At 66.7% G+C, this 55326-nt stretch carries 55 protein-coding genes, 1 tRNA gene and 1 pseudogene (1 of these 57 only partly in view); 27 read left to right on the top strand and 30 right to left on the bottom strand.

Going from position 1 to position 55326, the window contains the following annotated elements:
* The 4 genes from CSC78_RS10745 to CSC78_RS10760 form a co-directional block, all read right to left on the bottom strand.
* On the bottom strand, positions 1-1186 hold a 1186-nt coding region (locus CSC78_RS10745; RefSeq protein ID WP_162337879.1), incomplete at its 3' end, for a flagellin.
* 81 nt (positions 1187-1267) lie between these two features.
* Entirely contained in the window at positions 1268-2470 is a 1203-nt protein-coding gene (locus CSC78_RS10750) for a flagellin (RefSeq protein WP_162337880.1), read from the bottom strand.
* A gap of 346 nt (positions 2471-2816) precedes the next feature.
* Entirely contained in the window at positions 2817-3398 is a 582-nt protein-coding gene (locus CSC78_RS10755; protein WP_162337881.1) for a hypothetical protein, read from the bottom strand.
* Positions 3382-4236: a tetratricopeptide repeat protein gene (locus CSC78_RS10760; RefSeq protein ID WP_162337882.1), complete on the bottom strand. Its 855-nt coding sequence runs from the start codon at positions 4234-4236 to the stop codon at positions 3382-3384. Before CSC78_RS10760 ends, CSC78_RS10755 begins: the two co-directional genes overlap by 17 nt.
* A gap of 164 nt (positions 4237-4400) precedes the next feature.
* Between CSC78_RS10760 and CSC78_RS10765 the strand changes: the two genes are divergently transcribed.
* Positions 4401-4811, top strand: a complete 411-nt coding sequence (locus tag CSC78_RS10765; RefSeq protein WP_162337883.1) for a hypothetical protein — start codon at positions 4401-4403, stop codon at positions 4809-4811.
* Positions 4812-4880: 69 nt separating this feature from the next.
* Here CSC78_RS10765 and CSC78_RS10770 read toward each other — a convergent pair whose 3' ends face one another.
* Positions 4881-5288 (bottom strand): GFA family protein, encoded by a 408-nt coding sequence (locus CSC78_RS10770; protein ID WP_162337884.1) that lies wholly within the window; start codon positions 5286-5288, stop codon positions 4881-4883.
* Between the two features lie 87 nt (positions 5289-5375).
* Between CSC78_RS10770 and CSC78_RS10775 the strand changes: the two genes are divergently transcribed.
* On the top strand, positions 5376-6326 hold the full coding sequence (locus CSC78_RS10775; protein ID WP_162337885.1) for a helix-turn-helix transcriptional regulator: 951 nt from the start codon (positions 5376-5378) through the stop codon (positions 6324-6326).
* 119 nt (positions 6327-6445) lie between these two features.
* On the opposite strand, the gene CSC78_RS10780 is transcribed toward CSC78_RS10775, so the two are convergent.
* Together CSC78_RS10780 and CSC78_RS10785 are read right to left on the bottom strand one after the other, a co-directional pair.
* Positions 6446-7072, bottom strand: coding sequence for a TetR/AcrR family transcriptional regulator (locus tag CSC78_RS10780; RefSeq protein ID WP_162337886.1), 627 nt, complete (start codon positions 7070-7072; stop codon positions 6446-6448).
* Positions 7073-7330, bottom strand: a complete 258-nt coding sequence (locus tag CSC78_RS10785) for an acyl-CoA-binding protein (protein ID WP_162337887.1) — start codon at positions 7328-7330, stop codon at positions 7073-7075.
* Between the two features lie 151 nt (positions 7331-7481).
* Between CSC78_RS10785 and CSC78_RS10790 the strand changes: the two genes are divergently transcribed.
* Together CSC78_RS10790 and CSC78_RS10795 are read left to right on the top strand one after the other, a co-directional pair.
* Positions 7482-9470 carry an SDR family oxidoreductase gene (locus CSC78_RS10790; protein WP_162337888.1) on the top strand — a complete coding sequence of 663 codons (1989 nt, stop codon included), beginning with the start codon at positions 7482-7484 and terminating at the stop codon, positions 9468-9470.
* Positions 9471-10121 (top strand): hypothetical protein, encoded by a 651-nt coding sequence (locus CSC78_RS10795; RefSeq protein ID WP_162337889.1) that lies wholly within the window; start codon positions 9471-9473, stop codon positions 10119-10121.
* 27 nt (positions 10122-10148) lie between these two features.
* Here the strand turns inward: CSC78_RS10795 and CSC78_RS10800 are convergent, their stop codons facing one another.
* The 4 genes from CSC78_RS10800 to CSC78_RS10815 all read right to left on the bottom strand — a co-directional run bounded on the left by CSC78_RS10800 (position 10149) and on the right by CSC78_RS10815 (position 13741).
* Positions 10149-10565, bottom strand: coding sequence for a group II truncated hemoglobin (locus tag CSC78_RS10800; RefSeq protein WP_162337890.1), 417 nt, complete (start codon positions 10563-10565; stop codon positions 10149-10151).
* 84 nt (positions 10566-10649) lie between these two features.
* Complete coding sequence (locus tag CSC78_RS10805; RefSeq protein WP_162337891.1) at positions 10650-11597, bottom strand: restriction endonuclease; 948 nt, start codon at positions 11595-11597, stop codon at positions 10650-10652.
* Positions 11598-11839: 242 nt separating this feature from the next.
* Positions 11840-12403 (bottom strand): phasin family protein, encoded by a 564-nt coding sequence (locus CSC78_RS10810; RefSeq protein ID WP_162337892.1) that lies wholly within the window; start codon positions 12401-12403, stop codon positions 11840-11842.
* Positions 12404-12496: 93 nt separating this feature from the next.
* Positions 12497-13741 (bottom strand): patatin-like phospholipase family protein, encoded by a 1245-nt coding sequence (locus CSC78_RS10815; protein ID WP_162337893.1) that lies wholly within the window; start codon positions 13739-13741, stop codon positions 12497-12499.
* 87 nt (positions 13742-13828) lie between these two features.
* Between CSC78_RS10815 and CSC78_RS10820 the strand changes: the two genes are divergently transcribed.
* The gene (locus CSC78_RS10820; protein WP_162337894.1) at positions 13829-14545 is read left to right on the top strand and encodes an FFLEELY motif protein; all 717 of its coding nucleotides are present in this window, start codon (positions 13829-13831) and stop codon (positions 14543-14545) included.
* Between the two features lie 3 nt (positions 14546-14548).
* Here CSC78_RS10820 and CSC78_RS10825 read toward each other — a convergent pair whose 3' ends face one another.
* Positions 14549-14824, bottom strand: coding sequence for a polyhydroxyalkanoic acid system family protein (locus tag CSC78_RS10825; protein WP_162337895.1), 276 nt, complete (start codon positions 14822-14824; stop codon positions 14549-14551).
* Between the two features lie 99 nt (positions 14825-14923).
* Between CSC78_RS10825 and CSC78_RS10830 the strand changes: the two genes are divergently transcribed.
* Positions 14924-15727: an FHA domain-containing protein gene (locus CSC78_RS10830; protein WP_162337896.1), complete on the top strand. Its 804-nt coding sequence runs from the start codon at positions 14924-14926 to the stop codon at positions 15725-15727.
* On the opposite strand, the gene msrQ is transcribed toward CSC78_RS10830, so the two are convergent.
* Both msrQ and msrP read right to left on the bottom strand, forming a co-directional pair.
* Positions 15696-16334, bottom strand: a complete 639-nt coding sequence (msrQ, locus tag CSC78_RS10835) for a protein-methionine-sulfoxide reductase heme-binding subunit MsrQ (protein ID WP_162337897.1) — start codon at positions 16332-16334, stop codon at positions 15696-15698. The genes CSC78_RS10830 and msrQ overlap by 32 nt on opposite strands.
* Positions 16335-17303, bottom strand: coding sequence for a protein-methionine-sulfoxide reductase catalytic subunit MsrP (msrP, locus tag CSC78_RS10840; protein WP_162337898.1), 969 nt, complete (start codon positions 17301-17303; stop codon positions 16335-16337).
* 201 nt (positions 17304-17504) lie between these two features.
* On the opposite strand from msrP, the gene serC reads away from it, so the two are divergent.
* Positions 17505-18590 carry a phosphoserine transaminase gene (gene serC / locus CSC78_RS10845; RefSeq protein WP_162337899.1) on the top strand — a complete coding sequence of 362 codons (1086 nt, stop codon included), beginning with the start codon at positions 17505-17507 and terminating at the stop codon, positions 18588-18590.
* A gap of 94 nt (positions 18591-18684) precedes the next feature.
* Positions 18685-19845 carry a prephenate dehydratase gene (pheA, locus tag CSC78_RS10850; protein ID WP_162337900.1) on the top strand — a complete coding sequence of 387 codons (1161 nt, stop codon included), beginning with the start codon at positions 18685-18687 and terminating at the stop codon, positions 19843-19845.
* Between the two features lie 5 nt (positions 19846-19850).
* Here pheA and CSC78_RS10855 read toward each other — a convergent pair whose 3' ends face one another.
* The gene (locus CSC78_RS10855) at positions 19851-20021 is read right to left on the bottom strand and encodes a hypothetical protein (protein WP_162337878.1); all 171 of its coding nucleotides are present in this window, start codon (positions 20019-20021) and stop codon (positions 19851-19853) included.
* Between the two features lie 24 nt (positions 20022-20045).
* On the opposite strand from CSC78_RS10855, the gene aroA reads away from it, so the two are divergent.
* Positions 20046-21350 (top strand): 3-phosphoshikimate 1-carboxyvinyltransferase, encoded by a 1305-nt coding sequence (gene aroA, locus CSC78_RS10860; RefSeq protein WP_202924165.1) that lies wholly within the window; start codon positions 20046-20048, stop codon positions 21348-21350.
* A gap of 189 nt (positions 21351-21539) precedes the next feature.
* Here the strand turns inward: aroA and CSC78_RS10865 are convergent, their stop codons facing one another.
* Both CSC78_RS10865 and CSC78_RS10870 read right to left on the bottom strand, forming a co-directional pair.
* The gene (locus CSC78_RS10865; RefSeq protein WP_162337901.1) at positions 21540-22097 is read right to left on the bottom strand and encodes an energy transducer TonB; all 558 of its coding nucleotides are present in this window, start codon (positions 22095-22097) and stop codon (positions 21540-21542) included.
* A gap of 392 nt (positions 22098-22489) precedes the next feature.
* Complete coding sequence (locus CSC78_RS10870) at positions 22490-23137, bottom strand: energy transducer TonB (RefSeq protein ID WP_162337902.1); 648 nt, start codon at positions 23135-23137, stop codon at positions 22490-22492.
* Between the two features lie 111 nt (positions 23138-23248).
* On the opposite strand from CSC78_RS10870, the gene serS reads away from it, so the two are divergent.
* Entirely contained in the window at positions 23249-24529 is a 1281-nt protein-coding gene (gene serS, locus CSC78_RS10875; protein ID WP_162337903.1) for a serine--tRNA ligase, read from the top strand.
* A gap of 589 nt (positions 24530-25118) precedes the next feature.
* Here the strand turns inward: serS and CSC78_RS10880 are convergent.
* Complete coding sequence (locus CSC78_RS10880) at positions 25119-25697, bottom strand: FMN-dependent NADH-azoreductase (RefSeq protein WP_162337904.1); 579 nt, start codon at positions 25695-25697, stop codon at positions 25119-25121.
* Between the two features lie 115 nt (positions 25698-25812).
* Between CSC78_RS10880 and CSC78_RS10885 the strand changes: the two genes are divergently transcribed.
* The 9 genes from CSC78_RS10885 to ggpS all read left to right on the top strand — a co-directional run bounded on the left by CSC78_RS10885 (position 25813) and on the right by ggpS (position 34107).
* The gene (locus CSC78_RS10885) at positions 25813-26820 is read left to right on the top strand and encodes a LysR family transcriptional regulator (protein ID WP_162337905.1); all 1008 of its coding nucleotides are present in this window, start codon (positions 25813-25815) and stop codon (positions 26818-26820) included.
* A 242-nt stretch (positions 26821-27062) separates the two neighbouring features.
* Positions 27063-27152: transfer RNA gene (locus tag CSC78_RS10890), tRNA-Ser, on the top strand.
* A gap of 9 nt (positions 27153-27161) precedes the next feature.
* A complete protein-coding gene (locus CSC78_RS10895) occupies positions 27162-28106 on the top strand; it encodes a restriction endonuclease (RefSeq protein ID WP_238391243.1) in 945 nt (314 codons plus the stop codon).
* Complete coding sequence (locus tag CSC78_RS10900) at positions 28106-28843, top strand: sensor histidine kinase (RefSeq protein WP_162337907.1); 738 nt, start codon at positions 28106-28108, stop codon at positions 28841-28843. Before CSC78_RS10895 ends, CSC78_RS10900 begins: the two co-directional genes overlap by 1 nt.
* Positions 28844-28845: 2 nt before the next feature.
* Entirely contained in the window at positions 28846-29268 is a 423-nt protein-coding gene (locus CSC78_RS10905; RefSeq protein ID WP_162337908.1) for a response regulator, read from the top strand.
* 170 nt (positions 29269-29438) lie between these two features.
* The gene (locus tag CSC78_RS10910; protein ID WP_162337909.1) at positions 29439-29720 is read left to right on the top strand and encodes a hypothetical protein; all 282 of its coding nucleotides are present in this window, start codon (positions 29439-29441) and stop codon (positions 29718-29720) included.
* Positions 29721-29892: 172 nt separating this feature from the next.
* Positions 29893-31062 carry a serine hydrolase domain-containing protein gene (locus CSC78_RS10915; protein WP_162337910.1) on the top strand — a complete coding sequence of 390 codons (1170 nt, stop codon included), beginning with the start codon at positions 29893-29895 and terminating at the stop codon, positions 31060-31062.
* Positions 31063-31200: 138 nt separating this feature from the next.
* Positions 31201-31524, top strand: coding sequence for a hypothetical protein (locus tag CSC78_RS10920; RefSeq protein WP_162337911.1), 324 nt, complete (start codon positions 31201-31203; stop codon positions 31522-31524).
* Positions 31525-31809: 285 nt separating this feature from the next.
* Positions 31810-34107, top strand: a complete 2298-nt coding sequence (ggpS, locus tag CSC78_RS10925; protein WP_162337912.1) for a glucosylglycerol-phosphate synthase — start codon at positions 31810-31812, stop codon at positions 34105-34107.
* A gap of 402 nt (positions 34108-34509) precedes the next feature.
* On the opposite strand, the gene CSC78_RS10930 is transcribed toward ggpS, so the two are convergent.
* The 3 genes from CSC78_RS10930 to CSC78_RS10940 form a co-directional block, all read right to left on the bottom strand.
* A complete protein-coding gene (locus CSC78_RS10930) occupies positions 34510-35304 on the bottom strand; it encodes an isocitrate lyase/PEP mutase family protein (RefSeq protein ID WP_162337913.1) in 795 nt (264 codons plus the stop codon).
* 98 nt (positions 35305-35402) lie between these two features.
* Positions 35403-35624 (bottom strand): hypothetical protein, encoded by a 222-nt coding sequence (locus tag CSC78_RS10935; RefSeq protein WP_162337914.1) that lies wholly within the window; start codon positions 35622-35624, stop codon positions 35403-35405.
* A 427-nt stretch (positions 35625-36051) separates the two neighbouring features.
* A complete protein-coding gene (locus tag CSC78_RS10940; protein ID WP_162337915.1) occupies positions 36052-36921 on the bottom strand; it encodes a M28 family metallopeptidase in 870 nt (289 codons plus the stop codon).
* Between the two features lie 188 nt (positions 36922-37109).
* Here CSC78_RS10940 and CSC78_RS10945 point away from each other — a divergent pair, with 188 nt between their 5' ends.
* Positions 37110-37757 (top strand): response regulator, encoded by a 648-nt coding sequence (locus CSC78_RS10945; RefSeq protein ID WP_162337916.1) that lies wholly within the window; start codon positions 37110-37112, stop codon positions 37755-37757.
* 740 nt (positions 37758-38497) lie between these two features.
* Here CSC78_RS10945 and CSC78_RS19190 read toward each other — a convergent pair.
* The 3 genes from CSC78_RS19190 to rne all read right to left on the bottom strand — a co-directional run bounded on the left by CSC78_RS19190 (position 38498) and on the right by rne (position 42539).
* On the bottom strand, positions 38498-38632 hold the full coding sequence (locus CSC78_RS19190; RefSeq protein ID WP_274379355.1) for a hypothetical protein: 135 nt from the start codon (positions 38630-38632) through the stop codon (positions 38498-38500).
* Between the two features lie 63 nt (positions 38633-38695).
* A complete protein-coding gene (locus CSC78_RS10950) occupies positions 38696-39238 on the bottom strand; it encodes a hypothetical protein (protein ID WP_162337917.1) in 543 nt (180 codons plus the stop codon).
* A gap of 145 nt (positions 39239-39383) precedes the next feature.
* The gene (gene rne / locus CSC78_RS10955; RefSeq protein ID WP_162337918.1) at positions 39384-42539 is read right to left on the bottom strand and encodes a ribonuclease E; all 3156 of its coding nucleotides are present in this window, start codon (positions 42537-42539) and stop codon (positions 39384-39386) included.
* Positions 42540-42924: 385 nt separating this feature from the next.
* On the opposite strand from rne, the gene CSC78_RS10960 reads away from it, so the two are divergent.
* The gene (locus CSC78_RS10960; RefSeq protein ID WP_162337919.1) at positions 42925-43923 is read left to right on the top strand and encodes an RluA family pseudouridine synthase; all 999 of its coding nucleotides are present in this window, start codon (positions 42925-42927) and stop codon (positions 43921-43923) included.
* A 54-nt stretch (positions 43924-43977) separates the two neighbouring features.
* On the opposite strand, the gene CSC78_RS10965 is transcribed toward CSC78_RS10960, so the two are convergent.
* Genes CSC78_RS10965 through CSC78_RS10980 form a run of 4 tightly spaced genes read right to left on the bottom strand, consistent with a single transcriptional unit; the run spans position 43978 to position 45725 of the window.
* Positions 43978-44466 carry a hypothetical protein gene (locus tag CSC78_RS10965; protein WP_162337920.1) on the bottom strand — a complete coding sequence of 163 codons (489 nt, stop codon included), beginning with the start codon at positions 44464-44466 and terminating at the stop codon, positions 43978-43980.
* A 47-nt stretch (positions 44467-44513) separates the two neighbouring features.
* Positions 44514-44939, bottom strand: a complete 426-nt coding sequence (locus CSC78_RS10970) for a hypothetical protein (protein ID WP_162337921.1) — start codon at positions 44937-44939, stop codon at positions 44514-44516.
* Between the two features lie 25 nt (positions 44940-44964).
* A complete protein-coding gene (locus CSC78_RS10975; RefSeq protein ID WP_162337922.1) occupies positions 44965-45378 on the bottom strand; it encodes an energy transducer TonB in 414 nt (137 codons plus the stop codon).
* Complete coding sequence (locus tag CSC78_RS10980; protein WP_162337923.1) at positions 45378-45725, bottom strand: 4a-hydroxytetrahydrobiopterin dehydratase; 348 nt, start codon at positions 45723-45725, stop codon at positions 45378-45380. Before CSC78_RS10980 ends, CSC78_RS10975 begins: the two co-directional genes overlap by 1 nt.
* Before the next feature lie 94 nt (positions 45726-45819).
* Here CSC78_RS10980 and CSC78_RS10985 point away from each other — a divergent pair, with 94 nt between their 5' ends.
* Together CSC78_RS10985 and CSC78_RS10990 are read left to right on the top strand one after the other, a co-directional pair.
* Positions 45820-46416 carry an NfuA family Fe-S biogenesis protein gene (locus CSC78_RS10985; RefSeq protein WP_162337924.1) on the top strand — a complete coding sequence of 199 codons (597 nt, stop codon included), beginning with the start codon at positions 45820-45822 and terminating at the stop codon, positions 46414-46416.
* A 15-nt stretch (positions 46417-46431) separates the two neighbouring features.
* A complete protein-coding gene (locus CSC78_RS10990) occupies positions 46432-48084 on the top strand; it encodes a hypothetical protein (protein WP_162337925.1) in 1653 nt (550 codons plus the stop codon).
* A 175-nt stretch (positions 48085-48259) separates the two neighbouring features.
* On the opposite strand, the gene CSC78_RS10995 is transcribed toward CSC78_RS10990, so the two are convergent.
* Both CSC78_RS10995 and CSC78_RS11000 read right to left on the bottom strand, forming a co-directional pair.
* Positions 48260-48715 (bottom strand): c-type cytochrome, encoded by a 456-nt coding sequence (locus CSC78_RS10995; RefSeq protein WP_162337926.1) that lies wholly within the window; start codon positions 48713-48715, stop codon positions 48260-48262.
* A gap of 7 nt (positions 48716-48722) precedes the next feature.
* Positions 48723-49121, bottom strand: coding sequence for a c-type cytochrome (locus CSC78_RS11000; protein WP_162337927.1), 399 nt, complete (start codon positions 49119-49121; stop codon positions 48723-48725).
* A 319-nt stretch (positions 49122-49440) separates the two neighbouring features.
* Between CSC78_RS11000 and CSC78_RS11005 the strand changes: the two genes are divergently transcribed.
* The 4 genes and pseudogenes from CSC78_RS11005 to CSC78_RS11015 all read left to right on the top strand — a co-directional run.
* Entirely contained in the window at positions 49441-50583 is a 1143-nt protein-coding gene (locus CSC78_RS11005; protein ID WP_379608868.1) for an efflux RND transporter periplasmic adaptor subunit, read from the top strand.
* A pseudogene (locus CSC78_RS19280) lies at positions 50580-52241 on the top strand (efflux RND transporter permease subunit); the annotation flags it as partial. The gene CSC78_RS11005 and the pseudogene CSC78_RS19280, both read left to right, overlap by 4 nt.
* A 219-nt stretch (positions 52242-52460) precedes the next feature.
* Positions 52461-54047 (top strand): efflux RND transporter permease subunit, encoded by a 1587-nt coding sequence (locus CSC78_RS19285; RefSeq protein ID WP_407072270.1) that lies wholly within the window; start codon positions 52461-52463, stop codon positions 54045-54047.
* A 4-nt stretch (positions 54048-54051) separates the two neighbouring features.
* Positions 54052-55326 carry the start of an efflux RND transporter permease subunit gene (locus tag CSC78_RS11015; RefSeq protein WP_162337929.1) on the top strand. Its footprint extends 1812 nt past the window's final position, so only the first 1275 of its 3087 coding nucleotides appear in the window; the start codon lies at positions 54052-54054; the stop codon falls past the right edge of the window.

The raw sequence follows: 55326 nt of genomic DNA on the forward strand, positions 1-55326 counted from the left end.
ACATCACGTTCTGCGGCACCTGGTTGGCCTGGGCCAGCATGGCCGTACCGGCCTGCTGCAGGATCTGGGTGCGGGTCAGTTCGGCGGTTTCCTTGGCGAAGTCGGTATCGCGGATGCGGCTGCGCGAAGCGGCAAGGTTTTCCGAGCTGGTCTGCAGGTTGGCGACCACCGAGGTGAAGCGGTTCTGGATGGCGCCCAGGTCGGCGCGCGCGCCGTTGACCGCACCCAGTGCCTTGTCGACGACTTCCAGGGCCTGCTGCGCGCCCTTCACCGAGCTGATGTCCAGGTTGGACACGAAGCTGGCGCCGGCCGTCGCGGCGGCGGTGACGGCAGCGATGCCCGTCAAGCCGATTTCCGTCGCGGCTGCGGGAACAGCGGGGGTACCGCCACCGCCGGTGATCGTGCCGTTGGTGATCGTGAAGTCCTTGTCGGCCTTCAGCGATTCCAGCGTGATCGCGCCGGTGGCCGACACCGTGGCACGCAGGCCGGTCTCGCCCATCTGGCCGTTGATGCCGTTGGCGACGGCCTTGGCCACGTCGACGCCGGTGTCGCCTGCCTTCCAGTTGATGTCGCTGATGGTCACGCCATTCAGCACCATGCCCGACAACTTGCCGTCGGACGTGGCGGCGGCAGCGACGGTGGTCGCGACGCGATCGGCGGCGAACTTGACGTTGCCCAGCGAGGCCGACTTTGCATCGACCACCTTGTCGATGGCGATGGCCTGGCCGGCATTGGCGCCGACCTGGAACAACTGGCTGGAGAACGAGCCATCCAGCAGCTTGGTGCCGTTGAACTCGGACTGCTTGGCCACGCGGTCGATTTCGGCGGTCAGCTGCTTCACTTCCGCGTTCAGCGCAGCGCGGTCGGACGAGGAGTTCGTCGCGTTGGCCGACTGCACCGACAGCTCACGGATGCGCTGCAGGTTGTTGCCGATCTCGGTCAGCGAGCCTTCGGCGACCTGCGCCAGCGAAATGCCGTCGTTGGCGTTGCGCACCGCGACGTCCAGGCCGCGGATCTGGGTGCTGAAGCGTTCGGAGATGGCCAGACCGGCCGCGTCGTCCTTGGCGCTGTTGATGCGGAGACCCGACGACAGACGCTGGATGGTCGTGGCCAGCGAGGCGCCGCTGGTGCTCAGGTTGCGCTGAGCATTCAACGACATCGTGTTGGTGTTGATTACCTGTGCCATGAGAAGTTTTCCTTAGGCGTTTGTCGCACGGGGGATGGAGATTCCAACGCTTCCCGGCCGTGCAACCCGGGACGCAAAGGCTTAGTTCCGCAGCAGGGACATCACGTTCTGCGGCACCTGGTTGGCCTGGGCCAGCATGGCCGTACCGGCCTGCTGCAGGATCTGGGTGCGGGTCAGTTCGGCGGTTTCCTTGGCGAAGTCGGTGTCGCGGATGCGGCTGCGCGAGGCGGCCAGGTTCTCGGAGCTGGTCTGCAGGTTCGCGACGACCGAGGTGAAGCGGTTCTGGATGGCACCCAGGTCGGCGCGCGCGCCGTTGACCGAGGTCAGCGCCTTGTCGACGACTTCCAGCGCCTGCTGCGCACCCTTGAAGGTTGAAATGTCCAGGTTGCTGACGAACTTGGAGGCAGGCACCGCGGGCGCCGTGTTGTCGCCGGTGTACGTGCCGCCGGTGATGGCCACGGTCATGTTGGCGTAGGTGTCGCTGGCGTTCTTGCTCTGCTTGACGGCCGTCAGCGTGACGGCGGTGCCGGCGGCATTGGACTCGGCGTAGACGCCGGTTTCGCCCAGCTTGCCGTTGATGTGCGCAGCCAGCGCCGAGACGGCGGCCTTCTGCGACGTCGCGGCGTCGACGCCCGAGGCTTTCACCGTCAGGTCGCCCAGACTGATCGTGCCGCTGGTGCCGTTGGCGATCGAGATGCCGGTGAAGGTGACGTCGGTGTTGCCGTCGGCCGGCGCTGCCACGGCGATGCTGCCGCTGTCGAACTGGCCGCCGCCCAGGGTCGCCGCGCGTGCGTCGACCACCTTGTCGATGGCGATGGCCTGGCCGGCGTTGGCGCCCACCTGGAACAGCTGGCTGGTGAAGGAGCCGTCCAGCAGCTTGGTGCCGTTGAAGTCGGCCTGCTTGGCGACGCGGTCGATTTCGGCGGACAGTTGCTTGACTTCCGCGTTCAGCGCGGCACGGTCGGACGCCGAGTTGCTGGCGTTGGAAGACTGCACGGCCAGTTCGCGGATGCGCTGCAGGTTGTTGCCGATCTCGGTCAGCGAGCCTTCGGCGACCTGGGCCAGCGAGATGCCGTCATTGGCATTGCGCACGGCGACGTCGAGGCCACGGATCTGCGTGCTGAAGCGTTCGGAGATGGCCAGACCGGCCGCGTCGTCCTTCGCACTGTTGATGCGCAGGCCCGACGACAGGCGCTGGATGGTGGTGGCCAGCGAGGCGCCGCTGGTGCTCAGGTTGCGCTGAGCGTTGAGCGACATCGTGTTGGTGTTGATTACCTGTGCCATGTTCGTCTCCTCTTATTTGGATTCACGGCGTTGAAGGGAAAAGACGCTGCCGGTTGGTTTTGTTGGGCTAGTCGTCTTCGTGTTGCGAAATGAATAACGGCGCTGCCAAAAAAACCTTTAGGGGTCGCGCAAAAAAATGTGTTAGGCGCCGGAAAGCCCCACGGCGCGTGCGTTTCGGCGGGTGCCGAAAACGTGACGGAGACCCTAAAGAAGGGGCGGGAACGGCCGTTAAGGGCGCCCTTCAGGGCAAAAGGCGCATGCACGAGCGCACGCGACGTGGCCGCCTGGCGACGGTCATCGGTACGTGCATCAGCGAAGTGCGTGCGTCACCGCACGCGCGTGGCGATCAGGGCCTGGGCGTGCGCCACGCGTCGGCGGGATCGGCGAGCAACGAAATATCCGGCAGCCGGTATTCGCATCCCACCAGCGTGCGTCCCCGCAGGCCCGGACGCTCATCGGCGTAGACGACCAGCGCGTGCGCGTCGTCGAGTGCGCCGGACAGCGGCGCATCCTTGCTTTCTTCCAGCGTGCGCTCGAGTTGCGCGGTCGCCTGTTCGATCGGGCTGTCCACCAGCAACAGCACGCGGTTGTCGGTGATGAGCACGGCGTCGCTTTCGTGGCCCCAGGCGTTGACCGGCTCTTCCAGGCGATACAGGTCCATCATCGGCGCGCTGTACTGGCGCTCGGTCTGCACGAACTCGGTGGGGCGCTCGCGGCGCAACCGCGGCAGCAGCCGGGACAGGTCGGCGACGGTCGTGCGGCAGGTCAGCGCAGCAACCAGCGTATCGGTTGGTCCATCCGGTACGGCGGGTGCCACCGGCGTGTTTGCCGCCGGGGCCACCGCGGGCGGTGCGGACAGGGCGGGCACCGCGCCGGCCAGCCAGAAGGCGGCCAGCGCGAGGGGCAGGGACTTACTCGATCTGCGCATTCGCGTGGGCGGCGTCCAGCGCTTCCATGGCGTCGCGCGGCTTCAGCTTGCCGGCCTTCTCGAACGACGACGCGGCGGCGTCTTCCTTCTTGTCGCCGTGCAGGAGCAGCAGCACGTTGGCGTACTCGACGTGCGCGATGGGCGAGTCCGGCGTCAGCTTGAGGGCGGTCTTGATGTGCGATTCGGCCTCGCTGGCCTTGGCGCCGTAGGTCAGGCCGCCGATCATCGCGCCGATCTTGTCGATGATCTCGGCGTGGTAGAGCGCCAGCGCGGTATGCGCTTCGGCGTGCTTGGGTTCGCGTTCCAGCGTCGCGTCCAGCGCGGCGCGCACCTTGCCGGCGATGCCCTGCTTGAGCGCCTTGGCGATGCTCAGGCCCTGGCTGTAGCGGCCCAGCGCGAACGCGTGGCGGTAATGGCTGTTGGCCTCGTCGGGCAGTGCCTTGATGGCGGCCTCCGCCAGTTTGGCCGCCTGCTCGAAGCGCTTGAGCTGCTCGGCTTCGTCCTCCACCAGATAGGTGGCGTGGATGCCGATGGCCTTCACCGCGACGGAGGCGCCGAGCGGGCCGAGCGCTTCGCCGGCCTCATAGGCGGCCTGGAAGTCGCCCCGGTGGAATGCACGCCAGGCGTCCTGCAGGCGCTGCGCGAGGTCGGCGGGGTCGATGCCCTTGGCGGCTTTGCCCGCTGCCGCGATCAGCGCCTTGGCGCGTTTCTCGTCGGGGTAGGGCTCCTGGTCGCCGGCATGCAGGGTGGGCCAGGCCTTCTTCAGCGCATCGCCGGCATAGGCGTAGGCCTTGGCGTCGTGCGGAAACGGGGCCCACTTCGAAGATTTCGCTGCCATCGGTCGTCCCTCCCAAAGTGCGGCGAGCATCGCCGCGAACGCGGTCCGCAGGCAACCCCTACGCAATCCGTCGCGCCAGCGGCCAATAGTGTGATTGCTCGACGCAGGCCCGACAGCATCCGCTCATGGAAGCCGGCCATCGGGGTCGGCATGTGGATGCCCCCATGGCCACCAAGAAGACGACCCGCAAGACCCCCGAACCCACCCTGCGCCACGTCTGGCTCGCCGGACTCGGCCTGATCGCCGTGGCTCGTCGCGAGGCCATCGGCGCCGCCAACGATGCCGTCGGCAAGCTGCAGGCCGCGCGCCAGCAGGCGGAAGCCCTCGCTGGGCAGGCGCAGCGCGATGTGCTGGGCCGCCTGGCGGATGTCCGCGAACAGGGCGAGGCCAGCGTGGAGCGGTTCAGCGCCGACGTCGAAGCCCGCCTGCAGCCCGTGCTGGCGAAGCTGGGCCTGAAGAAGCCCGCCCGCAAGACCGCGACCCGCACGCGCAAGAAGCCGGCCGCCAAGCGCACGCGCGCCGCCGCGCCCCGCAAGCCCGCCGCGAAGCGCCCGGCCCGTCGCAGCCGCGCCTGATCGCCCGCGCCGCTTGCCAGGTGAAAAGAACGCCCCGGCATGCCGGGGCGTTCTGCCATGGAAGCCCGTTCAGAGGTGCCGGGTGACGGCGGGTTCCGAGAACCAGTCGTTGTCGCGCCCGTTGGCGTAGCGGATGGGGATGTCTGAGAGCACGGCGGGCTCGACGCCATCCAGGCAGGCCAGGTTCACCGAGTAATAGCGTCCACCCAGCACTTCCAGGTCGCCGCGGCCGAACGACTTCACGCCGCAGTGCCGGCAGAACAGGTGTTCGACCACGCCGCTGCCGAAGGGATAGCGGGTGAGGGCGTCTTCGCCCAGCTGCAGGCGGAACGCATCCGGCTTCACCACCGTGCCCCAGTAGCGGGTCTTGGTGCAGATCGAGCAATTGCAGCGGCCGCTGCCGGCGGCCAGGTCGAGATCGACCTCGTAGCGCACGGCGCCACAGTGGCAACTCCCCTGGTAGGTCTGGATGGTCATGCGGCCTTGCTCCTGACGGGAAGAGGGAGCCAGTGTCGCGGTGATTGGGGACAGAAACAGTCCTCGATGGGCATGCATACTGGCCCCATGCTCAGTACCTCCAACCGCCTTCTGCGCCTGCTGTCGCTGATGCAGTCCCGCCGCCACTGGACCGGCGCGGAACTGAGCCAGCGCCTGGAGGTGGACCGCCGGACGCTTCGGCGCGACGTCGAACGCCTGCGTGAACTGGGGTATCCCATCGACGCGTCGCCCGGTCTGGGTGGCGGCTACCGGCTGGGTTCCGGCTCGGCCATGCCACCGGTGTTGCTGGAAGACGATGAGGCCGTCGCGGTGGCGGTGGCCCTCCGCACCGCCGCGGCCAGCGTGGGGCGCATGGAAGACACCGCGTTGCGACTGCTGTCCAAGCTCGACCAGTGGCTGCCCGCGCGCCTGCGCAAGCGGGCCAGCGCGCTGTACTCGGTCACCCTGTCGCTCGCCGGGGGCGTGCCGACGTCCGACGTCGACCTGCTGCTGCGCATCGCCAGCGCATGCCGCGATGGCTTCCGCCTGCGCATGCATTACCGCGACCGCAGCCAGCGCGCCACCGAGCGCCTGATCGAACCGCTGCGCCTGGTGCACACCGGCAGCCGCTGGTATCTGGTCGCCTGGGACCTGAAACGGGAAGACTGGCGCACGTTCCGCGTGGACCGGGTGCAGTCGCTGCACGACACCGGCATGCAGTTCCCGCCGCGCGCCTTTCCCGGCGACGTGGCGGACTACGTGGCCAAGTCGATCACGCAGCCGTTCACCCGCTACCAGGTCCGGCTGAAGTTGCTCGGGCCGATCGAAGACCAGGCCGCGCGCGTACCGCCGTGGTGCGGCATCCTCGAAGCCGGGGATGCGCACCACTGCATGCTTGAACTGGGTGCCGAATCGATCGATGCGCTGCTGGCGCTGATGGCCCTGATCGGGCCGGACTTCGAGATCGTCGACGATCGCGGCCTGCTGCCCGAGCTGCGCGCGGCGTCGAGCCGCCTGGGCGACCGGCTGGTCGCCTGACGCCTGAGGCGTTGCTGGCGCGCACCCCTAGAGCGGGCTCGCTCCGCTGCGCTTCGTTCCGTACTCACGGCAGCCGCACCGAACCGCATCGGAACAACAGACGCCACGGTCGACACGCGTCAGTCGGTATACGCCTGCGTCAACGTATTCAGGTGCACGCGCTCGGCGTCGCGCAGGAAGGGCGCCACCAGCATCATCACCTGCACGATGCCCTGGCGGATGGCGGCCTGTTCGTCCTTCTCGCCGCGCGTGGCCGCGTAATTCAGCCAGAAGGTGGAGATCACCAGCACGTTGGTGGCGGTGGCGGCGAGTTCCGCCGCCGACGCGCGCATCACGCCCGCATGGCCCATGCCGCGCATCACCGCGTGCGCGCTGTCGTCGGCGCGCTTGAGGATGCGGGCGAAGCGCAGCCGCAGACGGCGGTTGCGGCTGAGGATCTCGACCAGGTCGCGGTACAGGAAGCGATAGTCCCAGATGCACTCGAACACCAGGTGCAACTGCAGCCAGATGTCCTCCAGCCCGGGCAGCCGGTCGGTCGGCGGCGTCAGGGCGGCATCCATGCGCTCTTCGTAGCGGGCGAAGAGCTGCTCGATGATGTCGTCCTTGTTGCGGAAGTGGTAGTACAGGTTGCCGGGGCTGATCTCCAGCTCGTCGGCGATGTGGTTGGTGGTGACGTGCGGCTCGCCCTGCGTGTTGAACATCGCCAGGGCGGCGTCGAGGATGCGCTGGCGGGTATCGCGCGCCACTTAAGCGGTGAGCTTCTTCACCAGGTCCACGTATTTCTTCTGCGCGTCTTCCTGCGCCGTGCCCTTCAGCTTGGCCCACGCTTCGTACTTGGCGGTGCCGACGAAGTCGAAGAAGCCGGGCTTGTCGCCCTTCACGTCGCCCTCCGAGCCCTGCTTGTACAGCCCGTACAGCCGCAGCAGCGTGTCGTTGTCCGGGCGCTCGGTCAGCGTCTGGATGTCCTTGGATGCCTGTTCGAACGAACTCTTCAGATCTGCCATGGATGATCCCTCCCAGTGATCGGGGCCATCACACCACGGGTGGTGGGGGCGGTCAATCCGTGACGGGATTGTCGAACGTGGGCGGCTCTGGCAAGTTAGCCCGCAGGGCGGTCGGAGGGGCTGGCCCACAAAATTCGAGGATTGGGTCGTCATGAGCTATTTCGTCACGGGCGCCACGGGATTCATTGGCCGCTACCTGGTCGGCAACCTCCTCAAGCGCAGCGGGACGGTCCACGTGCTGGTCCGCAAGGACTCGCAGAAGAAATTCGACGCCATCGCGAAGAAGGCCGGCTGGGACATGAAGCGCGTGTCCGTGGTGCATGGCGACATGACCAAGCCCAGGTGCGGACTGACACCCGCCCAGTTGCGCGCGCTCACCGGCAAGGTGAAGCATTTCTTCCACCTGGCGGCCGTATACGACCTGACCGCGAGCCGCGAAGCCCAGCAGGCCGCGAACATCGACGGCACCCAGCACGCGCTGGACCTGGCCGCCGCGCTGAAGGCCGGCTGCTTCCATCACACCAGTTCCATCGCCGCCGCGGGCCTGTATCCGGGCATCTTCCGCGAGGACATGTTCGACGAAGCCGAAGGACTGGACGATCCCTACCTGCGCACCAAGCACGATTCCGAAGGGCTGGTGCGCAGGGAAACCCGCATCAAGTGGCGCATCTACCGTCCTGGCATGGTGGTCGGCCATTCGAAGACCGGCGAGATCGACAAGATCGATGGCCCGTACTACTTCTTCACCCTGATCAAGAAGCTGCGCGAACTGCTGCCGCAGTGGGTGCCGGTGCTCGGCATCGAGGGCGGCCGCATCAACATCGTGCCGGTGGATTTCGTCGCCGATGCGATGGACCACATCGCGCACAAGCCGAAGCTGGACGGCCACACCTTCCACCTGACCGATCCCGAGCCGATGCGCGTCGGCGAGGTGCTGAACACCTTCTGCCGCGCGGGCCATGCGCCGGAAATGACCATGCGCATCGACGCGCGCATGTTCGCCTTCGTGCCCGGCAGCATCCGCATGGCGGTCGGCAACCTGCCGCCGGTGCGACGCTTCATCGGCATGCTGCTGCGCGACTTCAAGATCCCGAAGGAAGTGCTGAAGTTCATCACCTATCCGACGCGCTTCGACAGCCGCGAGACCGAGCGTGCGTTGAAAGGCAGCGGCATCGCGGTGCCGCGCCTGGACGACTACGCATGGCGCCTGTGGGACTACTGGGAACGCCACCTCGACCCGGACCTGTTCATCGACCGCTCGCTGAAGGGCAAGGTGCGCAACAAGGTGGTGGTGATCACGGGCGGTTCGTCGGGCATCGGCCTGTCCACCGCGCAGCGCGTCGCCGAAGCGGGCGCGACGACGATCATCGTCGCGCGTGGCGAGGAAGAGCTGTTCAAGGCTCGCGACGACATGAAGAAGGCCGGCGGCAAGGTGTTCGCCTACACGGCGGATCTCGCCGACATGGCGGACTGCGACCGTCTGGTGAAGACGGTGCTGGATGAGCACGGCCACGTCGACATCCTGATCAACAACGCCGGCCGCTCGATCCGCCGTTCCATCGAGGCCAGCTACGACCGCTTCCACGATTTCGAGCGCACGATGCAGCTCAACTACTTCGGCAGCATCCGCCTGATCATGGGCTTCCTGCCCAAGATGACCGAGCGCCGCAAAGGCCACATCATAAACATCAGTTCGATCGGCGTGCTGGCCAACTCGCCACGCTTTTCGGCCTACGTGGCATCGAAGGCGGCGCTGGATGCGTTCAGTCGCTGCGCGCAGGGCGAGCTGTCGGGCAAGGGCATCAGCTTCACCACCATCAACATGCCGCTGGTGAAGACGCCGATGATCGCGCCCACCAAGATGTACGACAGCGTGCCCACGCTGTCGCCCGAAGAAGCCGCCGACCTGCTGGTCAAGGCCATCATCGAGAAGCCGAGCCGCATCGCGACGCGTCTGGGCATCTTCGCGGCGCTGATCAATGCCGTGGCGCCGAAGGCCTACGAGGTGGTGATGAACACCGCGTTCGAACTGTTCCCGGACTCGGCCGCCGCCAAGGGCGACCGCAAGGCGCTGAAGGAGTCCGCGCCCAGCCAGGAGCAGATCGCGTTCGCGTCGCTGATGCGGGGCGTGCATTGGTAGATGGCCATGAAGATCTCCTGGACAAGGACGATCGGGTTGGTCTGTGTGCTGCTCCTAAGTGCCGTGGTCGCTATCTGGTGGCTGTCGTCCCGGGCCTCGAGCAAGTGGGGCGCTTGGTTGACCGCGTGGACCGCAGAGGGCGCGCGTGACGCGGCGAGATCGGAGATCGATGGATATCTTTCGAGCAAATTGATATCCACGGCAACAATGGCGTGCGGACCTCAGGATTGGGTGGTCGTCCTGGCCGGTGGTGCATGCATGTCCGAGACCGTCATCCAGGCGAGGTCGTCGAAGGATGGCGGCGAAGCACGGCTTCGGCCGTCGAAAGGTGCCGGGTATCGCTGGAATGGCGAGTTCCATCGAGATATCGACATGGTGTTGAGTCCGCAGCAGTCCGCGCGTTTTCGCGAACTTGCGATGCGTGCGTTGGCACTGCCCGACGCTTATAAAGACGGCTGCACAGGAATTCCGTGCCTGCAATCCGGATTCGCCGCTTGCGTCGATGGTGAATGGAGATCGGCGTATGGTCCGCCGGAGCGATTCACAGGCGGAGATCGCAAGGAGCCGGGAGACAAGCTTTGGCCGGATGCTTTCGCGATTCTCCAAGTCGAGACAGCGCTCGACCCGGACGATTACGTCATTTGCATGTAAGCGATGACGTGAGCAGAGCCAGAGACTTTAGCCTCCCTCAGCCCACCGCAATGGCACCGCCTGCAGGTTGCGCATGTGCAGCGCCAGCGGCTCGATCCGCGACCAGATGACATCGCGCAGTTCCACGTCATACACCGTTTCGGTCATCGCGCCATGGAAACAGGCCAGCCAGCCGCTGGCTTCCTCCATGCCGATACGGAACGGCAGGTGGCGGGCGCGCAGCATCGGTGCACCGTGCTTCTGCGTGAACAACGGTGGCCCGCCCAGCCAGCCGCTGAGGAACTCGAACAGTTTCTGCTCGCTGCCGTCGAGCGAGTCCGGATGTTGCGCGCGCACGGCGGCCGCTTCGGGCAGTGTGTCCATCAGCGCGTACATGCGTTGCGTCATCCGGCGCAGGCCGGCTTCGCCGCCGATGCGGTCGTAGAGTGTGGGGGCGTCTGTCATGGGAGGGGTCGCGGAAGGATCGCGGAGATCATCCTTCCGCTTGACGGACACGCACAGCGACCGAACGTCGCGGCGTGCGGGTGATCACATCGTCTTGCACTGCCGCCAGCGCACCGGTTCGCTGCTGCCCGGTGGCGGATTGAGCTGCACCCGGCTGGCGCGCAACGCCGGGTAACGCTCCAGTTCCAGGCAGATCCATGGCCAGACTTCCTTTTCGCTCGCCGTGCGGTCGATGCTCAGGGTCAGCTTGGTCTGCCAGACACCGCGGGTGATGCCCGGGGTCTTCGACAGCGCCTTCAGCACGCTGGCCATCTGCGCTTCAAGCTCGGCGTCGGTCGGCTCCTGGAAGCTCTCCTGGGCGACCGGCGGCGGCGAGGCGGGCGTTTCGGGGCGCGCCACGGCGGCAGGTGCCGGCGGCGCGGGCGCTTCATCGCGTGCCGGATGCGTGCCCGACCAGGCGGCCATCGCAAGCGCGCCGAGGGTCACCGCACCCAGCCACGAGATGCTGGTATGGCGCTTGGCGCGGCCGGATGCGTACCGGGTGATCTCGTCGAGCAGTGCGGGTTCGATCAGGTGGCGGACTTCCGGCCACAGCCGCGGACCATCGAGCAGTTCGATCGTGGTGCCCTGGGCGGCGTCGCGGCCTTCCTTCTCGACCTTGCCCTCGGTGGCCAGGATGCCGCCCCTGGCAGCGCCCAGCCGGATGCTGGCGGCCAGTTCCTGTACCGGCGCAGCGGCGATGCGGTAGGCCGAGCCGTGCTTGCAGGACAGCAGCCAGCGTTCCTCGCCCCGGGCGAGCAGGAAGGTCGATTGCGGTTCGCGCGATTCCTGCTGTTCGGGTATCGCTTCCACCAGGCCCCGTTCGGCCATCGCGGCGAGGACGAGTTTGGAGAACTCGCGCCAGCGCAGTCCGGACAGTGCGTGCAGGCCGTAGGACATCTCGTCGCGGGGACGACGGACCAGCCAGAAATAGAGGGTGGCGGCGATGCCGCTCACCAGGGTGACGGCCAGGCCAATGAGCCAGATGGACATGTTGCGCGGGAGTGTTGTTGTTATTAGACCCGCGATTCTACCGGGCCGGCCCTGCGCATGTCTGTGAGGAGCCTGCACCACGCCTGTGACAGGGCGGGGAAGTGCCCGCCAGTCCGAAGCCGTAAGGGGAGGGGAGCAAACGAACTTCGATGGACTGGCGGGCGGAATGATTGTTACGTCATTCGATGTTGCCGCGCAACAAAAAAATGTTCAGAAATGCGCACGAAACATCATGTGCCGCCTTATGGTGCAGCCTTCTTGCGCGATGCACGCTTGGCGGGCGTTTTCTTCGCCGCCGGTGCCGGTTTTTTGGCGTTGGCGGCCTTGCGCGGACGCACGGTGCGGGCCGTTTTCGCCGCCGGGACGCCGCCCAGCTTGCGCAGTTCGGCATTCAGCGCGTCAACGCGATCGATCAGCGTGGACAGGTCTTCGCGGCTGGGGACTTCCAGGCGGCGCAGTGCGCGGTGCACGCGTTCCTCGAACACCTTTTCCAGGCGGTCCCACGTATCCGAGGCGCGTTCGCGCGCCTGACCTACCGTGGTCTCGACGGCATCGCGCATGGCCTGCGCCTTGCCGCCGGCGGCCTTGCGGGTGACGTGCTCCAGCGACAGGCCTTCCTTCACCAGCGTCTCGAACAGCTTGGTGCCTTCGGCTTGCGCGCGACCGAACGCGCCGACACCGGCCAGCCAGACCTGTTGTGCGGATTCGCCGAGGCGCTTGGACATCTGCTCGGCCTGCGCCTGCAGGTCCTCGTTCTTGGAAGCGGAAGCGGTCTTCTTGCGTGCGGATTTCTTCAGCGTGGCCATGGCGTTCCGTCGTTGGGTGGTCTTGGGAGTGCGTGCAGGTTCGACGCCGCGTCTAGAGTTTTCACACCAGCGGGTGACGCGGCCGTGAGCGGATCAGGAGCGTCGCGCCGCCCGGTGCCGCGAAACCAGCTGGTCCACGTCGTCGAGGGCACGGCGCAGGCGGGCGGTGGTTTCGGTCATGCGCGGGGTCACGTCGAGGCCGTCGAGAATCGAGCGGTGACGGTCGTTGACGATGTCCTCGTTGTAGCGGATACCGTGCGCCGCCAGCATCGGCTTGAGCACGGCGGCGCGCTTGCGCAGGTCGGCCAGCGTGTTGCGGTAGGCCAGCTGGCAGACGCGGTGGCGTGAGGAAAAGCTGAAGAGGTTGGTGAAGAACAGTTCGCTGTCGTCCGCGTTCGGCTCGAATACCAGCTGGTCGATGTCCGGGTACCGGTGCGGGTACTTCTCCATGCCGATCTGCATGCGCGACTGCAGCAGCGTGCGCAGGGTCTGTGACAGCACCGCCGGAAGACCGCCGCTGGCCAGGCCGACCTGTTCGGCTTCGTCCGCCTGCGGCGTGGCCTGGTTGGCGTCGAACGGGACCAGCGGGTTGATGCCGATCATCAGGTCGATGCCGCGGTCGAGCACGGTGCTGGCGTGCATCGTGCGGCGCAGGGCGCCATCGAGGAAATGGCGTCCGCCGATCTCGACCGGCGGATACAGGCCGGGCAGGGCGGAGCTGGCCTGCACCGCGCGCGAGATCGGAATGTCGTCCCAGCCTTCTTCGCCGAAGCGCACCGCCTCGCCGCTGTCCAGGTCGACCGCGACCACGAACAGGTCGGCGTCGAGGCTGCGGAACTCGTTGCTGCGGCCGCGCCGGCTGAAGATGTCGCGCAGGAAGCGCTCCACTTCCTCGTTGTCGAAGATGCCGGTGGGCACCAGCCCGCCGAAGCGCAGAAACAGGTCGGACCAGCGCGTGGCACGGCGCGGGTTGCGCACCAGCCGCGACAGCCAGTCCGCATACAGGCCCGGCAGGCTGGCGGCGCGGCGCAGGTACTCGCCGACGTTGGGGCGCAGGAAGGTTTCGGGACGGAACTGGGCGTCGTCGCTGGTGCCGGTGATGAAGATGCGGCACATCTCCGCCGTGCCCATGCGGTTGGCCAGTCCGGCAGCGAGGAAGGCGCCGGAGCTGACGCCCACGTAGCAGTCCATCCGGGTCAGGTCCAGGCCGTCCAGCGCTTCATCCAGGGCGCGCAGCGCGCCGAGCTCGTACATGCCGCCGATGGGGCCGCCGCCGGCGATGGCCAGCCCGATCTTGCCGTTGTGGCCCCGTTTCCGCGCGCTGTGGATCGAAAGCATGTACTACCCGTGGTGACCTTGCCGCCGGAGTGTAGCCGACCGGCCCGCGGGTTGCGGTGGTCGCCGCGCGCCGGGATCATGCGGCCCATGGCACGAACGAATCCGCTGATCGAACGCGTCGGCAGGCGCCTGGCCTGGCACCAGGCCGCGCACGATCCGGGGCGCGAACCCCGCAACCGGCTGCGCTGGCTGCCCGAAGTCCGGCGCTGGCAGGCCGCGCGTCTGGAAGAGAGTTTCGAGCACTTCCTCAACGACCCGACGCGGCGGGCGGCGGCCATGTTCTTCCTGACCGACGTCTATGGCGACCACGATTTCAGCGGACGCGATGCCAACGTGGCCAAGGTCATGCCGATGATGCAGCGCCTGCTGCCCGGCGCCGTGCTGGAGACGGTCGCGCACGGCATCGAACTGGGCGTGCTGACGCATGCGCTGGACATGCGCATGGCCGAAGCGCTGCACCGGCTGGCGCCCAACCGCCGCAAGCTGGACGCGGACCTGTATGGCCAGGCGTATCGTGAGGTGGGCCTGAGACGCCTGCGCCGGCACCAGATCGACCTGATCGCAGAAGTCGGGGTGGGCCTGGCGCGTGCGGTGAAGACGCCGGGCGTGGCGACGCTGCTCAAACTGTCGCGGGGCCCCGCCAAGGCGACCGGACTGGGCGAACTGCAGGGCTTCCTGGAGCGCGGTTTCGCCGCCTTCGCGGCGCTGGGCGACGGCAAGGCGTTCGTGCGCGACATCGAGCGCGCGGAACGGGCGGTGTCGCGCCGGCTGTTCGCGGGCGATCCGGACCCGTTCCGCGACTGACGGTCAGTCGAACTTTTCGCTCAGGACCCGGCGGATCTCCTGCTCGATCGGTCCCTTCATCGCCGACAGCAGGAAGCCCAGGTTGGCAGTGACCCGCAGCTTGTCGGCCAGCAGGGCGATCTTGCCGTCCACGCCGGAGCGGCTGAAGTTCAGCGTGTCGCCGTCCCAGCCGTAGTCCATGTCGAAGCGTTCGGCGAGTTTCTTCGCCATGCTTTCGACGGCCTTGCGCGCCTGCGCGGGCGTTTTGGAGTGCGGATGCTGGATGTCGATGCTGGCCATGCGTGGCTCCTGTGACGTGGCGGATATTCTGCGCGGCACCGCGTGAAGATGCCAAGCCGGTGCTGCCGGCCGCGCGCCAACCTGCTAGGCTCCCGTCGCGTGCAGAACCTCCGACTTCATTTCAGCAACCGCCCCGCGCCGGACCGTCCGCTCACCACCGGCGTGCACCGCATCGTGCGCGAGGCGGCCGGTACCATCGGCGTCGGTGATGCGCTGCAGGGCGCGTTGCTCGCGCAGATCTGCGTGGACCGGCGCGGCCTGTGGCTGCAGGTCGCCAACGGCATGCGCGGCGTACACATCAATGGCCGTCCGGTCCGGCGCATGGCGGTGCTGCGTCCCGGCGACGCGGTCTTCGTCGAGGGCGTCGAACTGCTGCTGCAGTCCGGCTATGCGTCGGCGTCGGACCTGCGCGACAGCGATGCCGGCCAGGGCGACATGCGCGTGGTCCTGCGTGGCCTGGGCGGCAAGTACCACGGGAAGAGCGTGTCGCTCGAGGAGCCGCGCGTGGTCGGACGCGCCCGCGACGCGCACATCCGCATAGACGATCCCGCGTTCGCGGAACGGCATGCACGCCTGGAACTGCGCGGCGAGCGTGTGCTGCTGCGCGACCTGGGCTCGTCCGAGGGCACCCGGGTCAACGGCATGGCCGTGCGTGACGCGCTGCTCGTGGCGGGCGACCAGATCGTCTTCGATGCCCAGCATCGCTTCGTGCTTGAGGTGCCGTGGGCGCCGAGCGCGAAGATCGAGGATGCCGCCGCCATCGACGATGCCTCCAGTGCGTCCGCCGAGCCTGCGGCACCCGCGAAGCCTGCCTCCTCCGCACTGCGTTGGCCCTGGCTGCTGCTTGCGGCCCTGCTGATGGCGGGTGCGCTCAGCGCGCTGCTGCTGTTCGGCGCCGGCTGACCGCTTTCCACGCCCGCCAGCCGAGCAGCACCGCCAGGATGGCCGCGTAGAGCAGCGGCTCGCGGATGTCGGACTTCACCAGCCACCAGAAATGCAGCACGGCCAGTACGCCGATGGCATAGACCAACTTGTGCAGCTGCCCCCAGCGGCGACCGAGCCGCCGCATCCAGCCCTGCGTCGAGGTGATGGCCAGCGGTACCAGCAGCAGCCACGCGGCGAATCCGACGGTGATGTAGGGCCGCTTGACGATCTCCTCGAAGATCTGCGTCCAGTACCCGCGCAGGTCCAGACCCAGATACACGGACAGATGCAGGGTGGCGTAGAAGAACGCGTACAGGCCCAGCATCCGCCGGAACCGCAGCAGCCCCGACTGGCCGGTCAGCTGCCGCAGCGGCGTGACGGCCAGCGCAATCATCAGGAAGCGCAGCGCCCATAACCCGGTTCGATGTTCGATTTCCGCCACCGGATCCGCGCCCAGCGCGTCGCTGCCGTTCTGCCAGACGTCGTAGAACTGCCAGGCCAGGATCGCCAACGGCGTCAACGCCAGCGCATGCACAGCGGCCTTCGCGGCGATCAGGCCAGACGACGCCTTGCGTGCCGGTGCCACTCAGTACCACTTCTTCAGGTCGAGGCCCGCGTACATCGAGGCCACCTGGTCCGCATACCCGTTGAACATGCGCGTCGGGATGCGTTCGGCGAACAGCTTGCTCTGGGTGCCGGCGATGCGGCGTTCGGTCTTCTGGCTCCAGCGCGGATGGTCGACGTTCGGATTGACGTTGGAGAAGAAGCCGTATTCCGACGGCTGCAGGTCGTGCCAGGCGGTTTCCGGCATCTTCTCGACGAACATGATCTCGACGATCGACTTGATGCTCTTGAAGCCGTACTTCCATGGCACCACCAGCCGCAGCGGCGCGCCGTTCTGCTGCGGCAACGGCTTGCCGTACAGGCCGGTCGCCAGCAGCGTCAGCGGATGCATCGCCTCGTCGATGCGCAGGCCCTCGCGGTAGGGCCAGTTGATCGATCGGTAGCGCACGCCGGGCATCTGCACCGGATCCGCCAGCGTGGTGAAGGCCACATACTTCGCCTTGGACGTCGGCTCGAACTTCTTCAGCACCTGGCCCAGCGGCACACCCAGCCACGGGATGACCATCGACCAGCCCTCCACGCAGCGGAGGCGGTAGACGCGTTCTTCGGGCGTCAGGCCCTTCACGAGGTCTTCCAGCGCGATCCTGCCGGGCTTGGCGCACTCGCCGCCGACCACCACCGACCACGGCGAGGTCTTCAGGGTCTTGCGGGCATTGGATGGGTCCGCCTTGCCGGTGCCGAACTCGTAGAAGTTGTTGTAGCTGCTGACGTCCTCGAACCGGGTCAGCGTTTCGGTGGTGCGGAAGCCGGACCGGGCCTGTTCCGGCGTCACCGTGACTTTCGGTGGCGCCGGTGGCTCCGCTTCGGCGCAGCCGGCCAGCGCAAGGGCAGGGGCCGCAGCCAACGTCTGCAGCAGGCGCCGTCGTTCGAGATAGACGCGCTCGTCGGTGATCCGGGAGGCGGGAATCCGCAGGGCATCGCGCAGGGACATCGGCATCTCCAGGAGGGGGCGTGGGGGTTGGACGCTTCCGGCGCAGGAAAATTCCCGACACCTGGAAGGCAGGCTCAGCGTATACGCGCCCGGGTGAGCACGGGATGCAGGGCGTCCGCGATTCATGCCGCATCGTCCGCTTCGTTGCCCCTGCAACTGATGCGCTGCGGCATACTACGGGTCCTCCTGTTCAGGTGTCCCATGACGCGCGCGTTCAACTTCAGTGCCGGCCCCGCCACGTTGCCCGAAGCCGTGTTGCGGCAGGCCCAGGCCGAGATGCTCGACTGGAACGGCATCGGCGCGTCCATTGTGGAAATCAGCCACCGCAGCCAGGACTTCATCGCGGTGGCCGCCCAGGCCGAAGCCGACCTGCGTGCACTGATCGGCATTCCGGACGATTACGCCGTGTTGTTCCTGTCCGGCGGCGCGACCACGCACCAGGCGCTGCTGGGGCTGAACTTCGCCGCGCCGGGCCAGGTCGTCGACTACGTGGTGACCGGGCACTGGGGCAAGACCGCCATCAGGCAGGCCAAGCCTTATTGCACGGTCAACATCGCTGCCGATGGCGAAGCGGGCGGCTTCCACGACATCCCCGCGCGAGATACCTGGCAGCTCACGCCGGGCGCGGCCTACGTGCACATCACCGCCAACGAAACCATCCACGGCGTCGAGTTCCGCGACACGCCGGACGTGGGCGACGTGCCGCTGTTCGCCGACTTCAGCTCGTCGATCGCCTCCGAGCCGCTGGACGTGTCGAAGTACGGCGTGATCTACGCCGGTGCGCAGAAGAACCTCGGCCCGGTCGGCGTGGCGGTGGTGATCATCCGCAAGGACCTGTTCGAACGCGCCGGCCAGCCGCGCGCCGACATCTTCGATTACCGCTCGCATGCCGAGCGCGATTCCATGCTCAACACGCCGCCGACCTGGAACTGGTACCTGGCGGGTCTCGTGTTCAAGTGGATGCTGGCCGAAGGCGGCGTCGCCGAGTTCGCCCGCCGCAATGCGGTGAAGTCGACGCTGGTCTATGACGCCATCGACGCTTCAGTCGGCTTCTACCGCAACGAGGTGGTCCCGGCCGCGCGTTCGCGGATGAACATCCCGTTCTTCCTGCCCGACGACACCCTCACCGCGCGCTTCGTGGCCGAGTCAAAGACCGCCGGCCTGCTGGCGCTGAAGGGCCACAAGGCGGTCGGCGGCATCCGCGCCTCGCTGTACAACGCGCTGCCGGTCGAGGGCGCGCAGGCGCTGGTGGACTTCATGCGCGATTTCCAGCAGCGCAATGGATGAGTGAACTCCTTGTAGGAGCGACGTGAGTCGCGACCGCCAACCTTCCGGTCGCGACTCACGTCGCTCCTACAGAAAGCACCTTTAGGAAACGCGAATGGCCTCCAAGCCCACCAAACCCAGCAAGCCGAAGAAGACCGCCAAGCCCGCCGCGGGCAAGAAAGCCGACGCAACGCCCGCACCGGCCCTCTCCGACGTGCGCGCCAAGATCGACGGCATCGACCGCCAGATCCAGTCGCTGATCGCCGAGCGTGCGCAGTTCGCCCACCAGGTCGGCAAGGCCAAGGGCAAGCTCGCCGCCGCCGTCGATTACTACCGTCCCGAGCGCGAGGCGCAGGTGCTGCGCATGGTGGTGGACCGCAACGAGGGGCCGCTGTCGGACGAAGTGCTGGTGCATGTCTTCCGCGAGATCATGTCCGCCTGCCTCGCCCAGCAGGAGCCGCTGAAGATCGGCTACCTCGGTCCGGAGGGCACCTTCAGCCAGCAGGCGGTGCTCAAGCACTTCGGCCGCTCCGCGCACGGCCTGCCGCTGGCGAGCATCGAGGAAGTCTTCCAGGAAGTGGCCAGCGGCAACGCCGACTTCGGCGTGGTGCCGGTCGAGAACTCGGGGCAGGGCACCATCCAGATCACGCTGGACATGTTCCTGACCTCGGACCTGAAGATCTGCGGCGAGGTCGAACTGCGCGTGCACCAGTTCCTGATGTCGCGCAGCGGCCGCATCGACGACATCGAACGCATCTATGCGCACCCGCAGTCGTTCGCGCAGACCGCGGGCTGGCTGCGCGCCAACCTGCCGAAGGTGGAGAAGGTGCCGGTCTCCAGCAACGCCGAGGGCGCGCGTCGCGCGCGCGGCAACGACGACGCGGCGGCCATTGGCGGCGAGAGCGCCGCACACGTGTATGGCCTGAAGAAGGTCGTCATGAGCCCGATCCAGGACGACAAGGACAACACCACCCGCTTCCTGGTGATCGGCCGCAGCCTGTTCCCGCCGTCAGGCCACGATCGCACCTCGGTGCTGGTCTTCATCCACGACAAGCCCGGCGCGCTGTTCGACGTGCTCAGCCCGTTCGCGCGCCACGGCATCAGCATGAACCGCATCGAGTCGCGCCCGTCGCACCACGCCAAGTGGGAGTACGGCTTCTTCATCGACCTGGCCGGCCACATCGACGACGATGCGATGAAGCTGGCGCTGGCCGAGCTGAAGCAGCACTCGGCCCAGATCAAGGTGTTGGGGTCGTATCCGGTCGCGGTGCCGTGATGACGTCATGTTGAACTGCGTCCGGTCGTCGCATCGCCCCGTTCGTCATCCCGGCGCAAGCCGGGATCCACGTTGACGTTGCCTTTCGCCAGACCAGCAAGAGCAGGATGGATCCCGGCGTTCGCCGGGATGACGGAAACCTTCCGTCGTTCGCCCGGACTGCCGATCTCATTCATCCTCAATACCCGCAACGAATTGCCATGACACAAGACTGGATCGCCTCCGCCGGCCAACCGCTCCGCGGCACCCTCGACATCCCCGGCGACAAGTCGGTCTCGCACCGCGCGGTGATGTTCGCCGCACTGGCCGACGGCACGTCGACCATCGACGGTTTCCTCGAAGGCGAAGACACCCGCGCCACCGCCGCGATCTTCTCGCGGGTCGGGGTACGCATCGAAACCCCGTCGCCTTCGCGGCGCATCGTGCACGGCGTCGGCGTGGATGGCCTGAAGCCCGCTGATGGCGACCTCGACTGCGGCAACGCCGGCACCGGCATGCGCCTGCTCGCCGGCCTGCTGGCCGCGCAGCGGTTCGACAGCGTGCTGGTCGGCGATGTCTCGCTGTCCAAGCGTCCCATGCGCCGCGTCACCGCCCCGCTGTCGACGATGGGCGCGCGCATCGATACGGAAGAAGGCGGCCTGCCGCCGCTGCGCATCCACGGCGGCCAGCCGCTGACCGGCATCGACTACACGCTGGAAGTCGCCAGCGCGCAGGTGAAGTCGGCGGTGCTGCTGGCCGGCCTGTACGCCGACGGCGACACCGTCGTGCGCGAGCCGCACCCCACGCGCGACTACACCGAGCGCATGCTGAAGGCGTTCGGCGTCGACATCGACTTCTCGCCGGGCTTCGCACGCCTGCGCGGCGGCCAGCGGCTGGCGGCGACCGATATCGCGGTACCGGCGGATTTCTCGTCGGCGGCGTTCTTCCTGGTCGCGGCCAGCATCATCCCGGACTCGGAGCTGCGCCTGCGCGCGGTCGGCCTGAATCCGCGCCGCACCGGCCTGCTGCAGGCGCTGCGGCTGATGGGCGCCGACATCACCGAAGAGAACGCCAGCGAACATGGCGGCGAGCCGGTCGCCGACCTGGTGGTGCGCCATGCGCCGCTGCGCGGCATCGCCGTGCCCGAGGCGCTGGTGCCGGACATGATCGACGAGTTCCCGGCGCTGTTCGTTGCGGCGGCCGCCGCGGACAGTCCCACCGTCGTGCGCGGCGCGGCCGAGCTGCGGGTGAAGGAGTCCGACCGCCTCGCCGCGATGGCCAACGGCCTGCGCACGCTCGGCTTGCGGGTGGACGAAACGCCGGATGGCGCGACGATCTTCCCCGGCGAGCTGCAGGGTGGGGTGGTCGACAGTCATGGCGACCACCGCATCGCGATGGCGTTCTCCATTGCCGGCCAGCTGGCGAAGGGCGAGGTGCGCGTCGGCGATGTGGCGAACGTGGCGACCTCGTTCCCGAACTACGATGCGCTGGCGACAGGCGCCGGTTTCGCGCTGCGAAAGGCGTAATCGGCTGACAACAGGGGTGTGATGTGGGAGCGACGTAAGTCGCGATGACCCACCTCATGACGGCTTCGCGACTTACGTCGCTCCCACAAAAAGCTGCTTTGTCTTACGCCACGAAAAAGGGGGACGCCTTGCCCGCGTCCCCCTTTCCTTTCCTCGTTCGCTCCATGTCAGGAGCGCAGGTGATGCCGGTTAGATAGGATTGAAGTCCACCGGCACCTTCACGCTGGTGGCAATGGCCTTGCCATTGCGCATGGCCGGCTCGAAGCGCCACTGCTTCACGGCACTGACTGCCGCACGATCCAGCTCGCGCTCGCCGCTGCGTTCGACCACGCTGACATTGACCGGGTTGCCCTGGGCATCCACTTCGGCCAGCACGACCACGGTGCCGCCGACGCCGGCACGCAGCATCGAGGCCGGATACTTCGGCTCCGCGTTGCCGGCCATCGGGCGTGCGTCGCGGCTGATGGGGGCCGGACGATTCGCCGCAGCACGCTCGCGGTTGGCGGTCGCCGCGGCGCGTTCCCGGGCGGGCGTCGTGGCCGCGGGCTCATCGATCACGCTGCCGGGCACGGTGGCGACCGGGGCCTCGGCAGGCGCGCGCGACTGGCTCCACCAGATCAGGCCGCCGGCGGTCACCGCAAAGGCCAGCAGCGTCAGCAGGACGGGCGAGGTGGTGCGGCGCGGTTCGACCGTGGTGTCTTCGACGGTATCCGGGGCGCGGTATTCGTTGTTGGTGGGCATCGACATGTGAACCTCCGTTTCGCGTTGTGGGTTCCGCGTTGGAACGGTGCCGAGTCTTTGCGCGACGATGTTTGCGATGCGTGATTGGGCGATGAAACGAGCCGGATTGAGTTCAGCTAACGAAACGCGCATTCATCGGTGTGCAAGGTGCGTGCATGCGCGGAGCTTTTCCGTGCTGTGGCCGCGCATGAGCGTATAGGAAGCTCCGAACCACGACCCCCGTTCGTGGCGAGCTCGTCGAACCACGCTGCTGGCGTCGATGTGCGCCGTCGTCGCTTCTGGATCTTAGCGAAGGGCCGGGTTCGACAGGCTCACCACGAACGGATCTCTGGCAGCGCTGAACATCCGTTGGCATCGTTGCGGCGCCCACGCGGCATCGTGCGCCGTGCCGACTCGCATCACCGCATCTTGAAATCGATCGGCACCGTCACCGCGCCCGGCACCGGCTGGCCATCGCGCTGCGCCGGCTGGAAGCGCCACTGGCGCACGGCGTTGACGGCGGCGCGATCCAGATCGCGCGATCCGCTGCGTTGCGCCACCTCGACCGAGGTCGGCAGGCCGTCCACGCCGACTTCCACGCGCACCATGACCGTGCCCTGGTCGCCATTGCGCATCGCGGAGGAGGGGTATTCCGGTGCCGGGGTCTGGCCGGGAATCGGTACGGGCACTTCGCCGGGCGCCAGCGCGACCGGCGCGGCCGGTGCCGTCGGATCGGTTGGCGCGGTGGGCAGCGGCGTTTCGGAGACCGGGGCCGGCATCGGCTTCTCTTCCACCAGTTGCGGACGCTCCTCGGCCGCAGGCCGCGGTGCCGGCTCTTCCATCCCGCTGGCGCCCGCGCCGGTGGACAGGGGTTCCGGCAGCGCCTCGATGGGCAGCGGCTTGCCCGGTGCGGTCGCCTCCGGGGTATAGAAGCCGTCGTCGCGGCCGGCCCACCAGACGATGACGAACAGCAGCAGGCCGATGCCGAAGGCGATGCCGGCATTGCGCAGGGCGGTGCGGGGCAGGCGGAAGGTGAAGTGCGGGTCGTGCGGTTGCTGGGCCGACATGGGGATCACCGGAAAAGACGCGCCGATTCTTGCACAGCCGTGGTTAACCGCACGGGCAGGCGGTCGCAGATGGGCGATAATGCCGGCTTCCCACGCCAGACTGCTGTTTCCATGCTCGATCCCGTCCTGCTCCGCACCCAGCCCGCCGAACTCGCCCAGCGCCTCAAGGAGACCCGCGGTTTCGACCTGGACGTGTCCCGGATCGCCGACCTGGAAGCCGCCCGCAAGCAGATCCAGAAGCGCACCGAGGAACTGCAGAACCTGCGCAACACCCGCTCCAAGGCCATCGGCCAGGCCAAGGCCAAGGGCGAGGACGTGTCGGCGCTGATGGCGGAAGTGGCCGGCTTCGGCGACGAGCTGAAGGCCTCGGAAGTGAGGCTGGACGAGATCCGCAGCGAGATCGAAACCATCGCGCTCGGCATCCCAAACCTGCCGCATGCCAGCGTGCCGCTCGGCGGCGACGAGGCCGGCAACGTCGAGCAGCACCGCTGGGGCACGCCGCGCACGTTCGACTTCGACGTGAAGGACCACGTGGAACTCGGCGCCCGCCACGGCTGGCTGGACGCCGACACCGCCGCCAAGCTGTCCGGCGCGCGCTTCACCGTGCTGCGAGGCCAGCTGGCGCGCCTGCACCGCGCGCTCGCGCAGTTCATGCTCGACCTGCACACCAACGAACACGGCTACGAGGAAACCAGCGTTCCCGTCATCGTCAACGCCGACTCGATGCGCGGCACCGGCCAGTTGCCGAAGTTCGAGGAAGACCTGTTCGCCACCCAGCTGGGCGAGCACACGCGCTACCTGATCCCGACCTCGGAAGTACCGCTGACGAATATCGTCCGCGACGAGATCCTCGACGACGCCCGCCTGCCGCTGCGGATGACCGCGCATTCGATGTGCTTCCGGTCGGAAGCGGGCAGCGGCGGTCGCGACGTGCGCGGCATGATCCGCCAGCACCAGTTCGAGAAGGTGGAGCTGGTCTCCATCGCGCGCCCGTCCGAGAGCTACGACGAGCAGGAGCGCATGACCCGCGCCGCCGAGACCGTGCTGGAGAAGCTCGGCCTGCCGTACCGCCGCATGCTACTGTGCACCGGCGACATGGGCTTCGGCGCCACCAAGACCTACGACCTGGAAGTCTGGCTGCCCTCGCAGGCCATGTACCGCGAAATCTCATCCTGCTCGAACTGCGAGGACTTCCAGGCCCGCCGCATGCAGGCCCGCTGGCGCAACCCCGCCACCGGCAAGCCGGAGCCCGTGCACACGCTCAACGGCTCCGGCACCGCCGTCGGCCGCTGCCTGATCGCGGTGATGGAGAACTATCAGAACGCCGACGGCTCGATCACCGTGCCTGAGGCGTTGCGGCCGTATATGGGTGGGGCCGAACAGATCGCGTGATCGCAATTCCCTTCTCCCCGCGAGCGGGGAGAAGGTGCCCGAAGGGCGGATGAGGGGCTGCTGTTGGCGCAGGACTTCCCGTTCCGCGGTCCGCCGTTGATCGATTGCGGGAAGCGGGTGAAAGCGTCCGACATCCCTCTCCGCTCGCCCCTCACCCGCCCTTCGGGCACCCTCTCCCCGCTGCGCAGGGCGAGGGGAGTCATCCCAGCTTCTTAGCGCGTCTTTAGAGAACCGCTCGCTTGCGCGGGCCGAATGGAATGTCCCTTGTCCATGCTGGCCGGGGACGTGGTGATTCCCTCTCCCCGCAAGCGTGGCGATTCCTTCTCCCCGCGAGCGGGGAGAAGGTGCCCGAAGGGCGGATGAGGGGCAGCTTTTCGCGCTGTGCGTCACGTGCCCATTCCTCGATTCTCGAACGCTGGACCTTGGCGCACCCTCACACCAGCCCGTCTTCGCTCGCCCCTCACCCGCCCGCTGGGCACCCTCTCCCCGCTTCGCAGGGAGAGGGGAGTGGACCTGCCTTTTCCTCACCCCAAAGAAAACGGCCCGCTTGCGCGGGCCGAACGGAGAGGAGCGGTTGGTGCTTATGGGATCAGGCGGCCTTGCGCAGCGGGGCCGGGATGCTGGCCAGCGCGGCTTCGATGGCCTGCGCCTTGTGCTCGGGCGAGTAGGCCACGCGCTCGGCGCGGATGAATTCCACGTCGGTGATGCCCAGGAAGCCGAACACCTGCTTCAGGTACGGCGCCACGAAGTCGATCGCGGTGCCGGCGTACTCGCCGCCGCTGGCCTCGGCCACGATGACCTTCTTGCCGCCGGCCAGGCCCACGGGGCCGTTCTCGGTGTACTTGAAGGTGCGGCCGGCCACGGCGACGCGGTCGATCCAGGCCTTCAGGGTGGACGGCACGCCGAAGTTGTAGCGCGGCACGCCCAGCACGATGACGTCGGTGGCCAGGAACTGCTGCATGGCGGCCTCGCCGGCTTGTGCGGCGGCGGCATCGCCCCCACCCAGAATGGCGTTGGTCAGGTGGGGCAGCGGGTCGGCATCGAGGTCGCGGTAGGTGACCTCCAGCCCGGGCACGCTGTCCTGCCAACGGGCTACGATGGCGGCGGTCAGTTGTCGGCTGACGGAGTTGGCGGCCAGCGCGCTGCTGTCGATATGCAATAGTTTCACGGTGGTTCTCCAGTCGGATGCGGCCAGTGCCGCCTGGAGATCACTGTAGGTCGTTGCATTATTGGGATAAACGTGGTCTAACGTCACTGATTGTTCTAAAGGCGGAACTATTGTCATGCAGCACGACCTCAACGACCTCTATTACTTCGCCATGGTGGTGGACCACGGTGGCTTCGCCGCGGCCGAGCGCGCCCTGGGCATTCCCAAGTCCCGCCTGAGCCGGCGCATCAGCCAGCTGGAGACGGATCTGGGCGTGCGCCTGCTGCAGCGCTCGACGCGCCGCTTCGCCGTCACCGACGTCGGCACGAGCGTGCACCGCCATGCGCAGACCATGCTGGCCGAGGCCCAGGCCGCGCGCGAAGTGGTCGACCGCCTCAGCGCGGAACCGCGCGGCGTGGTGCGCGTCAGCGTGCCGGTGGCGGTGGCGCAGATGCAGTTGCCGAAGATCCTGCCGGCCTTCCTCGACAAGTACCCGAAGGTGCGGCTGCAGCTGCACGTCAACAACCGCCGCGTCGACATCATCAACGAGGGCTACGACGTGGCGCTGCGCGTACGCGCCAAGCTCGACGACGACGGCAGCCTGGTGATGCGCAGCTTCGGCCAGATCCAGGAGCTGCTGGTCGCCAGTCCCAAGTACCTCAATCGCGCCGGCCGCCCGAAGATGCCGGAAGACCTGGCCGAGCACGTGACGCTGAGCATCAGCGAGGACGAGGCGCGCCAGCGCTGGGAGCTGCATGGTCCCGCTGGCGAGGTGCGCCGGATCGAATTGAATCCGCGCCTGGCCGGTTTCGATTTCCCGCTGCTGCAGTCGATGGCGAAGGACGGCTACGGCATCACGCTGCTGCCGGAGACGGTATGCGCCGAGGCCGTGCGCAAGGGCGAGCTGGAGGTGGTGCTGCCGGAATGGAGCCTGCCGCAGGGCATCTGCCATGCGGTGTTCGCCTCGCGCCGGGGTCTGTTGCCGGCGGTGCGGGTGTTCATCGATTTCCTGGCCGAGCACCTGCCGCAGCAGATCGAGTCGTCGCGGCTGGACTGTGGTGGCGCCTGCGCGGAGGCGAAGGAGAAGGCCATCGCGATGGCGATCGACAACACCAAGGCCGCCAAGGTGAAGAAGGCCTCGTAGGCCACGGCGGCAGGGTTCGTGCGAAAATGCCGTCCGGCCTGCAAGGGGCCGGGCGTGCCGCCGGGGTAGGGCGGCGATGCTCCGCGACAGGGGCGCGGGCAGTTCCAGACAACGGAGAGATGGCTGAGCGGTTTAAGGCAGCAGTCTTGACTGCGTAGGCCGAAGGCCGGAGCGAACATCGACCGCAGGTCGATGGTAAAACTGCCGTACGGCGCGCAGCGCCGCGGTAGGGTAGTGACAACGGAGAGATGGCCGAGTGGTTTAAGGCAGCAGTCTTGAAAACTGCCGTAGGTGTAAGCCTACCGTGGGTTCGAATCCCACTCTCTCCGCCAAACCGACTGTTGCAATTTGAAGTGCTACTCATCACTGCTCAGGAGGAGCGCGTGCTGAAATCCATAAAAGCAATCAGTCATACCAAGTTTGAGAACTTGACATACGACCTAATGCTTTGCTTGGGGATGCGAAATGTTATTTGGCGAAGTCCTGGCCCTGACGGAGGCAGAGATATCGAGGGCATAGTCCTGCGAGAGGATCCGACTGGTGAACTTTTCAGTGAAAGTTGGTTTGTGGAATGTAAGCGCTACGCCGCCTCCATTTCCTGGCCGATTGTCTACGAGAAAGTCGCTTACGCTGAGAGTAACAGGGCGGACGTTCTGCTTATGGTCACGACCGCAAACATTACGCCAAGCTGTGCTACAGAAATATCAAAGTGGAATGCGCAGCGCCGCGGCTTGAGAATAAGTCGACTAGATGGTCCTCAACTTGAAGTTAAGTTGCGGAGCTTTCCGCTACTCCTAGCAAAATATCAGCTCATTAAAGGGCCGGCGCAATATCCCGTTAGCTTTCAGAAAATTGCATCGATACTGGCCGTCGTGTGCACGGTCGCGGAAGCTGAGCTGGAAATTGCGGCGGAGTCTGTCGCTGCGGATGCGGCTTTCGAACTTTCGCGCTTCGTCTCTTCTCGAATAGCGCAAGTTGAGGTGCTCGGTAGGTTTGATATAGCTGCTAAGCGGAAGGTTGCGGTGCCGTTATGGTTGACTGGCTTGGTAGAGCTCTCGCAAAATTTAATATGCTTCTTGGCTTACCTTCGCTACGTAATTCGCGCAAAGGGTGGCTTTAAAGTCGCGGTGGCGCCGACGCCTGGGATGTCTCTTTGCTTGTCTGTTGATCTTGGTGTGGGTGACTTGGTGATTGGCGACGATTCCGACCTAGTGGTTGTTGGAATGTGGTGTGGAGTTCAGTACCGTATTTCGGGTGATGATCTGATTTTATGGGAGGAGGGTTGATGGCGCTAGAATCTACGATTGATACGCGGACACTCTATAACTTTATCCATCAAGTCGTGAATCCGTTAAATGGAGTTATTGGAACCATAGATAATATGATTGATGGATCCCTAAAGGGAGACAAAGATCAGCGATTGAAAGCAGTAAGAGCTCAGTTGGAGCATTCAGTAGAGCTGATAAGGAATATGGCCTACTTGTCTAGGTTGAGTATTCCGAGTGAGCTCGAAAGGCTCAAATCGGTTCCGCAACGCTGCGTAGTGCCTGAGTTAATAATTCAGGCTGCACAATTTTTTCAGGAGTCAGACTCCCATATTGATGTTGAGCTTGATGACCCCGAAACTCAGTACATTGTTTTTGGCTCCAAAGATTTGCTGCGTCAGGTTTTCATGAATTTGTTCGACAACGCGGCAAAGTACTCTGATCAGCAATCTAAGGTTTTGGTGTCGACCAGGGTTCAGAGGCTTACAAAGAATCTTATTGTTGAGGTCTCTAATACCGGCGTCGGATTTCATAACTCGGATAAAGAAAAAATCTTTGATTTAGGAGTTAGAGGTGGCGAGGCGGAGGCTCACACGGGAGAAGGGTCGGGTATTGGGTTGTATATTTGTAGGCAGGTTCTAGAGCAAGTTTTTGGAGCAACTATTGAGGCGGAGCATAGTGGCGCGGGGCGAACCACAACTGTCCGATTAAGATTTCCAAGGTTCAAGAACGAAGGCCAGCGCTCGACTAGGAGGTAGATATGTTTGTTGGCAAACGAGTACTGTTGGTGGATGACCAGCCGCCGGCTGTCGCATGGTTGAGGGAGTATCTGGAGAGTGGTGGAGCTGAAGTTGTAATGGAGCCATCATTTTCGGCTGCTTTGGATGCGCTCAATCAGAGAAGGAATCACTTCGACTTGGTGACGATCGATTTAATGATGCCGACGACAGGCGTTCCTGATTCCATGTTTGCAGCTAGGCCTCCTTTGTATACGCAGTTCCCTGGGCTGCTACTTGCAATAGCTGCTAGAAATTCTGGGTATGGTTCTAATAAAGTTCTTCTTTATTCCGTTCAGGATACTGATGAGATCGAGACAGAAGCTGCGCGTGTCGGCGTTGGCTACTGTGTTAAGGGTCGGCCAAGGGATTTGAAAGAGCGCATACGATCTTTGCTGGATCGTTGAATTGATGGTCAGAATAATTTAGTGGCGACTGTAGTTGGGCTTGAGCTTGACGGTACAGTGATATTGTTGTCATGCGTGTTGTGTGTAGACCACACCCATAACTATCCGCTACACCCAGTTCGCCACCTGCCCGCTAAATGGCGGTTTCCCATCGATGGACGCTACCTCGCATGAAGATGACGCCCACCCCCATCACCGCCGCCATCGCCGGCCTCTTCGCCGGCGTCGCCATGCCCCTGATCTGGCCGAAGCTGGGCGACGAGACGATGTACTGGGTGTTCGCGTTCCTGCTGGTGATCGCGCTGCCGATGCATGTGCTGGTCGTGGGCATCAACCCGACCCGCAATGCCGAGGGCAGGGGAGGCATCGATGCCGCCACGCTCAAGCGCGTCGTCATCTGGCTGGTGGCCGGCATCGCCGCCGTCGCGCTGATGAAGATCGTCGCGCCCTGACGGGAATCGCCGGGTAAGGCGCTCGGCTGCATCCAGGCGTTGCGTGAGGCGGTCCCGGTGGTGCGTCCCGGGTGCGCTTCGCTTACCCGGGCTACGGGGGCGGGGCGTGACCTCTGGCGCTGTTGCGGGGGTGTGCGGTCCGTAAGATCGGACGTAAACCGGGGAGACAACGATGCGTCCATTGCTCGCGATTGGCCTGTTCGTGCTGCTGCCGTTCGCCGCCCCGGCGGCCGGTCCCGCAGCCAATCCCATTCCCACCCGCGCCGCACTGGATGCCGAAGTCGCCGCGGCCATGAAGGCCGCGCAGGCCAACGGCCTGGCCATCGCGGTGATCGACGACGGCAACGTCGTCCATGTCGCCGCCTACGGCCAGCGCAACGCGAAAGGCGATCCGCTGCAGACCGACACCGTGATGTATGGCGCGTCCCTGACGAAGGCGGTCTTCGCGTACACGGTGATGCAGCTGGTGGAGGAGGGCAGGCTCGACCTCGACCGCCCTGTCGGCGAGTACTTCGCCAAACCGCTGACCGACTATCCCGCCGAGGACGCCTACGGTCCCTGGCCAGACCTGGCCGGTGATCCCCGCTGGAAGAACATCACCGCACGCCATTTGCTGACCCACAGCAGCGGCTTCGCCAACTTCGCCTATCTCGAACCCGACGGGAAGCTGCGCTTCCACTTCGATCCCGGTACGCGCTACGCATACTCCGGCGAAGGCCTGATCCTGCTGCAGTACGTGCTCGAGCGCGGGCTGGGCCTGGACCTGGGCGCGGAGATGCAGCGGCGCGTGTTCGACCGTTTCGACATGCCGAACACCAGCATGATGTGGCGCGCGGATTTTGCCGCCAATCTCGCCGATGGCTGGATGGAGGACGGCACGGTGGAGCCACACGACGAGCGCAGCCGCGTGCGCGCCGCCGGCTCGATGGATACCACCATTGCCGACCTCGCCAACTTCGTTGCCGCCTACATCCGCGGCGAAGGCCTGGAGCCGGCTACGTTCGACGCGATGACCTCGCCGCAGCTTCCCATCACCACCGCCAGCCAGTTTCCCACGCTGCAGGACGAACTGCCCGTCGCGCAGCGGCGCAAGGATCTGGACGCCGGGCTCGGCGTGGTGGTCTTCGACGGCCCGCAGGGCGCGGGCTTTTTCAAGGGCGGGCACAACGATTCCACCGGCAACACCTGGGTGTGCGTGAAACAGGGCAGGCGCTGCGTGGTGATCCTGGGCAACGACGTGCGCGCCGAGCGCGCATTCCCGCGGCTGGTGGCCTTCGTGCTGGGCGAGACCGGTGTGCCGTGGCGGTGGGAGTACGGCAGCGGCAAGGTCTTCGTCGACTGACGCAGGCGCCGTGGTGCAGGGCTGGCCGGCCAGGCACCGGGGTGGCAGGGAGGACGCGGCGGACCGGGCGGCCTGTTCTGCGTCAGCGCATACCCGTGGGGAGCGTGGGGCGATGTCGCCCGGCGTTCGGTGTTTCTGGTGGATCAGTGCGTCGTTTCGATCCAGCGTTCCGTGTTTCTGATGGATCAGTGCATCGTTTCGATCCAGTGTTCCGTCTTTTTGATGGATCAGTGCATCGTTTCGATCCAGCGTTCCGTCTTTTTTGATGGATCAGTCCATCGTTTCGACCCAGTGCTCCATCTTTTTGATGGATCCATGCATCGTTTCGATCCAGTGTTCCATCATTTCGATGGATCAATGCATCGTTTCGACCCAACGTTCCATCTTTTTGATGGAACGGTCCATCGTTTCGATGGATCGTTGCATCGTTTCGATGCAGCGTTGGATCATGGTGATGGATGAGTGGATCAATCCGCGATTTAACATTCTTAACATCACGTTGACCTCTCACTGTGAGATGCGGACTACAATGCTGCGTCGCATCAGTCGATGTCTGCGTCCATGCTTCGGGGAAGGACGCACATCTGCAGCGCTTCTGCGCGCAGCGTGCCTGGCACGCGGCACCCTGTTTTCCTGCGCCCGATGGCGGCGCCTTCTTCCGATGCGATGACTCTCCCCGCCGGCGTCCCTGGACGCCTTCGCGTCGTGCCTTGTGCGCGGCATCTCCCCACTCTGGAGTGCACCTGCATGAGCCTGTTGAAACAACCCACGCCACCTTTTCTTCTCGCCACCGACCTCGACGGCACCTTCCTGGCCGGCGATCCGGACGCGCGCAAGCGCCTGTACCACCTGGTCGACGCGCATCCCGACGTCAAGCTGGCGTGGGTCACCGGTCGCGGCCGTGAAGCGATCCTGCCGCTGCTCGCCGATCCCGGCCTGCCCACACCCGATTACGTCATCTGCGATGTCGGCGCCACCGTGCTGCGCACCGCCGACATGCAGCCGATCCAGCCGCTGCAGTCGCAGATCGAAGCGCGCTGGCCGGGTGAGCACGTGGTCGCCGAGGCCATGCGCCGGTTCCCGATGCTGGTGCGCCAGGAAGTGCCGCAGGAACGCCGCTGCTCGTACTACTGCCATCCGGAACAGCTGTCCACGATCCAGACGGACGTGGAAGCCGTCGCCGCCTCCCTGGGCTGCGAGGTGCTGTATTCGGCCGACCGCTACCTGGACATCCTGCCGCGGGAAACGCGCAAGGGCAGCACGCTGACCGCGCTGGTGGACGAACTGGCGCTGGACCCGTCGCGCGTGCTGGTCGCCGGTGACACGCTCAACGACCTGTCGATGTATGGCGAAGGCTTCCCCGGCGTCTGCGTGGGCGAATCGGAACCGGCGCTGGTGGCCGCCACCGCCGGCATGGACAACGTGCTGCATGCGGAGGCTCCCGGGTGCGGCGGCATCTTGCAGGCGATGGCGCATTTCGCGCTGCTCGATGCCGACGACTACCTGCCCACGCCGCATCCGCCCGGCAAGGCCGAACTGGTGATGGTCTACCACCGCCTGCCGTACGAGGAACACATCGTCGATGGCCAGCGCGTGCGCAAGCCGCACAGCTCGCCCAACGGCATCATCCCCAGCCTGCTCAGCTTCTTCGGCGAAGGCCAGCCCGGTTCGTGGGTGGCGTGGACGGTGGACGATCCGAAGGCGCCGCCGATCGAGGCGCGCGCCCCGGTGGATGCCGAGCGCTATCCCGGCCTCACGGCGACCCACGTACCGCTGACGAAGCACGAGGTGGACGTGTTCTACAAGCGCTTCTCGAAGGAAGCGTTCTGGCCGGTGATCAACAGCTTCTGGGAGCGCGCGCGCTTCAACGAAGACGACTGGGAACTCTTCAAGCGCGTCAACCGCCGCTTCGCCGAAGCCGCCGCTGCCGAGGCCGCGCCGGGCGCGACGGTCTGGCTGCACGACTACAACCTGTGGATGGTGCCGTCGGTGCTGCGCGAACTCCGCCCGGACGTGAAGATCGCCTTCTTCCACCACACGCAGTTCCCGTCGGCGGACATCTTCGCGATCCTGCCGTGGCGTCGCGAGATCCTCGGCAGCCTGCTGGCCTGCGACTACGTGGGCTTCCACATCCCGCGCCATGCGGAGAACTTCACCGACGCGGTGCGCAGCACGTTCCCGGTGGAAGTGACGCAACGCGCGTCGTGCGCGCCGCGCTTCCTGACCTTCGGCTGCGCCGTGGGCGTTGAAGACATGGCCACCGAGTTGCGCATCGACGGACGCACGGTGCGCATCGGCGCGCATCCGATCGGCACCGACGTGGGCCGCATCCGGGACTGCCTGGAGACAGAGCAGGTAGCCGACGACATCGTGCGCATCCGCGACGAAATCGGCCGGCGCAAGCTGGTGCTGTCGATCGAGCGGCTGGACTACACCAAGGGCATCCTGCAGAAGTTGCATGCGTTCGAGCGCCTGCTGGACGAGTCGCCGGAACTGCGCGGCGAGGTGACGCTGGTGCTGGTCTGCGTGCCGGCGGCCAAGGAGATGACCGTGTACCGCCCGCTGCAGCAGCAGATCGAGCAGGCGGTGGGCCGCATCAACGGCCGGCTGTCGCAGCTGGACTGGACGCCGGTGCGCTTCTTCTCGCGTGTGCTGCCGTTCGCCGACGTGGTGGCGCACTACGCCGCGGCCGATGTCATGTGGATCACGCCACTGCGCGATGGCCTGAACCTGGTGGCGAAGGAGTTCGTCGCCGTGCAGGGCCTGGAGGGCGGCGACGGCGTGCTGGTGTTGTCGGAGTTCGCCGGCGCGGCGGCGGAGTTGAAGGGCGCCGTGCTGACCAACCCGCACGATCCGGCCGACATGGCGCGCACGTTGCGGCAGGCACTGGTGATGACACCGGGCGAACGCGAAGATCGCCAGCGCCGGTTGTTCGACATCGTGCGCCACCACGACCTGTCGCGCTGGGGCCGCGAATTCCTGGCGGCGGCACGCGGCACGGACGGCACGACGACCGCGGAGCCGCACCCGGCGATCGCGGCTTAATGCATTTACGTTTGACTCGCCGCGTTTACGTGGAGATAGTCGAGTCACACAGGGGACAGGAGACACGCGATGCGGATGCTGGTCGTGCGGAGCATGGCCTGGTTGCTGATCGCGGCCGCCGCGCTGGTGCTGCTCGGGTTGGCGCAGGCGCCCGAGCTGTGGGCCCGCTGAGCGCGGGCAAAAGAAAACCCGGCCAACCAGGTCGGGTCTGAAAGGGGGAGTCCCCGGCTCCGGCAGTGCTGCTTGCTCAAGGCAGCGCCCGTGTTCCATTGCAGAGCGTCCATTCCTGGACTGCGCAGGGCGTGCTGCCGGGGACGCATGCATCGTCGCGCAGGGCATTCACATTCGCAGTCGGGCGATGTCTCGGTGTGCTGTAGGAAAAATCCTACCTGCCGTCATGGATCAACCGAACAGGCCGTTGACCGCGCCGTAGCCCATCGCCTGCGGGTCGGGCAGGGCGGTGCGGTCGTCGCGCAGGAAGGTGCCGACCTGCGTGGCCAGTCGTCCGTACATGGACTCGGCGAGGGCCGATCCGGTGCTGACGCGCCGCACGCCGAGGGCTTCGAGCGCGGCGAGGTCCTGCAGTTGCGGGCGCAGCATCACGTTGAGCGGCAGGCTGCAGTCCGCGGCGATCGCGCGGATGGCGTCGGCGTCGACCAGTCCGGGCACGAACAGGCCGTCGGCGCCGGCCTCGCGATAGGCCGCGGCGCGCCGGAGGGTTTCGTCGACGCGCATGCCATCCTCGGCCAGTCCGCGCAGGTAGACGTCGGTACGCGCGTTGATGAAGACGTCCACGCCCTGTGCGGTGCAGGCTTGGCGGATGGCGCGGATCTTGGCCGCCAGCACGGCCGGATCGCCGGCACCGTCCTCGAGGTTGATCCCGGCGGCACCGGCGTGCGCCACGCGCAGGACGATCCCGGCGACGGTGTCGGGATGGTCCGCGTAGCCGCCTTCGACATCGACCGTCAACGGCACCTCGATGACGCGGGCGATGCCGGCGACGGCATGCAGCAGGGCATCGACGTCGAGGGCATCGCCATCGGGATAACCCTGCGCCCACGCGAGTCCGGCACTGGTGGTGGCGACGGCGGGCGCGCCGAGGTGTTCGATCAGGCGGGCAGTGCCTGCATCCCAGGCGTTGGCCAGGCGGAGCAGGCCCCGGGTATGCAGGGCGCGGAAACGTGCGGCGGTGGTCATGGCGTCCGGGGTGTCGTCAGAAGGGACGACAGGGTGCCACGCCCGTGGCGGGCGGACTCACCACATGCGGACAGGGACGTTGCGCCTCTGGCCGCGGCTCAGGCGCAGAGGCGCCAGCCTTCGAACAACCGCCAGCGCCCGTCGCCGCCTTCGATGTTGATGGCGTAGTCCAGGCCCTGCCGGTGGCGCTGGTTGGCGAGCTTGACGGCGTATCCGAGCGCGGCGCCGGGGGTGGAGAAGTGCAGGGGCGGCGACTCGTTGATGGACAACTCGTAGGTGCCGTCATCGGACGGTGTGTGGAACAGGTCGAAGGTCATCATGGCGAGCGGGAAACATGGTGTCTGTGGAACAACGTACGGGGCATTCCGTGACGTCGATGCATAGACGCAGCCTGCCGTTCGCCAGGGTTAAGCGGCGTGCACGCTGCGTGAGAAAACTGTGCGGTCCGGCTGAACGGTCTACACGCGGCCTTCGCATGGACGACCGTAAAAAAGCGCGCAGTGGTCGGGCCGGCGGATCCACCCCCTCTGCCTCCCGCGCAAACCCTGCTTCCGAGTCGCAAGGCTGACACCCAGGGCACCACGAGAGAACCGAACGCAGCTTCCCGGACACCCCCTGTTCCGTGCTGCGCCTGGCGGTGGACCGCGAGTCCGACATCGTCGCCGCCCGGAGAGCCAGGCGTGTTCTCGCCGCAAACGCAAACGGGCCCGCAAGGGCCCGTTCGTGTGTCCGGCACAAGGAAACCGATCAGTGCGCGTTCTGGTGGTCCCAGGCACGCAGGCCCTGTTCCACCACGCGCAGCGCGTCGTCCACGCGCGAGGCGTCGAGTTCGGCGGTGGTGTCGCGCTCGCTGTGGATCACCTGCATCACCTTGGGCACCTGCGCCGGCTTGCCGCCGCCGAAGACCGCGAGGATCGGGTCGATCTCGTCGCCGCCGACCAGCGAGAACGAGACCGCCGGCCAGCCCGCCTTGAGGAAGGCCAGGTGGTCGGTGGGCGGGTACTTGTCGCCGGGCGCGAAGCCGAGCTTTTCCGTCCCACTGGCGGCACGCAGCGCGGCGACGAACGGCGTGCCGCTGTCCGGTGCCATCATCCACAGCGTGTCGCCCCAGCCGAACACGTCGAAGTTGACGTACAGGGCGGGCTGCTCGCGGCCGGCGGTGGCGACCCAGGCATGCGCGCCGAGCAGGCCTTTCTCTTCCAGGTCCCAGAACACCACCTGCACGCGGTGGTGTTCGAGGGGTTTGGCCTTCAATGCCTGCGCGAGTTCCAGCACGGCGGCCACGCCCGAAGCGTTGTCGGTGGCGCCATGGCCGATGGCGACCTTGTCGTAGTGCGCGCCGATCAGCAGCAGGGGCGCCTTGTCGGGACCGCCGAGGTCGGCGACGAGGTTCTCGCCGGCCTGGCCATCGCGTTCGAATGCTTCGCGCTTCCAGGCGATGCCGAGCGCATCGAGGCGCCGGACGATGGCGTCGCCACGCCCGGTCGTGTCGCCGTGCGCGCTGATCGCTTCGACCTGGCCGTGCCAGCGGCCGGACACGTCGTCGGCCCAGGCCGGCACGCTGGCGAACACGGAAAGGAGCAGGGCGCAGCGCAGGCTGCGGCGGACGTGATGCATGGTGGAACCCCCTATGACGATGGAGCGCGCAGCGGAACGCGCGGTGAGGCGCCGAGTATGCCGCAGGGCGCGCCCGGCCTCGACGGATGTACACGCATGTAGCGCACCCGCACCCGATACAATGTTAATTGCGCGGCGACGGACGGCCCGCCTACGCTCGATCCGTCCCTCGAAGGCAGCCGTTATCCATGACCATCCGCGTTTTCCTGATCGACGACCACGCCCTGGTGCGCACCGGCCTGCGCCTGATCCTCGGCACCGATACCGAGATCGACGTGGTGGGCGAGGCGGAGACCGGCGAGGCGGCACTGCCGCTGGTGCGGCAGCTGAAACCCGACGTGGTGCTGTGCGACCTGCACCTGCCCGGCTACAGCGGACTGGAAGTGACGGAACGCATCGTGCGCGCCGACATCGGCGTGCGCGTCATCATCGTGTCGGTGCTGGAGGACGGTCCGCTGCCCAAGCGCCTGCTGGAAGCCGGCGCATCCGGTTACCTCGGCAAGGCCGGCGATGCGGCGGAACTGATCCGTGCCGTGCGCGACGTGGCGCGCGGCAAGCGCTACCTGGGCAGCAACGTGGCGCAGAACCTGGCGTTGCATACGGTCGGTGGCGACGCATCGCCGTTCGACGCGCTGTCGCCGCGCGAACTGGAAGTGGCCATGCTGCTCACCCAGGGCCTGCGCCAGGAAGAGATCGCCCGTCGCCTCAATCTGAGCGCGAAGACGGTGAACACGCACAAGACGCGCCTGTTCGAGAAGACAGGCGTGCAGGACAACATCGCCCTGGCGCGCCTGGCCGCGCAGTGGGGCCTGATGGATCCGACGCGCGCGCTCTGAGCGGGTGTTCGCAGGCGTCGGAACCCTGTCCCGTCATTCCAGCGGCTTTCAACAGACGCACGTCTGGTCACGCATGGAATCCATTGCCTGTGTGAGCCGCACTGCTCAATGAAGGAGCAAGATGGGTCCCAGCGTTCGCTGGGACGACGGCGGGGTTGTCGATCAGCGCAGGTGCGTCATTCCAGCGGCTTTCAACAGACGCAGGTCTGGTCACGCCGGAATACACTGCCTGTGCGAGCCGCGCTGCTCGATGGAGGAGCAAGATGGGTCCCAGCGTTCGCTGGGACGACGGCGGAGTGGCCGGTTCGACCGTGACCCGTCATTCCAGCGAACGCTGGAAACCATTGCCTATGCGAGCCGCGCTGCTCGATGAAAGAGTAAGACGGGTCCCAACTTTCGCTGGGACGACGGCGGGGTTGTCGATCAGCGCAGGTGCGTCATTCCAGCGAACGCTGGAATCCATCGCCTATGCGAGCCGCGCTGCTCGATGAAAGAGTAAGACGGGTCCCAACTTTTGCTGGGACGACGGCGGAGTCGCTGGTTCGACTGTGCGCCTCATTCCAACGGCTTTCAACAGACGCACGTCACGCCGGAATCCACTGCCTGTGCGAGCCGCGCTGCTCGATGAAAGAGCAAGATGGGTCCCAGCGTTCGCTGGGACGACGGCGGGGTTGTCGATCAGGGCAGGTGCGTCATTCCAGCGCACGCTGGAATCCATTGCGAGCACGCGAGTGTGCGCTCTAGCGCGCAGGCTGCGCCTTCGCTTCCATCGCCGCAGTGCAGGTCTGCAGTGAGTCCACCATGGTGTCGGCAAGCCGGGTAGCGCGTGACTCCAGCGCGGCACGCGTCTCGCCGTCGGTGGGAACGCCCAGCACGGCGATCTCGTAGCGGCTGCCGCCATGCACGAACAGACGGTGGACGGAGAGCGAGCGCAGCGGTTACTCGGGTGCGTTCAGCAGGGGTCGCGCGACGGGAAAGGGTTCATCGGGATCGTCGTCGCCGAGGTTCAGCAGGCGCATCCGCACCGTGGGGCCGAAGGACGATGTGCCGGTGTCGACGCGGTACCGTTCCGCCGAAGCCACCGCCGCGACGGCGCGCGCGGTGTCGTACTCGTGCTGCAGCAGGATCCGGTACTCGTCGGCCGGGCTGCGATCCTTCGGTACGGTGGAGGTCACCACATAGGCACTCAGGTCGTTCTCGTATCGCAGGCGGTAGAACGAGATCGCGCCGCCGCCCAGTGTGCCGTGGACGACATCCCTGGCCGGTCGGAGCGGCGGCATGTCGATGCAGTAGACATCGAGGAACTTCCACTCGAACAGAAGCGACTGCGCGCCGCCCGTGCCTTTCACCTGATAAGGCCCGTCGGCCCATCCGCGGACGCTGCGTTGCTGGGCGCCCGCCTGGAACGGCAGCGCGGAAAGCAGGGTGGCCGTGGCGATCAGGACAAACGTCGCACACGCGGGCAGGGTGGTTCGCTTCATGACAGGCATCCATGCACTGGGAACATGGACGGACTGTAGTCGCCTCGCTGGAGTCTTGCCAACCCGCGCGGAGCCGGGGGCTGAAAACGACACTGGCCGCTTGCGCGGCCAGTGTTTTCCTGCTGCTTCGACGAAGCGCCTTGCGTCAGGCGCTGCGTTCCTCGTTGCCGTCGTCGTCGTGCTTGTCGCCCTGGGCGACCTCGCCGGCCGGCTTGACCGGCGTGAACGCCGGCTCGAACAGGCTGCGCGTGATCGACGGCGGCGTGTCCGCATCGGCGACGAAGAACAGCGAGCCGGTGGCCGGCGCGCTGACAGGCTTCGGTGCGGCCGGCGTCGGCACGGCGGCTTCGACGGGCGTCTCGGCTTCCGCGGTCGCCTCGTTGACAGCGTCGACGAGGTCGATCTGCACGGGCTCATTTCTCACGGCGACGACGACGGGGGTCTCCACGACCGGTTCCACGGTCTCGACCGCGGCGACGACCGGCGTCGGTGCTTCGACCGCGGCGACGATCACGGGCTCGACGGCGACGGGAGCCGGTTCGGCGGCGATCTCGGCCTTGACCGTGTCGACGATGGCGGCGGCAGCCGGTACTTCCTGCTGCACCGTGGCGGTCACTTCGGGCTGGACGCGTGCGGCTTCGGCCTTCACTTCCTCGATCACCTCGGTGGCCGCGACGGTCTCGACCACGACCGGGGCGGGCACGACGGCCGGCGTCGCGTCGGCGACGGGCGCAGCGACCGCGGCAGCGGCCACCGGCGCGGCCGGTTGCGGCTTCGGCGCACGCGGCGTGGCGATGGCCGGCTCTTCGTCGTCGAAGTCGAACTCCGGCTGCGAACGGTCGGCGACCGGGGTGTCGTCATCGCTGCCCAAGTCATCGGCCAGCGCGCCTTCTTCGCCCGCGGCACCGGCTTCGCCATTGCCGCGGCGGCGGCGACGGCCACCACGACGGCCACGGCGGCGGCGGCCACCTTCGCCGGTGTCGCCCTCGGCGGAAGGCGCGGCCTCACCGTCGACCGCGACCGTGGCGACCTGCGTCGCCTCGGTATCGATCGCCGGTACGTCGGTTGCTGCGACCGGCGTCGGGGCAACGGCGGGGGCGGTCCGCACGGCGGTGTCCTGCGTGGCGACGACCACGGCGGCGGCCGTCGTCACCGCATCGGCGGCAACCGGCGCGGCCGGCTTGGCGGGCGCGTCCTGTTGCGGCGCGCGCGGCTGGCGCTGGCCCTGACCGTCCTGCTGCGGCTTGCCACCCTGCTGGCCCTGCGGCTGCCTGGGTGCCTTGGGCTGCTGAGGCGCGTTGCCCTGGCCGTTCTGCGGCTGGCCCTGCGGCTTCTGTTGCTTCTGGCCTTGCTGCTCGTTGCGCGGCTTCTGCTGCTGGGCGTTGCCGCCCTGCTGCTTCTCGCCCTTGCTGCGCTCGTCGCGGCGGTTGTTGTCCTGCTTGCCGCCCCGGCCCTGGTTCTGCTGGCCGCGGTTGTCGCGGTTCTCGCGACGGCCGTTGCCGTTGCGGTCGTTGCGCTGGCGGTTGTCCTGCTGCGGACGCGCCTGCGGGGCAGGGGCCGCGGCTTCGCCACCACCGAACAGGCGCTTGAAGAAGCCGACGACGCCGCCCGAGGCGGGCGCGGCGACGACGACCGGCGCCACGGCCGGAGCCGGTGCGGCCACCGGTGCCGGCGCCTCGCGCTCTTCGCGCACCGGGGCCGGCTGCGTGTGCTTGACGTGGGTGACGGCGGGCGCGGCCGGGATGTTGAGCTGCGCCTTGGTCAGCGCATGCACCGGCAGCTTGCGCTGGGTGCCGCGATGGTAGCTGGGCTTGCTGCTTTCTTCGCCGAGCTCATTCTCGCGGATGCGGGTGACTTCGTAGTGCGGCGTGTGCAGCGCTTCGTCGGCGACGATGATGACCGGCGCGTCGTGGCGCTGCTCGATCTCGCGCAGCGCGCTGCGCTTCTCGTTGAGCAGGAAGTTGGCGATCTCGAGCGGAGCCTGGATCAGCACCTGCCCGGTGTTGTCCTTCATCGCGTGCTCTTCGGCCACGCGGATGATCGACAGCGACAGCGATTCGACGCTGCGCATGCGGCCATGGCCTTCGCAACGCGGGCAGACGATCTGGCTGGACTCGCCCAGCGACGGACGCAGGCGCTGGCGGCTCATCTCCAGCAGGCCGAAGCGCGAGATGCGGCCGATCTGCACGCGGGCGCGGTCGTACTTCAGCGCGTTCTGCAGCTTGTTCTCGACTTCGCGCTGGTGCTTGTTGCTCGACATGTCGATGAAGTCGATCACCACCAGGCCGCCCAGGTCGCGCAGGCGCAGCTGGCGGGCCACTTCCTCAGCCGCTTCCATGTTGGTGTGGAACGCGGTCTCCTCGATGTCGCCGCCCTTGGTGGCGCGCGCCGAGTTGACGTCGATGGCGGTCAGCGCCTCGGTCTGGTCGACCACGATGGAGCCGCCGGAGGGCAGGCGGACGTTGCGTTCATAGGCGCCCTCGATCTGCGATTCGATCTGGAAGCGGTTGAACAGCGGGATGTCGTCCTTGTAAGGCTTCAGCTTGCGCAGGTTGTGCGGCATGACCTGCTGCATGAACTCGCGGGCGGTCTCGTACAGCTCGTCGGTGTCGACCAGAATTTCGCCCACGTCGCTGCGCAGGTAGTCGCGCAGGGCGCGTACGATCAGGCGGCTTTCCTGGTAGATCAGGAACGGGGCCGGCTTGGTCAGTGCGGCTTCGGCGATGGCTTTCCAGACGCTCAGCAGGTAGTCCAGGTCCCACTGCAGCTCTTCGGCGTCGCGGCCGACGCCAGCGGTGCGGATGATCACGCCCATGTCGTCGGGGATGGCCAGCGCGTCCATCGCCTTCTTCAGCTCCGCACGGTCGTCGCCCTCGATGCGGCGCGACACGCCACCGGCGGTGGGCGAGTTCGGCATCAGCACCATGTAGCGGCCGGCCAGCGAGATGAACGTGGTCAGGGCGGCGCCCTTGTTGCCGCGTTCGTCCTTGTCCACCTGGACGACGACTTCCTGGCCTTCCTTCAGCAGCTCGCGGATGCCGGCCTTGTTGTGGTCGACGCCGGCCTGGAAGTAATCGCGGGAGATTTCCTTCAGTGGCAGGAAGCCATGGCGGTCGGCGCCGTAGTCGACGAAGGCGGCTTCCAGGGAGGGCTCGAGCCGGGTGATGCGGCCCTTGTAGATGTTGGACTTCTTCTGTTCCTTCGACGGCTGTTCGATATCGATGTCGTACAGGGTCTGACCGTCGACGATGGCCACGCGCAGCTCTTCGGCCTGCGTGGCGTTGATCAACATGCGTTTCATTGTGCGTTCCTCGCGCGCTGCTACCGCGCGGAACGCCATGGGGTTTCGCTTCTGGAACGTTGCACCGCCCCTTGCGCAGGCGCAGCGGGGCGGCTTCGGGTTTCCAGCGCTACGACACCACGGCAGGCCGCGGGAGCGCTTTCTTTCTAATAGGTGTTGCGGGGCCGGAGGCAGCTTCCCTTGGGAGGGGGCGCCACGCGGGACATGTTCAGCATCAGGTGCCGTCACGCACCCGGCGGTATCCGGGCCTGCCGATCAGCCGCTAACATGGCCGCCCCTGGGGCGGTGGCCGCGCACTTGCCGGAATCGCGGGGAGACGGGCTTCTGGCCCAACTGCAACTCCCTGCGAAATCAAACCCTTATCTCGCGCTCCGAGTGTAACAGAATGAATGGCTCCAACCCCAGTCCCCCCTCCGAGAAGCCGGCTGCAGGCGCCAAGACCGCCGTGCGGACGGTCACGGTGCCGGAAGACCGGGGCGGGCAGCGGCTGGACAACTTCCTCCTGGGGCAGCTGAAAGGCGCGCCGCGCAGCCTGGTCTACAAGCTGGTGCGCAGCGGCCAGGTGCGGGTGAACGGGGGCCGGGCCAAGGCCGAACGGAAGCTGGAAGGCGGCGATGAGGTCCGGATTCCGCCCGTGAGTCTCGTCGAAGTGGGAGACAAGGTCGCGCCGCCAAGCGGCTTCCTGAAGCGGATGGAGGCGTCCATCGTGTTCGAGGACGAGCGCCTGCTGGTCATCAACAAGCCGACCGGCGTCGCCAGCCACGGCGGCAGCGGCATCAGCCACGGCGCCATCGAGACGATGCGCGCGCTGAGGCCGAACCAGACGCTGGAACTGGTGCACCGGCTGGACCGCGACACCTCCGGCCTGCTGGTGATGGCCAAGAAGCGCTCGGCCCTGTCCGAACTGCAGGCGCTGCTGCGCGAGGACAGCGAAGACGGCACCCGCGGCATCGAGAAGCGCTACCTGACCCTGCTGGTCGGCCGCATGCCGGATGGCGTGATGAGCGTGGACGCGGCGCTGCACATCGGCCTGCGCCAGGGCGGCGAGCGCCACGTGCAGGTGCATCGTGACGGCAAGGAATCGCTGAGCCACTTCCGCGTGCTGGAGCGGCGTGGCGGGCACTCGTACTGCGAGGTCCGCATCGAGACCGGCCGCACCCACCAGATCCGCGTGCATGCCCAGCACATCGGCCATCCCGTGGCGGGCGATGACAAGTACGGTGACCCGGCGGTCAACAAGCGCCTGCGCGAGCAGGTGGGCCTGAAGCGGTTGTTCCTGCATGCCGCCTCGCTGCAGTTCGCGCTCGACGGTGGCAGGACACCGTACGTGCTCAGCGCGCCGCTGGCCGAGGATCTGGCGGACGCGCTGGAGCGGTTGGGCTGAGCGCCATCACCAGGTCGTGCTGCAGGATGGGGATGGACGGAACACGAAGGGGCGTCAGGCGACATCCATCGAGGCCGTGAAGTCTTGGGGATCCAGTCCTTCAAGCACGCGCGTGACCGTGGAATGGAACGCCTGGAGGTCGAAATCCTGGGGCTTCCGCTTGGCGGCTGCGGCGCGGTGGATGGAACCCAGCAGCGACTGCTTGAAGACATCCCACTGCGCGGCAGGGGTGAGGAATCGAACGTCCGGCCAGTCCACCTGTCCGACCGACAGCAGTAGTCTCATCTTGGGGCGATAGCTGACGTAGTCGCGGGTATTTTCGAATCCGAAACCCTCGGAGGTATCCAGAATCTCGAACCCGAAAACATAGGTATCGATGGATTCACCGAAGGACAAGGTAGATATCGCCTCATCGAAGAGTTGCTCGATCCGGACGAGCTTCAGCCACCACACGCCCTTGCGCGGATCGAACCTCCAGCCGGCCTCCGCGTTGCTCGCGTATTTCACTGTCCAACTGGCGGACAGCTCTAGTTGGAATCTCATTTGGGTTCCTTCCCTTGCAGCGCGATGGGGCTGTCAGTCCTGGTCCATTAAGAGGCGAATGCACGTGGAGCGTGATCGATTTCCTGCAGTTGCGCGTCGACGGCAAACCACTCGACATCGGTGAAGTGAGGGTTGTCGGAGAGCAGGGCATCGATTGCGAGTACCACCGTCCGCATCTCCGCTACAGGGAGAGGACGCTTGAACAGCTTATCGGTGAAGGAGCGATAGGGTTCACACAGGCAGGACCATTGATCGTCTCCGACGTAGCCACAGCAGATGGATACCCTTGCATTCAGGAGAGGGTTCCCGAAGAGGATCCTGTAGCCCCAATCCTCGTCCATGGAGTCGGCCTGCATGCCCACCGGAAGTGCTGCGCAGAGCCACTCGGCCCATTCGCGACCCAGTTCCGTCTGGTCCGCGTCGTCACTCAGCGGCGAGAACAAGGTTGTCCGGAAACGGGCTTGCGTGCGCACGGGGAGGGTGCCCGTATGACCGATCTCAGCCCGCGCCCTGGGCGAAGCAGCGCGTCGGCTTTTCCAGCACCGGCGGGAACGTCACCGGCACGTTGATCGTGTGGGTGACCGGCTGACCATTGCGCGTGGCGGCGCGGAACTTCCAGGTCTGCACGGCCGCCAGCGCGGCCTTGTCGAGCGCGGCATTGCCACTGCTCTGTACCTGGGCAACGCGGGCTGGCACGCCGTCCTTCTCGATGGTCACGCGCAGTACGGTGGTGCCGCCCTCGCTGTTGCACTCGGCCTCGGCCGGGTAGGCAGGCGGCGGGGTGTCGATCGCGGCCAGTTCGGTCGGTGCGATGAGCGGCGCGGCGGCCTCTTCCGCCTTCTTCGTGCACGCCGACAGGGCGAACACGCCGGCGAGCAGCAGCATCGGTGATACGGGGATACGACGTCCCATCAGGATTCTCCCAGCAAGGCGCTGGCCTTGGCCGCGCAGATGAAGTCGTTCTCGCTCAGGCCGCCGACGTCGTGCGTGGAATAGCGCACGACCGCGCGGTTGTAGTGCACGCCAAGATCCGGATGGTGGTCTTCGGCATGCGCGATGAAGGCGAGGGCGTTCACGAACGCCATGGTCTCGTAGTAGTTGTCGAACGGGAACGTGCGCAGCAGCGCGTGGCCTTCCTCTGCCAGCTCCCAGCCGGGAATCTGGGGCAGCAGTTCGGCGATGCGGGCCGGCGGCAGGCGGTGTTCGCTGCCGCGCAACGGCACGCAGCGCGCGCGGGCCAGGGGGATCAGGTCGGACATGGCGGCTCTCCTGCGGGGGCGACCAGTCTGAACGAAGTGCGACGACCGGTCAGTGAACGTGAATGCCCGTCGGGCTGGCGGCTAGAATAGCCGCATGATCCAGATTTCCGACAGCGCGCAGGCGCACTTCCGCAAGCTGATCGAACGCGAGGCGCTGCCTGGCCTGGGCGTGCGCCTCAGCGCGGTCCATCCTGGGACGGCGCAGGCCGATGCGCGACTGGAGTTCGCCGAACCGCGCGACCTGGCCGGCGACGAATGGGCGGTGGACTGCGACGGTTTCACCCTGTACGTCGATGCGGCCAGCGTGCACTGGCTGGACGGTGCCGACATCGACTATGTCATGAAGGGTGCCAGCACCCAGCTGACCATCAAGGCGCCGCGCATCAAGGGCGAAGCGCCCGGTGAGGCGGCTTCGCTGGTCGAGCGCGTGCGCTGGGTCATCGACAACGAGATCAATCCGCAGCTGGCCTCGCACAAGGGGCGGGTGGCGGTGGAAGAAGTGGGCGGCGATGGCGTGGTATGGCTGCGCTTCGGTGGCGGCTGCCACGGCTGCGGCATGGCCGACGTCACCCTGAAGCAGGGCATCGAGAAGACGCTGATGGCGCGCGTGCCCGGTGTCACCGCGGTCCGCGACGCGACCGACCACGGGACCGGCGACGCGCCGTACATCCCGCGCGGCAACGCGGCCTGACGGAGCCGACCGCCGGTGACGAACGCCACCGACGTCATCGCACACCTGCTGCCGCGCAAGGCGGCCCCCATCGTCGAACGCCAGACCGGCCTGCCTTTCGGGTGGGGCCTGTGGTTGCGCGCGCTGCCCGAGCGGCTCGGCAGGATCACCAACGAGAAGGTCGATGCGATCCTCGGCGTGTTGGCTTCGCATGCGCCGGCGGCAAGGCGCGCCACGCCCTTCCTGCCCGGGCGCATGCTGGCGCTGCGTTCGCTGTTCTACCCGGGGTGGGGGCCGCCGCCGCGCGAAGAGCGCTGGATGCGCTGGGCGGCGGCGGTCAGCAGCGGCATGCTGCATCTGGTGTTCTTCCTGTTCCTGCTGTGGGTGGCGCTGGTGCAGATCCCGCCACCGCCCGACGAGGCCGGCGACAGCAGTCGCGTGCGCTTGGAAATGATCGGCGAGGGCAGCCCGGACGAAACCGGCGGCGCGACGCAGGCCGGCGAAACTGGCGCCGAGCAGACGGCGAGTGCCGCGCCTGCGGCGAGTCCGTCGGCGACGCCGGCGCCGCCCCAGCCGCAACCCGGCGAATCGTCGCCTCCGCCAACGGAAGTCGCGGCCCCCACCGTGGCGATGGACGTGCCGCCGCTGCCGCCGCGCGATGTGCCGGTACCCGAGATCGCGGATCAACCCTTGCAGGTCACCGAAGTCGCCGAACCGACCCGCGCCTTCGTGTTGCCGTCCGTCACGCCGCGCCAACCGGAGATCACCCAGCCGGCGCAGCGGGAGGTGGGTGTGCCCACCCGCGAGATTCCCGCCCCGGTCACCGCGCCCGTCGTGCGCCGCGATACGCCGGTGCGTGCCATCGACGTGCCGGCGATGGCCACGCGCGACGCTGAGGTCCGTGAGCGCGAGATGGCCACGCCTGCGCCGCAGGTACGCACGGTGCCGGTACCGTCGCGCGAGGTGTCGCCGCGTGCCGTCGCGACGCAGGAGCGCAATGTGCGGCAGGCCGAGGTCCGCGAGCCTTCGCCGCGGCCGTCTCCAGCGCCAGCGCCTGCCGTCACCACGCCGTCGACGACGGGGTCATCGAGTTCGCCTTCGACGGCGAGCACACGGGCACCATCGACGGCGACCGCCGCACCGCGTGGCACCACGGCGCCGACGTCGAGCAATGCAGGCCCGGCGCCCGCGACGAAACCCGGTGGCTGGAGCACCCCGGCACGTACGGACGACTGGGGCAATTCGCGCCGCAACGTGGCAGGCGACAGCGCTGCCGACGGCCGCGACCAGGCGGGGCTCTACAACGCCGACGGCAGCCTGCGCGTGCCCGGCAACGCCGGCGAGGCGACAGCACAACGCGGCGCGCCTGGCGGCGGCAACGACCAGTGGACGCGCGAGCGGCTGGATGAGGCGGGCACGTGGCTGCAGCGGCCGCCCTACGATTACGAACCGACCAGTTTCGACAAGTACTGGGTGCCCAGCGAGTCGCTGCTGGCGGAATGGGTGCGGCGCAACGTGCGCGAAGTGGACATCCCCATCCCCGGCACGAACATGAAGCTCAAGTGTTCGATCTCGGTGCTCCAGCTCGGTGGCGGGTGCGGACTGGGCAGCCTGTTCCCGGAGCCGCCGAAGGCGCGGCCGCCGCCGGAGATTCCGGTCAAGCGCACGCCGATCCCGACCGACAGCTGATGGCGAGATGACAAGGGGTGCGCGGTGCGATGCGGGAGCGACGCAAGTCGCGATGGGGTGCCGCGGTGGTTCATCGCGACTTGCGTCGCTCCCACAGAAGCCGCGGGTGTCGCCGCAAACAGGAACGGAGCCTTGCGGCTCCGTTTCTGTTTTCCCGATGAGGGGAAGACAACGCTCAGCGATGCACGTTGTGCAGGTCGCGCAGCTGCGAGGGGCGCGAACCGAAATAGGCGGCGAGGTCGGAAATGTCCTGATCGCTGAGGTTCGCGGCCTGCGGCGACATCAGTGCGTGCTGGCGGTCGCCGCTGCGGTAGGCCTGCAGTGCGTGCGCCAGGTAGTCGCCGTACTGGCCACCCAGCTTGGGGTAGGTGTCGTCGATCGGCGCATTGCCGTCGGCGCCGTGGCAGTCGATGCAGCTCTGGCCGGTGGCCTGGCCCTTCGCCTTGGCCAGTTCCTCGCCCTTGGCGATGTGGCCCTTGGGCAGGCCGGCCGACGAGCTGGAACCGTGTTCGCCACTGGCATGGCCCGGGTTTTCGGCCGAAGCCTCGGTGTTTTCCTTCGAGCAAGCCACCAGGGCGAGGGCCGCGAACAGGACGATGGCTAGACGCTGGGCGTGCTTGGCGTTGGGCATGGTGGTCTTACTTGACGGTGGAAAGGAATGCGGCGATGTCGGCGATGTCCTGGTCAGAGAAGCTCTGCGCCTGGGCCTGCATCGTGGGGTGCTTGCGGTTGCCGGTGCGGTACTCGGTCAGTGCGTTGGCCAGGTAGTCGGCCGACTGGCCACCGATCTTCGGCACCTTGAAGCTCGGATACGCATTCTTGTAGCCGACGATGCCGTGGCAGCCCTGGCAGGTGTAGGTGAGCGTGCGGCCGGTGTCGGCATTGCCGACCAGCGGCTTGGGTGCGGCGGCGGGCGCCGTGGCCGGTGCGGCAGCTTCGGTCGCCGGCGGCGCGGCCTGGGGGTCCTGTTGTGCGGTCAGGGCGGCCAGCGGAAGGGCGGCCAAGGCAAGGCAAGCGGCGAGCGGAAGCAGTCGCATCATTCTCGTGGAACTCTCAGGTTGCGCGCGCCGCGTACCACCGCGGCGCTTGGCTGAACGCAAGTATAGCCTGCGACCGAATGTCGCGCACAGGCATGGCATGTGGCGGTGCGCCTGCGACGCCGCCGCCGGCAGGGAGCGTCCTGGCATCGCGGGATCGAACGTCCGCATGGCGTGTCGCGGGGCCGCGCGTCTCCAGTGGAAGCGGCCTGCAGCACAACGTCCGACGCAAGTCACCATGACCTTCGGCGCATGGCAGCCATTCAGGGGTGATATACCTTCATACAACACCACCACAACACCACCACGGTACCGCCCCATGTCCCGACCCCGCCCCCATTCCGGCCGTTCCTACCTGCGCCTCGCACTGATGCCCGTCCTGTGCGGCCTGCTGGTCCTGTCCGCCTGCAAGGGGGGCGGCCCCACGCCGGAGGCCCAGGCCAAGAACGGCGAGGCATCGAAGGAGTCCGAAGCCGTTCCGGTCGAAGTGGCCAAGGCCACGCACCGTACGGTGGCTGCCAGCTACAGCGGTACCGCGGCGCTGGAGGCGTTGGGCGAGTCGCAGGTGGTCGCCAAGACGTCCGGCGTCGCACTGGCCGTGCTGGTCGATGAAGGGCAGATCGTCCGCGCCGGCCAGGCGCTGGTGAGGCTTGATGCCGACCGCTCGCGCCTGCAGGTGGCCCAGGCCGAAGCGCAGATGCGCAAGCTGGAAAACAACTACCGTCGTGCGCAGCAACTGGTCGAACAGCAGATGATCAGCGCCAACGACGTCGACCAGATCAAGTACGACCTGGAGAACGCGCGGGCTGTCTACCGTGCCGCCTCGCTGGAACTGTCCTACACCACGGTCACCGCGCCGATCTCCGGCGTGGTCGCGTCGCGCTCGATCAAGACCGGCAACTTCGTGCAGATCAACTCGCCGATCATCCGCATCGTCGACAGTTCGCGGCTCGAAGCCACGTTGAACGTGCCCGAGCGGGAAATCGCCAAGCTCAAGCCGGGCCAGGCCGTCGGGCTGGTGGTGGACGCACTGCCCGGCAAGCAGTTCACCGGCGAGGTGGATCGTGTCGCGCCGGTGGTGGACAACGGTACCGGCACGTTCCGCGTGGTGGCCTCGTTCCCGGGCGAAGGCGAGCTGCAGCCCGGCATGTTCGGCCGGCTGAACATCAACTACGACCAGCGCGCCGATGCGCTGGTGGTGCCGCGCACCGCGTTGCTGGAGGACGGTGGCGAGCCCGCCGTCTACGTGGTGCGCGATGGCAAGGCGCAACGTACCGTGCTGAAGCTGGGCTACAACGATGCCGGCTGGGTCGAGGTGCGTGAAGGCCTGAAAATCGGTGACCAGGTGGTGATCGCCGGCAAGGCTGCGCTGCGCGAAGGCAGTGCGGTGCAGGTGATCGGCCAGGAGAAGAAGGCTGCCACCGCAGCCAAGGCGCCGGCCGCGGAGGCGAGCAAGCAATGAGTGCACACGGACCTTCGGCGTCCGGTGGTGGCTTCGACCTGATCGAATTTTCCACGCGCCGCCGCGTCACCATCGCGATGATGACGCTCACCCTGGTGCTGTTCGGCCTGATCTCGCTGTCCAGCCTGAAAGTCGAACTGCTGCCGGATCTCAGCTATCCGACGCTGACGGTGCGCACCGACTATGAAGGTGCAGCGCCGGCGGAAGTGGAGACGCTCATTTCGCAGCCGGCCGAAGAAGCGCTCGGCATCGTCAAGGGCCTGCGCAAGCTCAAGTCGATCTCCCGGACCGGGCAGAGCGACGTGGTGCTGGAGTTCGCGTGGGGCACGGACATGCAGCAGGCCGGCCTGGACGTGCGCGACAAGATGGAGACGCTGCAGTTGCCGCTGGAGGCCAAGGCTCCGGTGCTGCTGCGCTTCAATCCTTCCACGCAGCCGATCATGCGCCTGGCGCTTTCGTCGAAGCAGGAAGCCGGCAACGAGGCCGATGCGATCCGCCGTCTGATGGAACTGCGCCGTTACGCCGACGAGGACCTCAAGCGCAAGCTCGAGCCGGTTGCGGGCGTCGCCGCGGTCAAGGTGGGCGGTGGTCTGGAAGACGAAATCCAGGTCGACATCGACCAGCGCAAGCTCGCCCAACTGGGCCTGTCGCTGGACAACGTCATCCAGCGCCTGCAGCAGGAGAACGTGAACCTGTCCGGCGGTCGTCTGGAGGAGGGCTCGCAACGCTACCTGGTGCGCACGGTCAACCAGTTCGCCACGGTCGATCAGATGCGCGAGATGCTGCTGACCACATCGGCGGGGGCCTCGTCCAGCAGTTCGACCGGCACCAACCAGCAGTTGATGACGGCGATCCTGGGCAGCAGCGATCCCAACGTGATCGCGGCGCTGCGCAGCGATGCCAGCGGTGGCGCGCCGAGCGTACGCCTGAAGGACGTTGCCGACGTGCGCCAGGGGTACAAGGAGCGCGAAGCGGTGATCCGCAGCGCCGGCCACGAGGCGGTGGAACTGGCCGTCTACAAGGAAGGCGATGCCAATACGGTGTCCACCGCCGATGCGCTGGAACAACGCCTGGAACTGATCCGCAAGGAAATGCCCAAGGACATCGAGATGACCATGGTGGAGGACCAGTCGGTCTTCATCCGCCATGCCATCAAGGACGTCAAGGTCGATGCGGTGATCGGTGGCCTGCTGTCGATCCTGATCATCTTCCTGTTCCTTCGCGATGGCTGGAGCACCTTCGTCATCTCGCTGTCGCTGCCGATCTCGATCATCGCCACCTTCTTCTTCATGGGCCAGTTGGGCCTGAGCCTGAACGTGATGTCGCTCGGCGGCCTGGCGCTGGCCACGGGTCTGGTGGTCGACGATTCGATCGTGGTGCTGGAGTCGATCGCCAAGGCGCGCGAGCGCGGCATGGGCATATTGGAAGCCGCGATCAAGGGCACGCGAGAAGTGTTCATGGCAGTGGTCGCCTCCACGCTCACCACGATCGCGGTGTTCCTGCCGCTGGTGTTCGTCGAGGGCATCGCCGGCCAGTTGTTCCGCGACCAGGCGTTGACGGTGTCGATCGCCATCGCAGTGTCGCTGGTGGTGTCGATGACGCTGATTCCCATGCTGAGCGCACTGAAGGGCCGTCCGCCGCTCGAATTCCCCGCGGAAACGCCGCGCGAGCCCTGGCGTCCGGAAAGCCGCTGGAAGAAGCCGGCGGCTTACGCGGGGCGTGGCATCGGCGCGCTGTTCCAGTACGGCTTCTTCTCGCTGGTGTGGCTGGTGGTGCGGATCTTCCGCGGCCTCGCGGCGGTGATCGGGCCGGTGATGCGCAAGGCCAGCGACCTGGCGATGGCGCCGTACGGGAAGGCCGAGGCCGGTTACCTGCGGATGCTGCCGGCCGCGTTGAAGCGCCCAGTCCCGGTGCTGGGCGGCGCTGCGCTGGCGTTCGCGCTGACCCTTGCCGCGCTGCCGTTGCTGGGCGTGGACCTGATCCCGCAACTTGCGCAGGACCGTTTCGAGATGACCGCCAAGCTGCCTCCGGGCACACCGTTGGCGCAGACCGACGCGCTGGTGCGTGAGGTGCAGCGCGCGCATGCTGGCGAGGCGGGCACGCGCCTGCTGTACGGCGTTTCCGGTACCGGCACGCGCCTGGACGCCAGTCCGACCGAGAGCGGCGAGAACATCGGCAAGCTGTCGGTGGTGATGACCGACAACGCGCGCGAGCAGGCGCTGGTCGAGAGCCTGCGCGAGACCATGAAACAGTGGCCGGAAGCCCAGGTCGACTTCGCCCGTCCGGAGCTGTTCGCCCTGGCACCCCCGCTCGAGATCGAAATCGAAGGCAACAACCTGGAGTCGATCCGCGTGGCGGGCAACCGCCTCGCCGAACTGCTGCGGCAGAGCCCGCACTACGCCGACGTGAAGTCGACGGTGGAACAGGGGTTCCCCGAGATCCAGATCGTGTTCGACCAGGACCGGGCGGCCGCGCTGGGCCTGACCACGCGGCAGATCGCCGATGCCGTGGTCAACAAGGTACGCGGCAACGTCGCCACGCGCTACAGCTTCCGCGACCGCAAGATCGACGTGCTGGTACGCGTGCAGGAATCCGAGCGCGCCTCGGTCGACGACATCCGCCGCCTGATCGTCAATCCCGGCGGCAACAAGCCGGTGGAGTTGATCTCGGTGGCCGATGTCATCGCCACCACCGGTCCGAGCGAGATCCATCGCGCCGACCAGCGTCGTGTGGCCATCGTGTCGGCCAACCTGCGCGACATCGACCTGGGCAAGGCCATCACGGAAGTCCGGGACATGGTGTCGAAGAACCCGCTGGGCACCGACGTGGGCATGCGCATCGGCGGCCAGGGCGAGGAACTGGGCGAGTCGATCCGTTCGCTGCTCTTCGCGTTCGGCCTGGCGATCTTCCTGGTCTACCTGGTCATGGCCTCGCAGTTCGAATCGCTGCTGCACCCGTTCGTCATCCTGTTCACCATCCCGCTGGCGCTGGTCGGTGCGGTGGCGGCGCTGCTGCTGTCGCGTTCGCCGGTATCGGTGGTGGTGTTCATCGGCCTGATCCTGCTGGTCGGCCTGGTGGTGAAGAACGCGATCATCCTGATCGACAAGGTCAATCAGCTGCGCGAGGAAGGCGTCGCCAAGCGCGTGGCGCTGGTGGAAGGCGCACGCTCGCGCCTGCGCCCGATCATGATGACCACGCTGTGCGCGGTGTTCGGCTTCCTGCCGCTGGCGCTGGCCTTCGGGCAAGGTGCCGAAGTGCGGTCGCCGATGGCGATCACGGTGATCGGCGGCCTGCTGGTATCCACGCTGCTGACGCTGCTGGTGATCCCGGTGGTGTACGACCTGCTGGACCGCAAACCGGACGAGTTCTATGCCGAACGCGGTCGTCGCGCGCGCCTCGTCGCCGCGCAGGCCGAGCAGGTGATCTCGCACGAGGATGATCCCATCGGTCGCGTCGGGGGCTGATCCGATGAACATCACCGAGCTGTCCATCCGCCGCCCTGTCACCACCATCATGTTGTTCGTATCGATGGTGGTGATCGGCCTGATCGCCTCGTTCCGGCTGCCGCTGGAGGCCGAGCCGGAAGCCACCATACCGTTCTTCTTCGTCTCGTTGCCATATCCGGGATCCACCCCGGAAGAAGTCGAGCGCAACCTGCTGCGGCCGGTGGAGGAGGCCATCGCCACGATGCCGGGCATCAAGACGATGAACTCGCGCGCCAATGCCGAAGGCGGCCAGATCCAGGTCGAATTCAGCGATTGGGACCGGGACATCGCGATGGCCGCCTCCGAGGCGCGCGAACGCATAGATGCGGTGCGAGACGAGTTGCCGGATGATTTCCGCCGCTATTACGTGCAACGTTGGAGCACCAGCGACCAGGAGGCGATCAGCCTTCGCCTCAGTAGCCAGGAAGACCTGACGGCCCGCGCCGACCTGCTGGAGCGCAGCATCAAGCAGCATCTGGAACGGTTGCCGGGTGTGGCGCGCGTCGAGGTCGAGGGCGTGGCAAGGCAGGAAGTGCTGGTCGCCTTGGACAAGGACCGCATCAGTGCTCACGGGGTTGCGCTCAACGAGCTGGTCGGCAAGTTGCAGGCGGCCAACTTCTCCGTGTCCGCCGGGCAGATCACCGAAGACGGCCGCCGCCTGCGCGTGCAGCCGCGCGGCGAGTTGCTCGAACTGCAGGCGTTGCGCGACCTGCCGATCGATGGGCGCGGCACGCGCCTGTCCGATATCGCCGATGTCAGCCTGCAGCCGCAGCGCATGAGCTACGTGCGCAAGATGGAAGGCAAGCCCAGCGTGGGCGTGGACATCTACAAGGAGCGTTCGGCGAACCTCGTCGACCTGTCGAGGACGGTGGGCAAGGAAGTGGAGGCGCTGCGTCAGGACCCGGCGATGCACGGGGTCGACATCGAGGTCGCCTGGGATTCGGGCAAGGCGGTGACCAGTTCGCTGCTGGCGCTGGCGGAAGCGGGGGCGATCGGCCTGGTGCTGTCGGTGATCGTGCTGTACGCCTTCCTGCGCCACTGGCCGTCGACGCTGATGGTGTCCATGGCCATCCCGATCTGCTTCATCATGACGCTCGGCTTCATGTACTTCGTCGGGATAAGCCTGAACATCATCTCGATGATGGGCCTGCTGCTCGCGGTCGGTATGCTGGTCGACAATGCGGTGGTGGTGGTCGAAAGCATCTACCAGGAACGGGAGAAGTTCCCCGACCAACCGGAGGTCGCCTCGATCATCGGT

It is taken from the genome of Pseudoxanthomonas japonensis, from assembly GCF_010093445.1.
GTDB lineage: Bacteria > Pseudomonadota > Gammaproteobacteria > Xanthomonadales > Xanthomonadaceae > Pseudoxanthomonas_A > Pseudoxanthomonas_A japonensis.

Bases quoted from the DNA above. Each gene is read 5' to 3' on its own strand.
- CSC78_RS10750 (WP_162337880.1), bottom strand. From the start codon at position 2,470: ATGGCACAGGTAATCAACACCAACACGATGTCGCTCAACGCTCAGCGC.
- CSC78_RS10755 (WP_162337881.1), bottom strand. From the start codon at position 3,398: ATGCGCAGATCGAGTAAGTCCCTGCCCCTCGCGCTGGCCGCCTTCTGG.
- CSC78_RS10760 (WP_162337882.1), bottom strand. From the start codon at position 4,236: ATGGCAGCGAAATCTTCGAAGTGGGCCCCGTTTCCGCACGACGCCAAG.
- CSC78_RS10765 (WP_162337883.1), top strand. From the start codon at position 4,401: ATGGCCACCAAGAAGACGACCCGCAAGACCCCCGAACCCACCCTGCGC.
- CSC78_RS10770 (WP_162337884.1), bottom strand. From the start codon at position 5,288: ATGACCATCCAGACCTACCAGGGGAGTTGCCACTGTGGCGCCGTGCGC.
- CSC78_RS10775 (WP_162337885.1), top strand. From the start codon at position 5,376: ATGCTCAGTACCTCCAACCGCCTTCTGCGCCTGCTGTCGCTGATGCAG.
- CSC78_RS10785 (WP_162337887.1), bottom strand. From the start codon at position 7,330: ATGGCAGATCTGAAGAGTTCGTTCGAACAGGCATCCAAGGACATCCAG.
- CSC78_RS10790 (WP_162337888.1), top strand. From the start codon at position 7,482: ATGAGCTATTTCGTCACGGGCGCCACGGGATTCATTGGCCGCTACCTG.
- CSC78_RS10795 (WP_162337889.1), top strand. From the start codon at position 9,471: ATGGCCATGAAGATCTCCTGGACAAGGACGATCGGGTTGGTCTGTGTG.
- CSC78_RS10800 (WP_162337890.1), bottom strand. From the start codon at position 10,565: ATGACAGACGCCCCCACACTCTACGACCGCATCGGCGGCGAAGCCGGC.
- CSC78_RS10805 (WP_162337891.1), bottom strand. From the start codon at position 11,597: ATGTCCATCTGGCTCATTGGCCTGGCCGTCACCCTGGTGAGCGGCATC.
- CSC78_RS10810 (WP_162337892.1), bottom strand. From the start codon at position 12,403: ATGGCCACGCTGAAGAAATCCGCACGCAAGAAGACCGCTTCCGCTTCC.
- CSC78_RS10815 (WP_162337893.1), bottom strand. From the start codon at position 13,741: ATGCTTTCGATCCACAGCGCGCGGAAACGGGGCCACAACGGCAAGATC.
- CSC78_RS10820 (WP_162337894.1), top strand. From the start codon at position 13,829: ATGGCACGAACGAATCCGCTGATCGAACGCGTCGGCAGGCGCCTGGCC.
- CSC78_RS10825 (WP_162337895.1), bottom strand. From the start codon at position 14,824: ATGGCCAGCATCGACATCCAGCATCCGCACTCCAAAACGCCCGCGCAG.
- msrP (WP_162337898.1), bottom strand. From the start codon at position 17,303: ATGTCCCTGCGCGATGCCCTGCGGATTCCCGCCTCCCGGATCACCGAC.
- serC (WP_162337899.1), top strand. From the start codon at position 17,505: ATGACGCGCGCGTTCAACTTCAGTGCCGGCCCCGCCACGTTGCCCGAA.
- pheA (WP_162337900.1), top strand. From the start codon at position 18,685: ATGGCCTCCAAGCCCACCAAACCCAGCAAGCCGAAGAAGACCGCCAAG.
- CSC78_RS10855 (WP_162337878.1), bottom strand. From the start codon at position 20,021: ATGAATGAGATCGGCAGTCCGGGCGAACGACGGAAGGTTTCCGTCATC.
- aroA (WP_202924165.1), top strand. From the start codon at position 20,046: ATGACACAAGACTGGATCGCCTCCGCCGGCCAACCGCTCCGCGGCACC.
- CSC78_RS10865 (WP_162337901.1), bottom strand. From the start codon at position 22,097: ATGTCGATGCCCACCAACAACGAATACCGCGCCCCGGATACCGTCGAA.
- CSC78_RS10870 (WP_162337902.1), bottom strand. From the start codon at position 23,137: ATGTCGGCCCAGCAACCGCACGACCCGCACTTCACCTTCCGCCTGCCC.
- serS (WP_162337903.1), top strand. From the start codon at position 23,249: ATGCTCGATCCCGTCCTGCTCCGCACCCAGCCCGCCGAACTCGCCCAG.
- CSC78_RS10885 (WP_162337905.1), top strand. From the start codon at position 25,813: ATGCAGCACGACCTCAACGACCTCTATTACTTCGCCATGGTGGTGGAC.
- CSC78_RS10900 (WP_162337907.1), top strand. From the start codon at position 28,106: ATGGCGCTAGAATCTACGATTGATACGCGGACACTCTATAACTTTATC.
- CSC78_RS10905 (WP_162337908.1), top strand. From the start codon at position 28,846: ATGTTTGTTGGCAAACGAGTACTGTTGGTGGATGACCAGCCGCCGGCT.
- CSC78_RS10910 (WP_162337909.1), top strand. From the start codon at position 29,439: ATGAAGATGACGCCCACCCCCATCACCGCCGCCATCGCCGGCCTCTTC.
- CSC78_RS10915 (WP_162337910.1), top strand. From the start codon at position 29,893: ATGCGTCCATTGCTCGCGATTGGCCTGTTCGTGCTGCTGCCGTTCGCC.
- ggpS (WP_162337912.1), top strand. From the start codon at position 31,810: ATGAGCCTGTTGAAACAACCCACGCCACCTTTTCTTCTCGCCACCGAC.
- CSC78_RS10930 (WP_162337913.1), bottom strand. From the start codon at position 35,304: ATGACCACCGCCGCACGTTTCCGCGCCCTGCATACCCGGGGCCTGCTC.
- CSC78_RS10935 (WP_162337914.1), bottom strand. From the start codon at position 35,624: ATGATGACCTTCGACCTGTTCCACACACCGTCCGATGACGGCACCTAC.
- CSC78_RS10940 (WP_162337915.1), bottom strand. From the start codon at position 36,921: ATGCATCACGTCCGCCGCAGCCTGCGCTGCGCCCTGCTCCTTTCCGTG.
- CSC78_RS10945 (WP_162337916.1), top strand. From the start codon at position 37,110: ATGACCATCCGCGTTTTCCTGATCGACGACCACGCCCTGGTGCGCACC.
- CSC78_RS10950 (WP_162337917.1), bottom strand. From the start codon at position 39,238: ATGAAGCGAACCACCCTGCCCGCGTGTGCGACGTTTGTCCTGATCGCC.
- rne (WP_162337918.1), bottom strand. From the start codon at position 42,539: ATGAAACGCATGTTGATCAACGCCACGCAGGCCGAAGAGCTGCGCGTG.
- CSC78_RS10960 (WP_162337919.1), top strand. From the start codon at position 42,925: ATGAATGGCTCCAACCCCAGTCCCCCCTCCGAGAAGCCGGCTGCAGGC.
- CSC78_RS10965 (WP_162337920.1), bottom strand. From the start codon at position 44,466: ATGAGATTCCAACTAGAGCTGTCCGCCAGTTGGACAGTGAAATACGCG.
- CSC78_RS10975 (WP_162337922.1), bottom strand. From the start codon at position 45,378: ATGGGACGTCGTATCCCCGTATCACCGATGCTGCTGCTCGCCGGCGTG.
- CSC78_RS10980 (WP_162337923.1), bottom strand. From the start codon at position 45,725: ATGTCCGACCTGATCCCCCTGGCCCGCGCGCGCTGCGTGCCGTTGCGC.
- CSC78_RS10985 (WP_162337924.1), top strand. From the start codon at position 45,820: ATGATCCAGATTTCCGACAGCGCGCAGGCGCACTTCCGCAAGCTGATC.
- CSC78_RS10995 (WP_162337926.1), bottom strand. From the start codon at position 48,715: ATGCCCAACGCCAAGCACGCCCAGCGTCTAGCCATCGTCCTGTTCGCG.
- CSC78_RS11000 (WP_162337927.1), bottom strand. From the start codon at position 49,121: ATGCGACTGCTTCCGCTCGCCGCTTGCCTTGCCTTGGCCGCCCTTCCG.
- CSC78_RS11005 (WP_379608868.1), top strand. From the start codon at position 49,441: ATGTCCCGACCCCGCCCCCATTCCGGCCGTTCCTACCTGCGCCTCGCA.
- CSC78_RS19285 (WP_407072270.1), top strand. From the start codon at position 52,461: ATGCTGCCGGCCGCGTTGAAGCGCCCAGTCCCGGTGCTGGGCGGCGCT.